The 57,671-nt window shown below is 70.2% G+C and carries 50 protein-coding genes (1 of these 50 running past the window's edge); 39 read left to right on the top strand and 11 right to left on the bottom strand.

Annotated features, from left to right (window positions below; translation table 11 throughout):
- Positions 1-531, bottom strand: the 5' portion of a protein-coding gene (fdhD, locus tag ADL03_RS23170) for a formate dehydrogenase accessory sulfurtransferase FdhD (RefSeq protein WP_053735634.1). The gene continues 297 nt to the left of window position 1, outside the view; 531 of the gene's 828 nt are visible here — the first part of the coding sequence; the start codon lies at positions 529-531; the stop codon falls past the left edge of the window.
- A gap of 64 nt (positions 532-595) precedes the next feature.
- Here fdhD and ADL03_RS23165 point away from each other — a divergent pair, with 64 nt between their 5' ends.
- The 4 genes from ADL03_RS23165 to ADL03_RS47315 all read left to right on the top strand — a co-directional run bounded on the left by ADL03_RS23165 (position 596) and on the right by ADL03_RS47315 (position 3,463).
- On the top strand, positions 596-2,110 hold the full coding sequence (locus tag ADL03_RS23165) for an NAD(P)/FAD-dependent oxidoreductase (RefSeq protein WP_053735633.1): 1,515 nt from the start codon (positions 596-598) through the stop codon (positions 2,108-2,110).
- A gap of 46 nt (positions 2,111-2,156) precedes the next feature.
- Complete coding sequence (locus tag ADL03_RS23160; RefSeq protein WP_053735632.1) at positions 2,157-2,648, top strand: hypothetical protein; 492 nt, start codon at positions 2,157-2,159, stop codon at positions 2,646-2,648.
- Between the two features lie 70 nt (positions 2,649-2,718).
- The gene (locus ADL03_RS23155; RefSeq protein ID WP_053735631.1) at positions 2,719-3,276 is read left to right on the top strand and encodes a helix-turn-helix domain-containing protein; all 558 of its coding nucleotides are present in this window, start codon (positions 2,719-2,721) and stop codon (positions 3,274-3,276) included.
- 25 nt (positions 3,277-3,301) lie between these two features.
- Positions 3,302-3,463, top strand: a complete 162-nt coding sequence (locus ADL03_RS47315; RefSeq protein WP_157529114.1) for a hypothetical protein — start codon at positions 3,302-3,304, stop codon at positions 3,461-3,463.
- Here the strand turns inward: ADL03_RS47315 and ADL03_RS23150 are convergent, their stop codons facing one another.
- The gene (locus tag ADL03_RS23150) at positions 3,464-5,752 is read right to left on the bottom strand and encodes an FdhF/YdeP family oxidoreductase (protein ID WP_053735630.1); all 2,289 of its coding nucleotides are present in this window, start codon (positions 5,750-5,752) and stop codon (positions 3,464-3,466) included. It lies immediately after the preceding gene.
- Positions 5,753-5,900: 148 nt separating this feature from the next.
- The gene (locus tag ADL03_RS23145; RefSeq protein ID WP_053735629.1) at positions 5,901-6,782 is read right to left on the bottom strand and encodes a hypothetical protein; all 882 of its coding nucleotides are present in this window, start codon (positions 6,780-6,782) and stop codon (positions 5,901-5,903) included.
- Between the two features lie 136 nt (positions 6,783-6,918).
- Here ADL03_RS23145 and ADL03_RS23140 point away from each other — a divergent pair, with 136 nt between their 5' ends.
- The 13 genes from ADL03_RS23140 (at position 6,919) to ADL03_RS23080 (ending at position 27,052) form a co-directional block, all read left to right on the top strand.
- Positions 6,919-9,546 carry a valine--tRNA ligase gene (locus tag ADL03_RS23140; protein WP_053735628.1) on the top strand — a complete coding sequence of 876 codons (2,628 nt, stop codon included), beginning with the start codon at positions 6,919-6,921 and terminating at the stop codon, positions 9,544-9,546.
- Between the two features lie 4 nt (positions 9,547-9,550).
- Complete coding sequence (locus ADL03_RS23135) at positions 9,551-10,888, top strand: folylpolyglutamate synthase/dihydrofolate synthase family protein (RefSeq protein WP_053735627.1); 1,338 nt, start codon at positions 9,551-9,553, stop codon at positions 10,886-10,888.
- Positions 10,885-11,283 (top strand): DUF4233 domain-containing protein, encoded by a 399-nt coding sequence (locus ADL03_RS23130; RefSeq protein ID WP_053735626.1) that lies wholly within the window; start codon positions 10,885-10,887, stop codon positions 11,281-11,283. The genes ADL03_RS23135 and ADL03_RS23130 overlap by 4 nt, the downstream gene beginning before the upstream one ends.
- A gap of 141 nt (positions 11,284-11,424) precedes the next feature.
- Positions 11,425-11,724, top strand: a complete 300-nt coding sequence (locus tag ADL03_RS23125) for a PE domain-containing protein (protein WP_053735625.1) — start codon at positions 11,425-11,427, stop codon at positions 11,722-11,724.
- A complete protein-coding gene (locus tag ADL03_RS23120; protein ID WP_053735624.1) occupies positions 11,721-12,359 on the top strand; it encodes a DUF3558 domain-containing protein in 639 nt (212 codons plus the stop codon). The genes ADL03_RS23125 and ADL03_RS23120 overlap by 4 nt, the downstream gene beginning before the upstream one ends.
- Positions 12,360-12,409: 50 nt before the next feature.
- Positions 12,410-13,639: a PPE domain-containing protein gene (locus tag ADL03_RS23115; RefSeq protein ID WP_053735623.1), complete on the top strand. Its 1,230-nt coding sequence runs from the start codon at positions 12,410-12,412 to the stop codon at positions 13,637-13,639.
- Positions 13,636-14,340, top strand: coding sequence for an ESX secretion-associated protein EspG (locus tag ADL03_RS23110; protein ID WP_053735622.1), 705 nt, complete (start codon positions 13,636-13,638; stop codon positions 14,338-14,340). Before ADL03_RS23115 ends, ADL03_RS23110 begins: the two co-directional genes overlap by 4 nt.
- Before the next feature lie 62 nt (positions 14,341-14,402).
- Positions 14,403-15,911 (top strand): alkaline phosphatase, encoded by a 1,509-nt coding sequence (locus tag ADL03_RS23105; protein WP_053735621.1) that lies wholly within the window; start codon positions 14,403-14,405, stop codon positions 15,909-15,911.
- Between the two features lie 21 nt (positions 15,912-15,932).
- Positions 15,933-17,924: a hypothetical protein gene (locus ADL03_RS47310; RefSeq protein WP_063798682.1), complete on the top strand. Its 1,992-nt coding sequence runs from the start codon at positions 15,933-15,935 to the stop codon at positions 17,922-17,924.
- Positions 17,925-18,018: 94 nt separating this feature from the next.
- The gene (gene pulA / locus ADL03_RS23095) at positions 18,019-23,433 is read left to right on the top strand and encodes a pullulanase-type alpha-1,6-glucosidase (RefSeq protein WP_082373401.1); all 5,415 of its coding nucleotides are present in this window, start codon (positions 18,019-18,021) and stop codon (positions 23,431-23,433) included.
- A gap of 49 nt (positions 23,434-23,482) precedes the next feature.
- On the top strand, positions 23,483-23,965 hold the full coding sequence (locus tag ADL03_RS23090) for a MarR family winged helix-turn-helix transcriptional regulator (protein ID WP_053735619.1): 483 nt from the start codon (positions 23,483-23,485) through the stop codon (positions 23,963-23,965).
- Positions 23,966-24,005: 40 nt separating this feature from the next.
- A complete protein-coding gene (locus ADL03_RS23085) occupies positions 24,006-25,451 on the top strand; it encodes a DHA2 family efflux MFS transporter permease subunit (protein WP_082373400.1) in 1,446 nt (481 codons plus the stop codon).
- Between the two features lie 113 nt (positions 25,452-25,564).
- On the top strand, positions 25,565-27,052 hold the full coding sequence (locus tag ADL03_RS23080; protein ID WP_053735618.1) for a S8 family serine peptidase: 1,488 nt from the start codon (positions 25,565-25,567) through the stop codon (positions 27,050-27,052).
- Here ADL03_RS23080 and ADL03_RS23075 read toward each other — a convergent pair.
- The gene (locus ADL03_RS23075) at positions 27,049-27,666 is read right to left on the bottom strand and encodes a hypothetical protein (RefSeq protein ID WP_197288571.1); all 618 of its coding nucleotides are present in this window, start codon (positions 27,664-27,666) and stop codon (positions 27,049-27,051) included. The two genes, ADL03_RS23080 and ADL03_RS23075, sit on opposite strands and share 4 nt — an antisense overlap.
- A gap of 108 nt (positions 27,667-27,774) precedes the next feature.
- Between ADL03_RS23075 and ndk the strand changes: the two genes are divergently transcribed.
- A complete protein-coding gene (gene ndk, locus ADL03_RS23070; RefSeq protein ID WP_053735616.1) occupies positions 27,775-28,185 on the top strand; it encodes a nucleoside-diphosphate kinase in 411 nt (136 codons plus the stop codon).
- A 586-nt stretch (positions 28,186-28,771) separates the two neighbouring features.
- On the opposite strand, the gene ADL03_RS23065 is transcribed toward ndk, so the two are convergent.
- Complete coding sequence (locus ADL03_RS23065) at positions 28,772-29,359, bottom strand: GNAT family N-acetyltransferase (protein ID WP_053735615.1); 588 nt, start codon at positions 29,357-29,359, stop codon at positions 28,772-28,774.
- An 80-nt stretch (positions 29,360-29,439) separates the two neighbouring features.
- Here ADL03_RS23065 and ADL03_RS23060 point away from each other — a divergent pair, with 80 nt between their 5' ends.
- Genes ADL03_RS23060 through ADL03_RS23045 form a run of 4 tightly spaced genes read left to right on the top strand, consistent with a single transcriptional unit; the run spans position 29,440 to position 33,986 of the window.
- Positions 29,440-30,354 carry an ABC transporter ATP-binding protein gene (locus ADL03_RS23060; protein WP_231642156.1) on the top strand — a complete coding sequence of 305 codons (915 nt, stop codon included), beginning with the start codon at positions 29,440-29,442 and terminating at the stop codon, positions 30,352-30,354.
- Positions 30,354-31,127: an ABC transporter permease gene (locus ADL03_RS23055; RefSeq protein ID WP_053735613.1), complete on the top strand. Its 774-nt coding sequence runs from the start codon at positions 30,354-30,356 to the stop codon at positions 31,125-31,127. The genes ADL03_RS23060 and ADL03_RS23055 overlap by 1 nt, the downstream gene beginning before the upstream one ends.
- Position 31,128: 1 nt before the next feature.
- Entirely contained in the window at positions 31,129-31,971 is an 843-nt protein-coding gene (locus ADL03_RS23050) for an ABC transporter permease (RefSeq protein ID WP_053735612.1), read from the top strand.
- Positions 31,972-32,024: 53 nt separating this feature from the next.
- Positions 32,025-33,986, top strand: a complete 1,962-nt coding sequence (locus tag ADL03_RS23045) for a TIGR03960 family B12-binding radical SAM protein (RefSeq protein ID WP_053735611.1) — start codon at positions 32,025-32,027, stop codon at positions 33,984-33,986.
- 105 nt (positions 33,987-34,091) lie between these two features.
- Here the strand turns inward: ADL03_RS23045 and ADL03_RS23040 are convergent, their stop codons facing one another.
- Positions 34,092-35,507 carry a S8 family serine peptidase gene (locus tag ADL03_RS23040; RefSeq protein WP_053735610.1) on the bottom strand — a complete coding sequence of 472 codons (1,416 nt, stop codon included), beginning with the start codon at positions 35,505-35,507 and terminating at the stop codon, positions 34,092-34,094.
- 205 nt (positions 35,508-35,712) lie between these two features.
- Between ADL03_RS23040 and ADL03_RS23035 the strand changes: the two genes are divergently transcribed.
- The 7 genes from ADL03_RS23035 (at position 35,713) to ADL03_RS23005 (ending at position 43,605) form a co-directional block, all read left to right on the top strand.
- A complete protein-coding gene (locus ADL03_RS23035; protein WP_053735609.1) occupies positions 35,713-36,438 on the top strand; it encodes a TIGR03936 family radical SAM-associated protein in 726 nt (241 codons plus the stop codon).
- 211 nt (positions 36,439-36,649) lie between these two features.
- Positions 36,650-39,649, top strand: coding sequence for a translation initiation factor IF-2 N-terminal domain-containing protein (locus tag ADL03_RS23030; protein ID WP_053735608.1), 3,000 nt, complete (start codon positions 36,650-36,652; stop codon positions 39,647-39,649).
- 270 nt (positions 39,650-39,919) lie between these two features.
- Complete coding sequence (gene rplU / locus ADL03_RS23025) at positions 39,920-40,231, top strand: 50S ribosomal protein L21 (RefSeq protein ID WP_030468121.1); 312 nt, start codon at positions 39,920-39,922, stop codon at positions 40,229-40,231.
- A 14-nt stretch (positions 40,232-40,245) separates the two neighbouring features.
- A complete protein-coding gene (gene rpmA, locus ADL03_RS23020) occupies positions 40,246-40,503 on the top strand; it encodes a 50S ribosomal protein L27 (RefSeq protein ID WP_053735607.1) in 258 nt (85 codons plus the stop codon).
- A gap of 109 nt (positions 40,504-40,612) precedes the next feature.
- Entirely contained in the window at positions 40,613-42,064 is a 1,452-nt protein-coding gene (gene obgE, locus ADL03_RS23015; RefSeq protein WP_053735606.1) for a GTPase ObgE, read from the top strand.
- 4 nt (positions 42,065-42,068) lie between these two features.
- Entirely contained in the window at positions 42,069-43,196 is a 1,128-nt protein-coding gene (gene proB / locus ADL03_RS23010) for a glutamate 5-kinase (protein WP_082373399.1), read from the top strand.
- 10 nt (positions 43,197-43,206) lie between these two features.
- Complete coding sequence (locus ADL03_RS23005; RefSeq protein WP_053735604.1) at positions 43,207-43,605, top strand: VOC family protein; 399 nt, start codon at positions 43,207-43,209, stop codon at positions 43,603-43,605.
- Here the strand turns inward: ADL03_RS23005 and ADL03_RS23000 are convergent.
- A complete protein-coding gene (locus ADL03_RS23000; RefSeq protein WP_053735603.1) occupies positions 43,568-44,833 on the bottom strand; it encodes an MFS transporter in 1,266 nt (421 codons plus the stop codon). The two genes, ADL03_RS23005 and ADL03_RS23000, sit on opposite strands and share 38 nt — an antisense overlap.
- A gap of 97 nt (positions 44,834-44,930) precedes the next feature.
- On the opposite strand from ADL03_RS23000, the gene ADL03_RS22995 reads away from it, so the two are divergent.
- Positions 44,931-45,317 carry a VOC family protein gene (locus ADL03_RS22995; RefSeq protein WP_197288583.1) on the top strand — a complete coding sequence of 129 codons (387 nt, stop codon included), beginning with the start codon at positions 44,931-44,933 and terminating at the stop codon, positions 45,315-45,317.
- Positions 45,318-45,332: 15 nt separating this feature from the next.
- Here the strand turns inward: ADL03_RS22995 and ADL03_RS22990 are convergent, their stop codons facing one another.
- Complete coding sequence (locus tag ADL03_RS22990) at positions 45,333-46,235, bottom strand: AraC family transcriptional regulator (RefSeq protein WP_053735601.1); 903 nt, start codon at positions 46,233-46,235, stop codon at positions 45,333-45,335.
- An 82-nt stretch (positions 46,236-46,317) separates the two neighbouring features.
- Between ADL03_RS22990 and ADL03_RS22985 the strand changes: the two genes are divergently transcribed.
- Positions 46,318-46,728: a DUF1772 domain-containing protein gene (locus tag ADL03_RS22985; protein ID WP_053735681.1), complete on the top strand. Its 411-nt coding sequence runs from the start codon at positions 46,318-46,320 to the stop codon at positions 46,726-46,728.
- Here the strand turns inward: ADL03_RS22985 and ADL03_RS22980 are convergent.
- The 3 genes from ADL03_RS22980 to ADL03_RS22970 all read right to left on the bottom strand — a co-directional run bounded on the left by ADL03_RS22980 (position 46,706) and on the right by ADL03_RS22970 (position 51,270).
- On the bottom strand, positions 46,706-47,896 hold the full coding sequence (locus ADL03_RS22980) for a cytochrome P450 (RefSeq protein ID WP_053735600.1): 1,191 nt from the start codon (positions 47,894-47,896) through the stop codon (positions 46,706-46,708). The genes ADL03_RS22985 and ADL03_RS22980 overlap by 23 nt on opposite strands.
- A gap of 102 nt (positions 47,897-47,998) precedes the next feature.
- Positions 47,999-48,952 carry a PrsW family intramembrane metalloprotease gene (locus tag ADL03_RS22975; RefSeq protein ID WP_063798681.1) on the bottom strand — a complete coding sequence of 318 codons (954 nt, stop codon included), beginning with the start codon at positions 48,950-48,952 and terminating at the stop codon, positions 47,999-48,001.
- A 233-nt stretch (positions 48,953-49,185) separates the two neighbouring features.
- Complete coding sequence (locus ADL03_RS22970; RefSeq protein WP_053735599.1) at positions 49,186-51,270, bottom strand: RecQ family ATP-dependent DNA helicase; 2,085 nt, start codon at positions 51,268-51,270, stop codon at positions 49,186-49,188.
- 54 nt (positions 51,271-51,324) lie between these two features.
- On the opposite strand from ADL03_RS22970, the gene ADL03_RS22965 reads away from it, so the two are divergent.
- The 8 genes from ADL03_RS22965 to ADL03_RS22930 all read left to right on the top strand — a co-directional run bounded on the left by ADL03_RS22965 (position 51,325) and on the right by ADL03_RS22930 (position 57,599).
- Complete coding sequence (locus ADL03_RS22965) at positions 51,325-52,599, top strand: glutamate-5-semialdehyde dehydrogenase (protein ID WP_197288581.1); 1,275 nt, start codon at positions 51,325-51,327, stop codon at positions 52,597-52,599.
- Between the two features lie 16 nt (positions 52,600-52,615).
- Positions 52,616-53,785 (top strand): cytochrome P450, encoded by a 1,170-nt coding sequence (locus ADL03_RS22960; RefSeq protein ID WP_053735597.1) that lies wholly within the window; start codon positions 52,616-52,618, stop codon positions 53,783-53,785.
- A gap of 179 nt (positions 53,786-53,964) precedes the next feature.
- Positions 53,965-54,546 carry a nicotinate-nucleotide adenylyltransferase gene (gene nadD / locus ADL03_RS22955; protein WP_053735680.1) on the top strand — a complete coding sequence of 194 codons (582 nt, stop codon included), beginning with the start codon at positions 53,965-53,967 and terminating at the stop codon, positions 54,544-54,546.
- A gap of 85 nt (positions 54,547-54,631) precedes the next feature.
- Positions 54,632-54,835: a cold-shock protein gene (locus tag ADL03_RS22950; RefSeq protein WP_053735596.1), complete on the top strand. Its 204-nt coding sequence runs from the start codon at positions 54,632-54,634 to the stop codon at positions 54,833-54,835.
- 141 nt (positions 54,836-54,976) lie between these two features.
- Complete coding sequence (gene rsfS, locus ADL03_RS22945) at positions 54,977-55,360, top strand: ribosome silencing factor (protein WP_053735595.1); 384 nt, start codon at positions 54,977-54,979, stop codon at positions 55,358-55,360.
- Between the two features lie 9 nt (positions 55,361-55,369).
- The gene (locus ADL03_RS22940) at positions 55,370-55,975 is read left to right on the top strand and encodes a histidine phosphatase family protein (RefSeq protein WP_053735594.1); all 606 of its coding nucleotides are present in this window, start codon (positions 55,370-55,372) and stop codon (positions 55,973-55,975) included.
- Complete coding sequence (gene octT / locus ADL03_RS22935) at positions 55,972-56,685, top strand: diglucosylglycerate octanoyltransferase (RefSeq protein WP_053735593.1); 714 nt, start codon at positions 55,972-55,974, stop codon at positions 56,683-56,685. The genes ADL03_RS22940 and octT overlap by 4 nt, the downstream gene beginning before the upstream one ends.
- A gap of 20 nt (positions 56,686-56,705) precedes the next feature.
- Positions 56,706-57,599, top strand: a complete 894-nt coding sequence (locus tag ADL03_RS22930; protein ID WP_053735592.1) for a DegV family protein — start codon at positions 56,706-56,708, stop codon at positions 57,597-57,599.
- The last annotated feature ends 72 nt before the right edge of the window (positions 57,600-57,671 follow it).

Here is a 57,671-nt window from a genome sequence, read left to right as displayed (position 1 = left end):
CAGCTCGCCGTCGCGGAAGAGTCCGGCCGCGTGCAGCCCGCCGGTGGCGGAGAAGACCTTCTGGCGGGTCCGCAACGCGTCCGGGAACGCCGTCAGCGCCTCCGGGGTGACCCGCACCGGGTCGGCGGCGGGGGAGAAGCGCGTCTTGAGCTTCACCGCGTCCAGCGCGGCCTTCCCGCACACCCCGCACGACGACGTGGTGTAGAAGTTGCGCTCCACGCCGGTGTCCGGCTCGGGCACACCGTCGGCCAGCGCGACGTCGAGCACGTTGTAGGTGTTCATGCCGTCCGGCCCGGTGCCCTCGCAGAACCGCGCCACCGACACGTCCCGCGCCGACCCGATCACGCCCTCGCTGAGCAGGAAGCCGTGCGCGAGCTCGACGTCCTGGCCGGGCGTGCGCATCGTGACGGCCAGCGCCCGCCCGTTGACGCGCAGCTCCAGCGGCTCCTCGGCGGCCAGCGCGTCGACCCGTCGCCGCCGCCCGTCCGGCGACACCCGCTCGACCGCCCGGCGCACCGTCACTCGGCCCATGTGCACATCTCCTTCGGACCGCTAAGTTCCCCACGACCAGGCTACGTGGGAGGGAACTCGGGGCATGGACGACGTCGTGATCGTGGGAGGCGGCCACAACGGGCTGGTCGCCGCCGCATACCTGGCGGGGGCCGGCCGGTCGGTGACGATGCTGGAGAAGCTCCCGCACGTCGGCGGCGCGGCGGTGAGCGCGTCACCGTGGGCCGGTGTCGACGCCCGGCTGTCGCGGTTCTCCTACCTGGTCAGCCTGCTGCCCGACCGGATCGTGAAGGACCTCGGGCTGAACCTGGCGCTGAAGTCGCGGGCCGCGTCCTCCTACACGCCCGACGGCGGGACCGGGCTGCTGGTCGAACGCTCGCCGGGGGAGGCGACGGTCCAGTCGTTCCGCGCCGTGTGCGGTGACCTCGACGACTGGGAGCGCTGGCAGCGCTGGTACGCCGACCTCGAGCTCATGGCCCGCGCGCTCGCGCCGACGTTGCTGGAGCCGCTGGTCTCCCGTGAGCACCTGCGCGTGCACGTCGACGCGGTGGCGCGCGGCCGGGTGTGGGAGCAGGTCTTCGAACGGCCGATCGGCGCGACGTTGCAGGAGCTGTTCGGCAACAACCTGGTGCGCGGTGTCGTCGCGACCGACGCGTTGATCGGCACGCACTCGTCGCTGCACTCGTTGCGTGCCAACAAGTGCTTCCTCTACCACGTGGTCGGCAACGGCACGGGGGAGTGGAAGGTGCCGGTCGGGGGCATGGGAGCGGTCACCGCCGAGCTCGAACGGGCCGCGCGCGAGGCCGGGGCGAAGATCCTCACCGGCGTCGAGGTCACGTCCGTCGAGTCGGACGGCACGACGGCCCGCGTCGAGCACAGCGACGGCGCGGTCGACGCCCGGTTCGTGCTGTCCAACGTGGCCCCGTCGGTGCTGGGACGGTTGCAGGGCAAGGAGGTCCACGACGAACCCGGCTGCCAGCTGAAGATCAACATGTTGCTGCGGCGGCTGCCGGAGCTGAGGTCCGGTGTGGACGCACGGCTCGCGTTCGCCGGCACGTTCCACCTCGACGAGTCCTACGACCAGCTGGAGACCGCGTACCTGGAGAGCGCAGCGGGCGAGGTGCCGTCGGTGCTGCCCGGCGAGATGTACTGCCACTCGCTGACCGACCCGTCGATCCTCGGCCCGTCGCTGGCCGGGCACGAGACGCTGACGCTGTTCGGCCTGCACCTGCCGGCGTCGTTGTTCGAGGGGCGCAACGACGAGCTGCGCGACCGGCTCGTCGCGCGGTACCTCGACCAGCTCAACGCCCACCTGGTCGAGCCGGTCCAGGACTGCCTGGCCGTCGACGCCGACGGCAAGCCGTGCATCGAGGCCCGCACGCCGCTGGACCTGGAGGAGGAGCTCGGACTGCCGGGTGGCAACATCTTCCACGGCGAGCTCGACTGGCCGTTCGCCGAGAACGACGACGAGGTCGGCCGCTGGGGCGTGGAGACCGACGTCGGCAACGTCTTCGTGTGCGGCGCGGGCTCCCGGCGTGGCGGCGGGGTCAGCGGGATCGGCGGCCACAACGCGGCGCGGGCCGTGCTGGAACGCCTGTGAGACATTTTCGATGACGTGAGGCGTCATCTCTGGTTACACTGGTGTCGTGGGGGACTTCTACGGGATCGCGGAGATCGCCGACACCATGGGACTGAGCCGGCAGCTCGTCACGGTGTGGCGCAAGCGTCGTTCGCACGGCATCCCCGAGCCGGACGCCGAGCTCGCGTCCGGCCCGATCTGGCGCCGGGAGACGATCGAGCCGTGGATCGACCGCACCCGCGGCCGGCTCGGCCTGGCCGGTGGCCCGGAGTCGGCGTCGCGCAGCCTGCGGTTGCGCACGTGCCGGCGGGTGCTGCGGCTGGCGGCGCTGATGCTCGAAGAACCCCTGCGCCCGCGCGTGCTGAACGAGGCCGCCGCCCAGCTGCGGGACCTGGCCCCGGAGATCGACTCGACGGCGGACGACGTCGTGGGCGCGTTGCTGCGCGAGCTGGTGGAGCCGGTGCGCGACCCCGACGCACCCGCCGAGCTGCTGCGGGTGCCGGTCATCGAGTCGTTGCCGCTGGTCACGGCCGTGGCACGGAACTCGCCCGACTGGTAGCCGACCTATCTCAAGACTTCTATATCAAGGAACGTTGCTAAAGGGTCCTTGATACGCGTACCGTCGGGTCATGACCGACGGAGCTCTCACCGACCCCAAAGCGCTGCGGGCGCTCTCGCACCCGTTCCGCTGGAAGGTGCTGCAACTGCTCACCGAGCAGGGGCCGCAGACCGCGACCCAGTGCTCCGCGGCGCTCGGCGAGAGCGTCGCGAGCTGCTCGTACCACCTGAACATGCTGGCCAAGTACGGCTTCGTCGAGGAGGTCGAGGGGCCGGGCAGGCAGAAGCCCTGGAAGATCATCTCGAAGCGCCAGTCCATCTCGACCGAGGGGCTGGAGGGTGAGGCGGCGCTCGCGGCCGAGGCGGCGTCGATGGCCTACCTGGATCAGGAGTTCGACCGCATCCGGTCGGGCCTGCGGCAGTTCGACCGGATGCCCGCGGACTGGCGCCCGGCGATCGGCACCGAGGGCACTGTCAAGTTCGTCACCGCCGAAGAGGCCGTCGCTCTCGTCGAGGAGCTGCGGGCCGTCTTCGAGAAGTACGGCGAGCGCAAGCTGAACCCCGAGCTGCGTCCCGAGGGCGCCCGCGCGTTCCGGCTCTTCCTCAGCCACACGATCGCACCCGAGTAACGAACCGACTCGAAGGAGAACCCGCATGATCCCGCACGACCACGCGTTTGCTTTCGCGAAGTTCCGTCAGCAGGAGTTCGAGGCCGACGCCGCCGCGCGCCGGCTCGTCAAGAAGAACGAGGACGAGGTCGCGGCCGAACCCGAACGGCGCCGGTTACGGCCGTCCGTCCGGGTCCGGCACGCCTGATCAGGCAGCGGGCTCCAGGCGCACGATCACCGACTTCGAGGTCGGCGTTCCGGAGATGTCGGCCTTGGAGTCCAGCGGCACCAACGGGTTCGCCTCGGGGAAGTACGTGGCCACGCACCCGCGCGCGGTCGAGTACGAGACGATCCGGAACGACTCGGCGCGGCGCTCGACCACGCCCGTCGGGTCGTCCTTCCACTCCGACACGATGTCGACCAGCTGCCCGTCGGAGAGCCCGAGCGCCTTGAGGTCGTCCGGGTTCACGAACACCACGCGCCGGCCGTCCTTCACGCCCCGGTAGCGGTCGTCCAAGCCGTAGATCGTGGTGTTGTACTGGTCGTGGCTGCGCAGGGTCTGCATCAGCAGCCGGCCCTCCGGCACCTCGATCACGGTCAGCTCGTTCGCCGTGAAGTTGGCCTTGCCGGTCGCCGTCGCGAACTCCTGCGAGTCGCGCGGCGGGTGCGGCAGCACGAAACCGTCGGGCTGGCGCACGCGCGTGTTGTAGTCGGTGCACCCCGGCACGACGCGGGCGATGTGCTCGCGGATGACGTCGTAGTCCTTCTCGAAGTCCTCCCACGCCACGGGGTGCGCGGGGCCGAGCACCTCGCGCGCCAGCCGGCAGATGATCGACACCTCGGACAGCAGCTGGTCGGAGGCGGGCTTGAGGCGGCCCCGTGAGCGGTGCACGACCGACATCGAGTCCTCGACCGTCACGAACTGCTCGCCGGAGTGCTGCACGTCGCTTTCGGTGCGGCCCAGCGCGGGCAGGATCAGCGCCGTGCGGCCGTGCACGACGTGCGAGCGGTTGAGCTTCGTGGAGACGTGCACGGTCAACGAGCACTGCTCCAGCGCCTTCTCGGTCACCGGGGTGTCCGGGGTGGCGCTGACGAAGTTGCCGCCCATCGCGATGAACACCTTGCCGCGGCCCTGGCGCATGGCGTTGATCGCGTCGACGGTGTCGAAACCGTGCTTGCGCGGCACCGGGATGCCGAACTCGTTCTCCAGCGCCAGCAGGAACTTCTCCGGCATCTTCTCGTAGATGCCCATCGTGCGGTCGCCCTGCACGTTCGAGTGGCCGCGCACCGGGCACAGGCCCGCACCCGGCTTGCCGATCATGCCACGCAGGAACATCACGTTGGTGATCTCGCGGATCGTCGGCACGGAGTGCTTGTGCTGCGTCAGGCCCATGGCCCAGCAGGCGATCGTGCGCTGCGAGTCGACGAACATGCCGGCCACGCGGGTGATCTGCTCGCGGGTCAGGCCGGTCGCGGCGAGCACGCGGTCCCAGTCGAGCTCGCGGACGCTCGCCGCGTACTGCTCGAACCCGTGCGTCTTGGCCTCGATGAAGGTCCTGTCGAGCTTGTCCCACCGCAGCAGCAGGTGCCCGACCGCCTGGAACAGCGCCTGGTCGCCGCCGACCTTGATCTGCACGAACTCGTCGCACAGCGCGGTGCCGCGGCCGACGACGCCCGCGACGTTCTGCGGGTTCTTGAACCGCATCAGCCCGGCTTCCGGCAGCGGGTTGATCGCGATGATCTTCGCGCCGTTCTTCTTGGCGTCCTCCAGCGCGCTGAGCATGCGCGGGTGGTTCGTGCCGGGGTTCTGGCCGATGACCACGATCAGGTCAGCGAGGTCGAAGTCCTTGATCGACACCGAGCCCTTGCCGATGCCGATGGTCTCGTTGAGCGCCGAGCCCGACGACTCGTGGCACATGTTCGAGCAGTCCGGCAGGTTGTTCGTGCCGAACGAGCGGACCAGCAGCTGGTAGAGGAACGCGGCCTCGTTGCTGGTGCGGCCGGAGGTGTAGAAGATCGCCTCGTCCGGCGACGACAGCGCGGTCAGCTCCTGCGCGATGAGCGTGAACGCGGCGTCCCAGCCGATCGGCGTGTAGTGGGTCGCGCCGGGACGCAGGACCATCGGCTCGGTGATCCGGCCCTGCTGGCCGAGCCAGTAGTCGGTCTTCGTCCGCAGGCTGGAGATGGGGTGCTCGGCGAAGAACTCCGGCCCGATGCGGCGCTTGGTGGCCTCCTCGGCCACGGCCTTCGCGCCGTTCTCGCAGAACTCCGCCATCTTGCGGTGGCCCTGCGGCTCCGGCCACGCGCAACCGGGACAGTCGAACCCTTCACGCTGGTTGAGCAGGCGCAACGTCTTGACGGTCCTGGTCACACCCATCTGCTCGACCGCGCGGTCGAGCGAGACGAGCACACCGGGCACGCCCGCGGCCCAGGTCTTGGGCGTGGAGACTTCGAGCTCGGACTCGTCGACGTCGTGCTGCGGGGGCTTGCTGCTCATACCCGCATTCTTCGCCGATGGACGTCGGCGCCGCCAGCGCCCCCGAAGAACGCGGCGGCGTCGCCATCACGGGCCCCAAGGGGTTGAACGGTCCGTGACGGTCAATTGTGATCGCCGTCACGGCCGCCCGGCACCTCTGAACGAGTGATCAGTGGCAGCCGCTCGTGGTCGGGATGGGCGCGTTCGAAGCGAACCACTCGTCCGGCCCGCGTTCGCTGCCCTCCTCGTCCTGCCGGCGCTTCTCGGTGAAGGCCGGCGCCAGGTAGCCGTCCTTGGACGCCTGACAGGCCATCATGTAGTGGTAGCCGTCGACCTTCGTGACCCAGAGCCCCTCCGGGGTGAGCGCGAAGTCCGCGTCGGCCCTGACCATGGCGAGCAGGTCGTTCTGCTCGAACAGCGTGTCCGCGCGGTCGCCGGGGTCGAACGCGTAGGCGAACCGGTAGCTGGTGTGCACGATGAGCGTGCCGTCCGCGTCACGGCCGGGCCACATCCGCCCGTCCACCTTGACCGGCACCGGCAGCAGCTTCGTGCCCTCCTTGATCCGCGTCCACAGCACGGTGTCCGTCGTCGGCTCGAAGTGCTCCCGCACCTCCGGCGCCAGCATCGCGAACAACGCCGCCCGGTCGCGCTCGACCACCATCTTCGAGTCGAGGTGCGCCGCGACGAGCGCCCTGCGCACGGCCGCGTAGAGCGGGAGGTACTCGGGGTTGTCGTCCGGCGCGACGATGCCCTTGTCGCCGTCCGCCCAGTGCTCGGCGGGAGTGCGCGCGAACGGTTGCGCGGTGTCGACGGCCTTGTGCGCGGCCGGCAGCTCGGGCAGCGAGAGCTCGCCGAACTGCCCCGCCCGGTACAGGCCGAACAGCACGCCGGCGATCACGACGAGCGCGACCGCGGACACGACCTTGCCGCCGTGCCTGCGCATGCGGGCCTGTCTGCGCTGCCTGCGGACCTCCTGCCGCGCGCGTCTGTTCGCGGCGCGGATCCAGGCCTCGTCCCTCAGGTCGGGATGGTCCTCGATGTCGTTGTGCACGTTCCCCCCAGGTGATCGGCGCACATCATCGAGCACCGGGGGAAGCGGTACCACCCGCTCGGTCCGGATCGTCGCCGGGCCGTTATCAGGTATCTCGTTTCAAGTCGATACCCCCGGCTCCGTAGACTTGTCAGCTGTGACTGAACTCGACACCGCAACCCAGCGTCCCGACCTCCCCGCCGCGTGGACTCCGGCGGAGGTAGAGGCGGAGCTGTACCAGCGGTGGGTCGACCGCGGTTACTTCACCGCCGACGTCAAGAGCGACAAGCCGCCGTTCACGATCGTGCTGCCCCCGCCGAACGTCACCGGCAGCCTGCACATGGGTCACGCCATGAACCACAGCGTGATGGACGCGCTGTCCAGGCGCCGCCGCATGCAGGGCTACGAGGTGCTGTGGCTGCCGGGCATGGACCACGCCGGCATCGCCACGCAGAACGCCGTCGAGCGCGACCTGGCCGGGCAGGGCCTGTCGCGGCACGACCTCGGGCGCGAGAAGTTCGTCGAGCGCGTGTGGGAGTGGAAGCAGGAGTACGGCGGCAAGATCCTCGACCAGATGAAGCGGCTCGGCGACGGCATCGACTGGTCGCGTGAGCGCTTCACCATGGACGAGGGGCTGTCGCGCGCCGTCCAGACGATCTTCAAGAAGATGTACGACGACGGCCTGATCTACCAGGCCGAGCGGATCATCAACTGGTGCCCGCGCTGCCAGACGGCGCTGTCGGACGTCGAGGTCGACCACAGCGACGACGAGGGCGAGCTCGTCTCGATCCGCTACGGCGACGGTGACGCGTCGATCGTCGTCGCGACCACGCGCGCCGAGACGATGCTCGGCGACACCGCGGTCGCCGTCCACCCGGACGACGAGCGCTACCGGCACCTCATCGGCACCGAGGTCGAGCTGCCGCTGACCGGCCGCCGCATCCCGATCGTCGCCGACACGCACGTCGACCCGGCGTTCGGCACCGGCGCGGTCAAGGTCACGCCCGCGCACGACCCGAACGACTTCGAGATCGGCCAGCGCCACGGCCTGCCGAACCTCACGATCATGGACGGCCGCGCCACCATCACCGCGCACGGCCCGTTCGAGGGGCTCGACCGGTTCGAGGCGCGTCCGGCGATCGTCGCCGCGTTGCGCGCGGACGGCCGGATCGTCGCGGAGAAGCGGCCGTACGTCCACGCCGTCGGGCACTGCTCGCGGTGCGACACGGTCATCGAGCCGCGCCTGTCGCTGCAGTGGTGGGTCAAGGTCGAGGGCATCGCGGCCAAGGCGTCCGCCGCCGTCCGCGACGGCCGCACCAAGATCCACCCGGCCGAGCTGAACAAGCGGTACTTCGACTGGACCGACAACCTGCACGACTGGTGCATCTCGCGGCAGCTGTGGTGGGGCCACCGGATCCCGGTCTGGTACGGCCCGAACGGCGAGGTCGTGTGCGTCGGCCCGGACGACGAGGCGCCCACCGGTGAGGGCTGGCGCCAGGACGAGGACGTCCTCGACACCTGGTTCTCCTCCGGCCTGTGGCCGTTCTCCACGCTGGGCTGGCCGGAGTCCACCGAGGACCTCAAGAAGTTCTACCCGACCTCGGTCCTGTCGACCGGCTACGACATCCTGTTCTTCTGGGTCGTCCGGATGATGATGTTCGGCCTGTACGCGATGGACGACGTGCAGCCGTTCGACCACGTCTTCCTGCACGGCCTGATCCGCGACCAGTACGGCAAGAAGATGTCGAAGACCAAGGGCAACGGCATCGACCCGCTGGACTGGATGGAGCGCTACGGCGCGGACGCCACCCGGTTCACGCTGCTGCGCGGCACCAACCCCGGCTCCGACATGGCCGTCGCCGAGGAGTGGGCGGCCGGGTCGCGCAACTTCACCACGAAGCTGTGGAACGCCACCAGGTTCGCGCTGGCCAACGGTGCGACGGTGGCCCGTCCGCTGCCGGTCCGCGACGAGCTGACGGCGGCCGACCGCTGGATCCTCGACGAGCTCGACGCGCTGGTGTCCAGTGTGGACACGAACTTCGAGGCGTTCCAGTTCTCCCGTGCCTGCGAGGCGCTGTACAGCTTCACCTGGGACGAGTTCTGCGACTGGTACCTGGAGATCGCGAAGGTCCAGATCGCCGAGGGCCGCGTCGAGGCCACGCAGTCGGTGCTGGGCCACGTCCTCGACACCCTGCTGCGCCTGCTGCACCCGGCGATCCCGTTCATCACCGAGACGCTGTGGACCACGCTGACCGGCGAGGAGTCGCTCGTCGTCGCCGCGTGGCCGCAGGCCTCCGGTGCCGAGCGCGACGCCGACGCGCTGGCGCAGGTCGAGGGCCTCAAGAAGCTGGCCACCGAGATCCGCCGGTTCCGTTCCGAGCAGGGCCTCAAGCCCGGTCAGAAGGTCGCGGGCAAGGTCCGCGGCGCGTGCTGCGTCGGCCTGACCGACCAGGTGCCGTCGGTGCGGTCGATGACCCGCCTGACCGAACCGGGCGAGGACTTCACCGTCTCCGCCACGCTGGAGGTCGGTCTGCCCAAGGGCGCGGTGAAGGTCGAGCTGGACCTGTCCGGCGCGATCGACGTCGTGGCCGAGCGCAAACGCCTCGAGAAGGACCTCGCGGCAGCGCAGAAGGAGCTCGCCCAGACCTCGGGCAAGCTCGGCAACGCGGGCTTCCTCGCCAAGGCGCCGGCCGACGTCGTCGCCAAGATCGAGGAGCGCAAGGCCACCGCCGAGGCCGACATCACCCGCATCAACGAGCGCCTGGCCGCGCTGCCGGAGAAGTAGACCGATGGACACCAGCCTCGACGAGTTCCTCGACGTCGAGAACGAGCTCAACCAGCGCTGGCCCGAGACCAAGCTCGAGCCGTCGCTGGACCGGATCAAGGCGCTGGCGCACGTGCTGGGCGACCCCCAGACGAGCTACCCGGTCGTGCAGCTCACCGGCACGAACGGCAAGACGTCGACGTCGCGCATGGTCGATGCGCTCTTCACGCGCATCGGCCTGCGCACCGGCCGCTACACCAGCCCGCACCTGCAGCTGGCCACGGAGCGGATCAGCCTCGACAACCAGCCGATCAGCCCCGAGCGCTACGTCGAGGTCTTCCGCGACATCGAGCCGTACGTCGCGATGGTCGACACGCGGTCCGAGATCCGGATGAGCAAGTTCGAGGTGCTCACCGGCATGGCCTACGCCGCCTTCGCCGACGCCCCGGTCGACGTGGCCGTCGTCGAGGTCGGCATGGGCGGCACGTGGGACGCGACCTCCATCGCCGACGCGCGCATCGCCGTGCTCACGCCGATCTCCATCGACCACACCGAGTACCTGGGCACCCGCGTCGAGGACATCGCCGCGGAGAAGGCCGGGATCATCAAGCCCGGCTCCGTGGCCGTGGTCGGCGAGCAGTCGCCGGAGGCGATGCGGGTGGTCCTGGAACGCGTGGCCGAGGTCGACGCCATGGTCGCGCGCTTCGGCAGCGAGTTCGGCGTCGTCTCCCGCTCGGTCGCCGTCGGCGGCCAGCTCGTGACGCTGCAGGGACTCGGCGGCGTGTACGAGGACATCTTCCTGCCGCTGCACGGCGAGCACCAGGCGGCCAACGCCGCGCTGGCGCTGGCCGCGGTGGAGGCGTTCTTCGGCGCCGGCGCCGACCGGCAGCTCGACGTCGAGGCGATCCGCGAGGGCTTCGCGTCGGTGATCTCGCCGGGCCGCCTGGAACGCGTCCGCTCCGCCCCGAACGTCTTCGTCGACGCCGCCCACAACCCGCACGGCGCCGCCGCGCTGGCCAAGGCGCTGGAGACCGAGTTCGGCTTCCGCAAGCTGGTGGCCGTGGTCGCCGTGATGTCCGACAAGGACGCCGAGGGCATCCTGTCGGCCCTGGAACCGGTCGTGTCCGAGCTGGTGATCACCACCAACTCGTCCCCGCGCGCCATGGACCCGGACGTGCTGGCCGGCCTCGCCGTCGGCATCTTCGGCGAGGACCGCTTCGAGGTCCGCCCCCGCCTGGTCGACGCCATCGACGAGGCCATCCACCTCACCGAGGACGAGCTGTCCGGCGGCGGCGTCATCGTCACCGGCTCCGTCGTCACCGCCGGTGAGGCCCGCGCGTTGTTCGGGAAGGAACCGGCATGAGCGAACCCGCTGCTGTTCCGGCACCGAAGAAAGACCCGATGAAGGCGTTCCGCGGCATCATGGCGGGCACGCTCATCCTCGAGGTCATCGTCGTGGCGCTGGCCCTGCCCGTCATCGCGAAACTGCACGGCGGCGTCACCTCGCTGGTCGGCTGGGTGACGTTCGGGTTCATCGTGGCCTTCATCGCGCTGTGCGCCTTCGTCGGCCGCAAGTGGGCCATCGCGGTGCTCGTCGCCCTGCACGTGCTGCTGATCGCGACGTGGGTCCTGCTGCCCGCGCTGGGCGTGATCGGCGTGATCTTCGGGCTGGTGTGGGCGTACCTGCTGTGGCTGCGCAAGGACCTGCTCAAGCGGATGGCGGAAGGCCGGCTTCCCTCACAGCAACAGCAGGCCTGAGCTCGCGGGCCGCGCGAACCGAAATGTTGACGAAGAACAACCAAACCCGCATTCACTCGATAGTGCTTTGAACCCAGGACGTGGTCCATTCCCCGGCGCTATGCTGCTCGACGCACGAATCCGCCGGGGAGGGGCTGGGGCATGAGCGGGACCAAGATCGATCTGGAGACACTGCGCGCCGCCATCAAGGACTACGAAAAGGTCGTCCAGGACCTGGTGGCCGCACACAGCTCCGGCGTCGAGCTCACCATGGTGAGGCCGCCCGGCAAGGACGTGCCTGGTCAGGTCTACAGCGGTTCGGCGACCATCGTCGGTGAGATGCACCAGCAGGCGAACACCCAGCTGCAGGAAGTGCTGAAGACGCGCATCGAGAACCTCAAGGCCACGCTCCGCCAGTACGAGAGCACCGAGCAGGACAACGAAGCGACCTTCCGGCCGTGAGGATCGAGCAGTTGCGCATCCGAGGTATCGCAGTCGGCACCATTTCAGCGATCGCGGTTCTGCTCGCGGCCGGCTGCGGCGGCGGGGGCACCGCGGGTACCCCTGCTCCCACACCGACATCACAGTCCTCCGGCAGTGGCGGTGACACCACGGCCAACGGCGCGCCGAAGGTGAAGTCACCGCTGGCGTGGGACAGGTACAGGTCCGATCCGTGCAGCGTGCTCACCACCGACCAGCTCGCGGCGCTCGGAGTGCCTGGCGTCACCGGCAAGGTGAACCCCACCTCTCCCGGTCCGTCCTGCATCTGGCAGGGCCAGGTCAGTTCCCAGAGCATCGCGCCCAGCGTCGGGTTCCCGACCGGCGACGGCGGGCTGGACTACCTCTATGAGGCGAAGGACACCTACAAGCTGTTCCAGGTGTTGCCCGCGGTGCAGGGATATCCGGCCGTGCTCGCCTCTGCGGCTGATCAAAGGGCCTCGGGGAACTGCGCCATGGCCGTCGGCATCACGGACAGCCAGATCGTTTCCCTCACCGTCCAGATCAGCAAGCAGGCACCCCGGTACGCGGATCCGTGCGGGCTGCTCACCGAAATCGCCAACCAGGTCGTCACCAACATCAAGGCAGGTGCGAAATGACACGGCCCGCGCCCAGCTGCTTCACAGAGGACAACACGCGCGCTGAAGCGATGTCCGGTTTTCAGATCTACCAGGCGATGACCACCGGAGCGGGCACCACGTCCCTGCAAGGGGCGGCGAACACCGCGAAGGCGCTGGAGCAGTCGTACAACGAGATCGAGGGCCGCCTCAGGCGCATCGGCGAGACGCTCGGCGAGGCGTGGGGTGGTGCGAGCTCCGACGCCGCGATCGCCGCCGCGAACCCCATCAACCAGGCCATGGTCCAGATGCAGGACTCGTTGCGGCAGGCCGACCGCTCGTTCTCGAACCAGGTCTACCAGTTCAACCACGACAAGGGCCGGCTCAAGAACGTTCCCCAGAACAAGCCGGACACCGGTTTCTGGGACACCGTGACCCCGTGGGACACCGACACCGAGGACGCGGTCAACGCCTTCAACAAGGACGAGGCGCACAACCGGCAGGTCTACCGCGAATACCAGGAAGCGAGCCGCACCAACCGCGGCGAGCTGCCGCAGGAGATGGCGGGCATCACCCCGGACAACCTGAACGTCCAGGTCGTCGACAACAGCGGCAGCAACAACCAGCACAACACCACGAACACCAGCGGCGTCAACCGCCCGTCCGGCACCCCGAACTTCCCCACCTCGACCGGTTCCCCGCAGGGCCCCGGCGGCAGCACGTTCACCCCGCCGCCCGGCCTGACCGGTGACCAGACCACCACCAGCTGGGTCCCCGGCGGGACCGGCGGTGGTGGCGGGGGCGGCGGCATCACCAAGCCCGGCGACCTCGGCCTCGGCGGCGGCAAGCTCCCGGTCGGCAGCGTCATCGACCGCCCGATCACCGCGGGCGTTCCGCCGATCGGCGTGTCCGGCGGACCCGGCCAGAACAGCGGACGTGGCCCCGGCGGCGCGGGCAAGCTCGGTGGCGGACCGGGTGCGGGTGGCGCCGGCAAGGCGGGCGGACCGGGCGGCAGGTTCGGCACCGGTGGCCTGGGCGGGAACGCGGGCAGTGGCAACGCCGCCGGCACCCAGGCGGGCAACAAGGCCGGCATGTTCGGCGGCATGGGCGAGAACGCGAACGCCGCGAACCGGGGTGGCGCCGCGGGTGCGGCCGGACGCGGTGGTGCGGCCGGCATGGGGGGAATGGGCGGCCACGGCGCCAAGGGCCAGGGGGACGAGGACAAGGAGCACAAGTCCGCGGACTACCTGGTCACCGAGGAGAACACGAACGAGCTCATCGGCGACATGCCGATGGTCGCCCCGCCGACGATCGGGGGATGAGCGTGCTCCGGTCGTCCGTCCAGCTGTCGGACCTCGCGTTCGACGTGCTGTGGAAGCAGGAGCGGCTGGGGCAGTTCCACCCTGCCCTGCACGTGCAGTCGCCCGGCGAGACCGAGGACGAGCGCGCGGTGATCGAACGCGACGTCATCGGTGAGCTCCGCAGGGTCGGGCTGGACCACCCGGACGTGCGCGGGACGTTGCACCTGATCGCCAAGGCCGACGCGGACTACTCGGCGTGGATCGCGGTCACGCCGAACGAGACGAGGCCGGTCGTGGTCGCGGCGAACGCGCAGCACGGCGTGCTGGCGCTGCACGAGGACGGGTTCGTGCAGCTGCACCCGATCCGGCCGGAGAACGCGCGCGAGGTGCTGGCGATGCAGCTGCCGGACGTGCCGGCCGGGCGGGGCGCGTCGATCAACGTGCACGAGAGCGAGATCAACACCCACCAGCCGGGCAAGGCGTCGCCGTCGATGGCGCTGCGGCAGCTGCTGGCCCAGGAACGCCTGGGCACGGCGAAGCTGTACGCGGCGCGGCGGGCCGGCGACGAACGCAGGCGCGCCAAGACGTTCCTGACCACGATCGACTTCGCGGACGGCCGCTGGCTCGTGGTCAAGTACACCGACCAGAACCGGCAGACGTGGGTGCACGCCACGCCCGCGTCCCGCCAGATCATCACCGACTGGCTCCAGCGCCTGACGTGAGACCCGCGGGAAGTTCACCCGCGGTTCGGCCGCCGGTCAGGAGCGCCGACTAGAAACCGCGCATGACCTTCGACCGACGCACGTTGTTCAAGGCAGGCGCGCTGGGCACGGCGGCAGCGCTGGTGCCGACCGGAGTCAGCCTCGCGAAGACCGACCGGCCGTTGCTCACGCACGGCGTGCAGTCTGGTGACGTCACCTGGGACGGCGGCATCGTCTGGACCCGCGCCGACCGCCCGTCCCGGATGCTCGTCGAGGTGTCCAATGACCCGCGGTTCCGCTTCTCCCGGCGTGTCCGCGGCCCGTTGCTGACGCCGGAGACCGGGGGCACCGGCCACGTCCGGGTGTCGAACCTGCTGCCCGGCCGCCGCGCCTACTACCGCGTGACGGCGGAGGACCTGCACGGCCGCACCCGCAGCGAGCCGGTGACCGGCAGCTTCACCACCGCCCCGCTCGGCCGCGACGAGGTGCGGTTCGTGTGGTCGGGTGACGTCGCCGGCCAGGGCTGGGGCATCAACCCCGACCTCGGTGGCATGCCGATCTTCAAGGCGATGGCCGACCGCCGCCCCGACTTCTTCCTCCACAGCGGCGACAGCGTCTACTCCGACAACCCGATGAAGGAGTCGGTGACGCTGCCGGACGGCCGGATCTGGCGCAACGTCGTCACGCCGGAGAAGCTCAAGGTCGCGGAGACGCTCGACGAGTACCGCGGCCAGTTCGCCTACAACCTGCTCGACGACAACGTCCGCCGGTTCGCCGCCGAGGTTCCCACCTTCGCGCAGTGGGACGACCACGAGGTCACGAACAACTGGTACCCCGGCGAGATCCTGGACCTCCCGCAGTACACCGAGAAGCGCGTGGACGTGTTGGCACAGCGGGCTTTCCAGGCGTTCCACGAGTGGATGCCGATCGACCGCCACCGCGCTGTGGACGGCCGGGTGTACCGGAAGTTCGCCTACGGCCGCAACGTCGAGGTCTTCGTGCTCGACATGCGCACCTACAAGGACCGCAACACCGCGCCCAGGGACCAGCCGGGCGTCATCCTCGGTGCGGCACAGGCGAAGTGGCTCGTCGACAGCCTCGCGCGCAGCACAGCGACGTGGAAGGTCATCGCCGCCGACCTGCCGATCGGCCTCACCGTCCCGGACGGCGCCGACATCGAGGGCGTCGCCAACGGCCTGCCGGGCGCGCCGAACGGCCGTGAGCACGAGATCGCGTGGGTGTTGCGGGAACTCAAGAAACGCCGTGTGCGCAACACGGTCTGGCTGACCGCGGACGTCCACTACACCGCCGCGCACCACTACTCCCCGGAACGCGCCGCCGTCGGCGACTTCGACCCGTTCTGGGAGTTCGTCTCCGGCCCGCTGCACTCCGGCGCGTTCGGCCCGAACACGCTCGACCCGACGTTCGGCCCGGAAGCGGTGTTCGTGCACGCCCCGCCCGCCGCGAACACCTCGCCGCTGGACGGCTTCCAGCACTTCGGCGAGGTCAGGGCCGACCGCGAGGAGCTCACGGTCTGGCTGCGTGACGCAACCGGCGCAGCGCTCTGGACCAAAACGCTCAGGGCGCGCTGAGGATCCCAATAGGGTCGGTGGGTGCCCATCTCGTTCGACACCACCGGCTTCCAGCAGCAGGACCCCACCACCTGGCTCCACGCGGCCGGCGACCGGCTCACCGTGCACCGCTACGACGGTGTGCCGGACCTGCCGGGACGGCTGGACGACCTGCCCGCACTCAGACACGGCCTCGCGCTGCGGCACGCCGCGGTGGGCTGTCTCGTCGAGGCGCAGGTCGTCCGGCTCGGTGGCGTGCCCGCGTTGCTGGAGATCGTGAAGATGCCGCTGGGCAACCGCCCCGGTCAGGCGTTCAGCGCGACGGTGCTCGTCCAGGGCGCGGGCTCGTACGCCGTGCTGACGTTGTTCGCCGAAGAACACGGCACGACCGGCATGCGCGAGGGCGTGCTCGCCGCGGAGATCGGCTTCCAGCGGTGGCTCCTGCCGCACCCGTACGCGCCGCAGCTGCAGGGCCGGCTGCCGTTCCACGCGGGCGACGACCCGCGGTTCGACGGCCGGTTCCCGCAGCACCCGTTGTCGCGCGTGCGCCAGTGGGTGCACCAGCTCGTGCGCACCGCACGCGTCGACCCGGCCTTCGTGGCACCGCACGCAACCCCTCCGCCACCGGCTCCGGCCCCGTCCGCACCGGTGCCACCGGCCCCTGCGCCACAACCGGACCTCCCGCCCGAGCTCGACGCGATCTTCAACTCCCAGCTGACGACGGCCGAGTGCGGCTTCCCGGTCAACGGCCACATCGCGCTGCAGATCGGTGAACGCACCACGTACTGGAAGCTCCTCGACGAGGCCGTGGCCCACCGGCTGGGCAGCGGCACCCTGGGCCGGTCCCCGAACGGCGCGAGCCGCTTCCGCGAGGTGCTCATGGTCGACGAACGCACCGGTGACGCGCTGATGATGGACCGGTTCATGACCGACGGCGCCTCGCTGGGCGTCCAGACCAGGCTGCAACCGGTCACGCGCGAACAGGCGTACGCGGCGGTCACCCCGGAGGCGCTCGAACAGGCCTACCGCGGTCTCGGCCGGCTGATCGACATGGCCCGCGGCCGCACCGAGTACCTGACGCTGGAACCGATCGCGCACCACGGCGAGTCGGTCGCTCCGTACGCGATGCTGGGTGTCCGGTACCAGGAGGGCGAGGAGGTCGTGTTCGTCTCGTGCTCCCCGGCGCCGTCGGAGAACACGCCGTTCAAGGGCGACCCCGGCATCAACGCGGTCGTCAGTCCGGCCACCCTGCGGAGCATCGGTGAGCTCGCCATGCACGCGATGCTCGAATGGGGCCCGCACCCGCTGGAGATGGCGGTCACCTTCAACCGCTACGACGGCATCGTGGAGGCGGAGGCCGCCCCGGAGAGCCTCACGGACGAGATGCGCGCGCTGTTCCCCGGACAGCTGGCCAAGGCCGTGCCGGGCCTGGCGGTCGGCGGCTACGTCGCGCTGCAGCAGGGCGGGGAGCGGACGTACTGGCGGCTGCCCGACGACGTGCTGTCCCACCGGCTCGGCTACGGCGTGCTGGCCCGTGACCACTCGCCGGGCCACCGGTTCCGCGACGTCGTGCTGCTCGACCGGCACAGCGGCGACGTGCTGGTCCCGAACCGCTACGGCGACGGCGCCACGACCGGCTCCAAGACCACCCTCACCAGGGTGAGCGCGCAGGAGGCGATGGCCGCGGCGACGCCGGAGGCGTGCCACGAGGCGTTCCAGGAGCTCGGCAGGGCGGTGTACACCGCGGCGAAACGCGGCGAGTGGATCTTCGTCGAGCTGCTGGAGAACGAGCTGAGGCAGGACCCGCACCTGGTGCTCGGCGTGCGGGGCTTCTTCGACGACAACCCCGTCGCCATCGCCTCCGCCTCGCCCGCACCGTCGACGAACACCCAGTTCAACGGCCTGCCCACGCTGGAGGCACCGGCGGAACCGGAGAACGTCGTCGGGCTCGGGCTGGTCGCGCTCCAGGCGGTCGGGGACTGGGGCCTGCACCCGTTGCACGTGGTGCCGACCTACCACCGTCCGACGCGCTGATCGCAAATATTTGCAGGACCCGACGTATTGTTTCCGCCTGTTCCTCGTGGTTTCGTGCAGCAACCCTGCAAGAAGTTGCGACAAGGAGGTCGCGATGCGTCGGGTCGTCGCCGCGCTCGCTGCACTGCTCTTACTGCCTCTCACACCCGTCCAGGCCGCCGCTCGCCCGGAGCAGCGCCTGGCCGTAGGGAAGGTGGTGGACATAGCGCCCGGTGTGCGCGCCGGGGACGCGCGGCTCGCCTTGCCGCCCAAGCGGGACGACCTGCGGGGCGAGCGCTTCTACTTCGTGATGCCGGACCGGTTCGCCAACGGCGACACCCGCAACGACCGCGGTGGCTCCCACGGCACCGACCACGGGTTCAACCCGGCCGACAAGGGCTTCTACCACGGTGGTGACCTCAAGGGCCTGCACGACAAGCTCGACTACCTCGACGGCATGGGCATCACGGCGATCTGGATGACGCCGATGTTCCTCAACCGCTGGGTGCAGGGCGACCCTGGAAAAGACCAGTCCGCGGGCTACCACGGCTACTGGACCGTCGACTTCACCAAGCTCGACCCGCACTTCGGCACCACGCGGGAGATGCGCGAGCTGATCCGCGACGCGCACCGGCGCGGCATCAAGGTGTTCTTCGACATCGTCGCGAACCACACCGCCGACGTGATCAAGTACGCCGAGGGCAAGAACACCTACGTCTCCACGGGCGCGCAGCCGTACCTGGACGCCTCGGGAAAGCCGTTCGACATCGCGGACTACGCCGGGCGCGAGGACTTCCCGAAGCTCGACGTGGCCAAGTCGTTCCCGTACACGCCGGTGAAGGACGGGCCGACGAAGTTCCCGTTGTGGCTCAACGACTCCACGCTCTACCACAACCGCGGCGACTCGACGTTCTCCGGCGAGTCGAGCGAGCAGGGCGACTTCTCCGGCCTCGACGACCTGATGACCGAGCACCCGCGCGTGGTCAACGGCATGAAGGACATCTTCACCAGCTGGATCGACACGCTCGACATCGACGGCTACCGGGTCGACACCGTCAAGCACGTCAACCTGGAGTTCTGGCAGGCGCTCGCGCCGCACGTGAAGCAGTACGCGAACCGCAAGGGCAAGAAGGACTTCTTCGTGTTCGGCGAGGTCTTCGACTCCTCGCCGGAGAACACCTCGAAGTACACCACCGACGGCCGGATGCAGGCCACGCTGGACTTCCCGTTCCAGAGCAGCGCGGTGAGCTTCCTGTCCGGCAAGGGGTCCCAGCGCCTCGGCGAGGTGCTGCTGGACGACGACCGCTACACCGACGCCGACTCCAACGCCTCGTCGCTGCCGACGTTCCTGGGCAACCACGACATGGGCCGGGTCGCGTGGATGATCCGCACCGAACGGCCCGGCATCACCGACGCCGAACTGCTGGAGCGGCTCAAGCTCGGCAACCAGCTGATGTACCTGTGGCGCGGCAACCCGGTCGTCTACTACGGCGACGAGCAGGGGTTCGCGGGCACCGGCGGCGACAAGCTGGCGCGTCAGGACATGTTCGCCTCGAAGACACCGGAGTACCTGGCGGAGAAGCTGGTCGGCTCCGACCGCACCGGCGCCGTCGACAACTACAACACCGCACACCCGCTGTACCAGCAGCTCAAGGCCCTCGCGGCACAGGTGGACCGCGATCGGGTGTGGCGCGACGGCAACCAGGTGCTGCGTTACGCCGACGGCGACGTGTTCGCGTTCAGCCGCATCCTCGGCCGTGAGCACCTCGTGGTCGCGAACGCCGGCACGGCACCCGCGACCGTCACGGTTCCGGTGTCCTCCGCCGCCTTCGAGAACGCGCGGGTTCAGAACGGCCGCGTCACCGTGACCGTGCCGGCGCTGTCGGCGTTGGTGCTCAAGGGAACCAGCGACGTGGCCAAGGCCAAGCCGACGCCCACGCTGGTCGCTCCCGCCGCCGGAACGGTGCTGGACAAGCGGGTCGAGCTCCGGGCGGACGGCATCGGCGTGCCCGACGCGGCCGCCACCTTCGCCGCCCGTGTCGAGGGCACGAATGACTGGACCGTGCTCGGCACCGACGACGCGGCGCCCTACCGGGTGTTCGCGAACCTGTCGGCACTTCCGGGCGCCGCGGCCGGCAAGCGGGTCGAGCTGCGCGTGGTGGCGAAGTCCGGCGAGATCGGCGCGGACGGCGCGTTCGTGTCGCTCGTGGCCGCGCCGCCGGTCCCGGACCCCGGCACGAAGAACCCGGACTGGCTGGTCGTGCACTACGCGCGCGACAACTACGACGGCTGGGGCCTGCACGTCTGGGGTGACGTCGAGACGCCGACCGAGTGGGGCGCGCCGCTGCCGTTCGCCGGTGAGGACACCTACGGGCGGTTCGCGTGGGTGAAGCTGAAGCCGGGCGCCAAATCCGTCGGCATCATCGCGCACAAGGGCGACGAGAAGGACACCTCGATCGACCGGGTCGTCGACCCGGGCGTGACGCCCGAGGTGTGGCTGAGGCAGGGGCAGGAGCCGGTCCACCCGTCGGAGCAGGCGGCGACGGGCAAGGCGGTCGTGCACCACGTCGGTGACGCCACCGGAGCCGTCGTGCGGGTCGCCGGACGCGCTGACGTGCCGTTCTCGGGTGGCGTCGCGGAACTGCCGCCGACCACGGACTTCTCCGTGGTGCGCGGCACGACCGTGGAGGCGTCCGGCAGGTTCACGAGCGGGCACGCGTGGGTGGCGAACGGCAAGGTGCACGCCAGTCTCGCGGCCGCCGAGAACCGGGCGGTGGTCCACTACCACCGCCCGGACGGCGACTACACCGACTGGACGATGTACCACTGGACGGGGTCCGCGGAGCCGTCACCGGGCTGGAACCAGTCGCGGGTACCCGACGGGCGGGACGCGTTCGGTGTGCACTGGTCGGTGCCGCTCGCTCCCGGTGCGGCCGGGCTGAGCTACCTCCTGCACCGCGGCGATACGAAGGACCCCGGTCCCGACCAGTTCCTCGACCTGGGGCAGAAGGGGAACGAGGTGTGGCAGTTGCAGGGCGACGAGACCTACCTGCTGCCGCCGGACGCCGGTCCGGCCGCCGATGACGACCTGACCAAGGCGAAGGCGATCTGGGTCTCGCGCGACAAGGTCGTGTGGGACGTGCCGGCCGTGCAGTCCGACGGCTACCGGCTGGAGTACGGCTCGAAGGTGCTGCGGTTGTCGCCGACCACCGAGGAGGTGCCGGCTCAGTTCCCGCACCTGCGCGGCAAACCGGTGTTCGCGGTGCGCGGATTCGTGGACGAGGCGTTGCGGGACAAGCTCTCCGCTGTGCACGTCGACGCGGGCGGCGCGATCCGGCACCGCACGAGCGTGCAGATCGCGGGCGTGCTGGACGACCGCTTCGCCGCTGCCGCGACGAAACTGGCCTACGGGCCCACGTTCGACCACGACCGCGCGTCGGTCAGGCTGTGGGCGCCGACGGCACGCAACGTGCGACTGCGGCTGTTCGACGAGCCGTCCGGGGAGCCCACGCGGACCGTGCAGCTCACCCGCGACGACGCGTCCGGCTCGTGGTCCGGTACCGGGAACTGGAAGAACCGGTACTACCAGTTCGAGGTGACCGACTGGCAGCGCACGGTCGTGGTCACCGACCCGTACTCCGTGGCGTTGTCGGTGAACTCGACGCACTCGCAGTTCGCCGACCTCCAGGACGGCCGGACCATGCCGTCCGGCTGGTCGAAGGACGTGGCGAAGGGCATGGGCGGCGCGATCACCGAGCTGCACGTGCGGGACTTCTCCATCGGTGACGAGTCCGTTCCCGCGGCCGACCGCGGCACGTACAAGGCGTTCACGCACCGCGACTCGGTGGGCATGAAGCACCTCAGGACGCTGGCGGCGGCGGGCATGGACACCGTGCACCTGCTGCCCACGTTCGACATCGCGACGATCCCCGAGAAGCGCTCCGAGCAGGCCACGCCCGCGTGCGACCTGCCGTCGCTGCCCGCGGACTCCGAGGCCCAGCAGGCCTGCGTCGGTGCGGTGGCCGCCCGTGACGGCTTCAACTGGGGCTACGACCCGTTCCACTACGACGTGCCGGAGGGCTCCTACGCCACGCCGGACGCGCAGAACGGCCAGGCGCGGTCGAAGCAGTACCGCGAGATGGTGAAGTCGTTGCACGACAACGGCAACCGCGTGGTGCTCGACGTCGTCTACAACCACACGGCGGCGTCCGGCGACGCAGCCACCTCGGTGCTCGACAAGGTCGTGCCCGGCTACTACCAGCGGCTCAACCTCGACGGCTCGGTCGCGAACTCCACGTGCTGCGCGAACACGGCGACCGAGAACGCCATGATGGGCAAGCTGGTCGTGGACTCGGTGGTGCGCTGGGCGCGCACGTACAAGGTCGACGGGTTCCGGTTCGACCTGATGGGCCACCACCCGAAGGCGAACATCCTGGCCGTGCGCGCCGCTCTGGACGCGCTGACCGTGGAGCGCGACGGCGTGGACGGGCGCAAGATCGGCGTCTACGGCGAGGGCTGGGACTTCGGCGAGGTCGCCGGCAACGCCCGGTTCGAGCAGGCGACCCAGGCGAACATGGCGGGCACGGGCGTCGGCACGTTCAGCGACCGGCTGCGTGACGCCGTGCGTGGTGGCGGGCCGTTCGACGACGACCCGCGCGTGCAGGGCCTCGGTTCGGGGCTGGCCGGGGACGTGAACTCCTCGCCGGCCAACGGTGACGTGGCCGCACGGCTGGAGAACTACAGCGACCTGGTGAAGCTGGGCATGGCCGGCAACCTGGCCGCGTACCGCTTCCAGTCCACCGCCGGACCCGTGGTCTCCGGCCGTGACGTGCGGTACAACGGCACCGCCGCCGGGTACACCGGGCAGCCGTTGGAGGCCATCACGTACGTCGACGCGCACGACAACGAGACGTTGTTCGACGCGTTGACGTACAAGCTGAAGCCCGAGACGGCCATGGCGGACCGCGTGAAGATGCAGACGGTGGCGCTGGCACCGGCGTTGCTGGGGCAGGGGCGGCCGTTCGTGCACGCGGGCACCGAGTTCCTGCGCTCGAAGTCGTTGGACCGCAACAGCTTCGACTCCGGCGACTGGTTCAACCGCTACGACCCGTCGTTGCGCGACAACGGGTTCGGCCGCGGGTTGCCGCCGAAGGCCGACAACGAGGCGAAGTGGCCGTACGCGAAGCCGTTGCTGTCGTTGCCCCGACCGGCCCCCTCGGACATGAAGGCGGCGCTGGACGCGACGCTGGAGCTGCTGCGGATCCGGCAGTCATCGCCGCTGTTCTCGCTCGGCTCGGCCGACCTGGTGCAGCAGAAGGTGTCGTTCCCGGCCGCGCGGTCCGGTGTGATCGTCATGCACGTCGACGACACCGTGGGCCCGGACGTGGACCCGGCCCGGCGCGGTGTGCTCGTGGTCATCAACCCGTACCCGACCGACCAGCCGATCGCGCTGCCGCCGGGTGACTGGAAGCCGGTGACCAGCGAGAAGCGAGCGGGTGCGGCGCGTTCGGTCGTGGTGCTCGAAAGGTAGTCCCGCCGCAAAATAGTTGAGATTTAGATTATTTGGTACCGTAGTGCCCATGGGCACGAAGGGGTGTACCGACCTGATGATGCTGCTGCATCGGACGGGTCACGCGCTGGAGACCGAGCTGACGGCGAGGCTCGCGGAGATCGGGTTGACTCCGCGGGCCCGCTGCGTGCTGTCGACCGCGCTGGACGCCGAGCGCACGCAGTCCGAGATCGCCGAGCAGATCAGCATCGACAAGACGACCATGGTCGTGACGATGGACGCCCTGGAATCGGCGGGCTACGCCGAGCGCAGGCCGTCCGCGACCGACCGCCGTGCCCGCGTCGTGGTCGTGACCGACTCCGGGCGCGCGCTCGTGGCGAAGGCCGACGACGTGTACGAGGAGGTCGTCGCCAGCGTGCTGGGCTCGTTGCCCGACGACGAGCGGACCGGCCTGGTCAACGGCCTGACGCGACTGGTCGAAGGCCGTCTCGGTGCCGTCGTCCCGTGCGAGAAGCCGCCGCGCAAGCGTGCCCTGCGCCAGGCGATCGGGTAACAAATAGTCCCGTACAAAACTATCTGCTACGGTTCCTCTTATGACATCAGGGGGACCGAAGACGGATTCGCGCTGGCTGGCGCTGATCGTGCTGTGCGCGGGGATGTTGATGATCGTGCTGGACCAGACGATCGTGAACGTCGCGCTGCCCGCGATCGACGAAGACCTCGGGTTCGGCCAGGCGGGCCTCGCCTGGGTCGTGAACGCGTACCTGATCGCCTACGGCGGTCTGCTGCTGCTCGCCGGACGCCTCGGCGACCTGATCGGGCACAAGAGGGTGTTCCTGATCGGCCTCGGCGTCTTCACCGCCGCCTCGCTGCTGTGCGGCCTGTCGATGAGCTCCGAGATGCTGGTCGTGGCCCGGTTCGTCCAGGGCGCCGGCGGCGCGCTGGCCACGTCCGTGACCCTGGGCATGATCGTCACGATGTTCCCGGAGACCGGCGAGCAGAGGCGCGCCATCGGCGTGTTCAGCTTCGTCGCGGCAGCGGGCGCGTCCATCGGCCTGCTGCTCGGCGGCGTGCTCACGGACGCCATGTCGTGGCACTGGATCTTCTTCGTGAACATCCCGATCGGCATCGTGGCCGCCATCGCCGCCGTGCGCCTGGTGCCCGAGTCGGCCGGCCTGGGCCTGCGCGAGGGCGCGGACGTCCTCGGCGCCCTGCTGATCGTCGCCGCGGTGATGCTCGGCGTCTACACGATCGTGAAGGCCGAGCACTACGGCTTCGGCTCCCCGCACACGCTGGGCCTGGGCGCCATCGCGGTCGCGCTGCTGGTGGGCTTCGTCCTGCGCCAGCGCCACGCCGCCAAGCCGCTGCTGCCGTTGCGGGTGTTCAAGTCCCGCAACGTGACCGGCGCGAACCTCGTGCAGATCTCGATGATCGCCGGCATGTTCGGCCTGTTCTTCCTCGGCACCCTGTACATGCAGCTCGTGCTGTCGTACACGCCGTTGCAGATCGGCCTGGCCTTCATGCCCGTGGCCGTGGCCATCGCGGTGTTCTCGGTGTCGCTGTCGGCCCGCCTGAACTCCCGCTTCGGCGAACGCAACATGCTGATCCTGGGCCTCGTGCTGATGCTCGCGGGCATGGTCGTCTTCACCCAGGTCCCGGTCGACGGCTCGTACGTGGCCGACATCCTGCCCGCGGTCGCCCCCATCGGCATCGGCATGGGCCTGTCGTTCCCGGCACTCATGACCCTGGCGATGTCGGGCGCGGCCCACGGCGAGGCCGGCCTCGCGTCCGGCCTGGTCAACACCACCGCACAGGTGGGCGGCGCGCTCGGCCTGGCCGTGCTGGCGACGACCTCCACGACCTACACGTCGTCGCTGCTCGCGTCGGGTGTGTCCCGGTTGGAGGCGCTGACGTCGGGCTTCCACCTGGCGTTCTGGATCAGTGCCGGCTTGGTGACCGTGGCGCTGGCACTGGCCGTGTTCATGCTGCGGCAGGTCGCGGTGTCGCGTGATGAGACGCAGCCAGTCCTCGTGCACTAGCCCCGTTGGGCCTCCTGGGCGATCTTCATCAAATCCGGTGACGCCCAGGAGGTTCACCCCTTAGGTTTGCCCGCGTCGATACGACGACGCTATGGGGGAAAACAACTGTGGGGATGTTCAGCAGACAGATCATCGGGGCCGGCGCTGTCGCGGTGACGCTGACCGCGCTCGCCGTGCCGCAGGCACAGGCGCAGGACGTCAAGATCGCCGGCGCCGACTCGAAGACCGCGGTCGCCGACAGCTACATCGTCGAGCTCAAGGACGGCTTCACGGCGACCAACGCGGTGGCCGGCAAGGTCGGCGCACAGGTGAAGTACCGCTACACCAAGGCGTTCAACGGTTTCGCGGCCAAGATGACGGCGGAGGCCGCGAAGAAGCTGGCGACCGACCCGGCGGTGAAGTCGATCGCGCAGGACCAGGTCTTCGCCAAGACCGGTGAGGCGCAGAGCCCGACCCCGAGCTGGGGCCTGGACCGGATCGACCAGCGGGTCGTGACGCCGGACAACCTCTACCGGCTCCGCGCCGACACGAGCCAGGTGCACGCCTACGTCATCGACACCGGCATCAAGGTCGACCACCCGGACTTCGGTGGCCGCGCGGTCTGGAACTACAACTCGATCGACTCGACCAACACCGACTGCGCGGGCCACGGCACGCACGTCGCCGGCACCATCGGCGGCAAGACCGTCGGTGTGGCCAAGCGGATCAACCTGCACGCGGTCAAGGTGCTGGACTGCGAGGGCAGCGGCACGGCCGCCAGCGTCATCGCCGGTGTCGACTGGGTGACCGCCAACGCGGTCAAGCCGGCCGTCGCCAACATGAGCCTCGCGGGCCCCGCGTTCGACCTGCTCGACACCGCCGTGCGCAACTCGATCGCGTCCGGCGTCTCGTACTCGGTAGCGTCGGCGAACTTCAACGCGGACGCGTGCAACTACTCGCCGGCCCGAGTGCCCGAGGCGCTCACGGTCAACGCGACGACGAGCACCGACACCCGCGCGTCCTTCTCGAACTGGGGCACCTGCACCGACATCTTCGCCCCCGGCGAGAACATCGTCTCCACCTTCATCGACGACGGCTTCATCTCGGCCAGCGGCACCTCGATGGCGGCGCCGCACGTCGCCGGTGTCTCGGCGATCTACCTGGCGGTCAACCCGACCGCGACGCCGGCGCAGGTGCAGAAGGCGATGAAGGACTCCGCCACGAACGACGTGGTGCAGGACGTGGCCGGCTCGCCCAACAAGCTGATCTACGTCCACGGCGCCTCCGACCCCAACAAGCTGCGCCGGTCCGACTGGCTCGGCACCGGTCAGCGGATCGTCAGTGCGGACGGCAAGCACTACCTGGTGATGCAGCCGGACGGCAACCTGGTGCTCTACAGCAACGGCGTGCCGAAGTTCTGGACCAACACGACCGGCACCACTGCCAACCGGGCGGTCCTGCAGAGCGACGGCAACTTCGTCCTGTACGACGCGGCCAACCGTCCCCGCTGGGCCAGCAACACCGAGCGCACGACGGGCCAGCGCATCGTCGTGGAGAACACCGGCCAGGCCGTGCTCTACGACGAGCAGGGCACGAAGCTGTGGGTCTCCCACCAGGTCTAGTGGTCAGCTAGCTCCACCCGTTTGACGACGTCCTCCGAGCGCAGGATCGCGAACTCGCGGTCCTGCGCTTTGAGCACTTTCAGGTATCCCGGGCTCGTCTCGAACACGTAGACGTCCTCGGCGTCGTTGATCCGCTCCTTCGGCACCCACGGCGTGCTGACGACCGCAGCCACCGCGAGCGCGGTCCCGGCCAGGATCCACGCGAACCAGTGCAGCAACCAGCGCGCGTTCCTGATGGCGAGCACGAACACCCCGCCGAGCGCGACCGCACCCACCGGCATCCACCAGCGGTGGTACGTCAGCGTGTGCGACACCATCAGCGCGACGAGCACGATCAACGTGAGCAGCGCCGTGGTGTTCGCCCGCTCCGGATCCTTGCGCGTGCGGAGGAAGAAGAAGAAGGTCGCCGGCGTGACGACCATCAGCAAGACGGTGCTGATGCGGTCGTCCGCCATGAACGTGCCGAGGAACAACCCAGGCGCGTCATCCAGCTCCAGTGTGTGGAGCAGTGCGAACGCCGTGTGCCAGTCATAGTGCGACACGGCGAGCAGCCGAAGCAGGACGAACAGGACGGCGGCGCCGGTCAACGCGGACCCGGTGTGCTGTGAACTCACCCGCAGAACTATGGCGTATCGCCGGTCACAGCCCTCCCGGCGTGCGCCGCACGGGCGCGGCTACCCTGTTCGCACATCCCGTACCTGTTTCCGAGGAGTCACACCGTCGTGTCCGAGCGCACCCTGGTTCTGGTCAAGCCCGATGGCGTCGAGCGTGGTCTGGTCGGCGAGGTGATCGCCCGCATCGAGCGCAAGGGCCTCAAGCTCGCCGCGCTGGAGCTCCGCACGGCTGACCGTGCTACCGCCGAGCAGCACTACGCGGAGCACGACGGCAAGCCGTTCTACAACGACCTCGTCGACTTCATCACCGGCGGCCCCCTGGTCGCGCTGGTCGTCGAGGGTGTTCGCGCGATCCCCGCGTTTCGTCAGCTCGCCGGTGGGACCGACCCCGTGGAGAAGGCGACCCCGGGCACGATCCGCGGCGACTTCGGCACCGAGGTGCAGTACAACCTCGTGCACGGGTCGGACTCGGCGGAGTCGGCGGAGCGGGAGATCAAGATCTGGTTCCCGAACCTGTGAAGGTTTGAGGCTTGGGCTTTGAGTTGGACGCCTGAGGTGGTGAGCCCCCTGGGTTGTCAGACCTGCTGAGTACAGTCGGGTTGATCAGGGGGTCCGACTTTTGGGGGGACGCCTGCGTTAGCGTGCTTGGCCTTTGGGCCGACGCGTGGGCTGCGTGGGGCGTCCCCCTGTTGCGTTGGCGGGTGCCTGTCGGGAGTCCATGGGGTGGTGCTGCTGCGGGTTTCCTGTTCGGCTGTTCCTGGGGCTCCGCCCCAGACCCCGACACTCCCAAAGAAGCCTCCAGCGCCATTGGCAGGTTGATGGCACGCCTGGTGCTTAGGGCGGCTGCCGGTTGCTTTGTGGGTTGCGTTGTCTGCCCCGTCTAGCTCTCACGGAGCGAGCCAGACCTGAGGAGGGGTGTCAACCGGGCGAAAAGCGTGCCCGGTTGACACCCCTCCTCAGGCCCGGCAAACGATCGGAGCGCTAGACGGGGAAGCCACCCACCGCGGAACCGCCCGAGGAAAGGCTTTGACGCCTCGCCTTCGGCTCGATCACGAGCGAAAGCCTCGCCTTCGGCTCGATCGGGAGTGGCGTCGGTCCGCTGTGGTCACCTCGTGCGGCGAGGGCTGGAACCCAGCCCACCCGCCGTCGAGCCGTTCAACCGCGTCCCCTCGGGATGGCCGAGCGGCAGGTACATCCACACGTCGTCCCACCGGTCCTCCCCGACGGCGATCGCGTTCGGCATCCGACCGCACTCCCGGAAACCGAGGCTCTCGTACAGCTCGATCGCCCCGTGGTTGTTCCCGCGCACCCCGAGCATGACGATCTCGAACCCCGCCGTCCGCGCGCTGTCGACCAGGCCCGCGACCACCAGCCGCCCCAGCCCGAGGCCGCGCGCCGACGGGTGGGCCATGATCTGCTGGACCTCGCAGCGGTGCTGGAACACGGCGGTGCCGCCGCGCCGCCACAGGCCGATCCCGCGCACGACCCCGTCGACCACCGCGGTCGCGAACGCGGCGTCGCCGTCGCGGGTCTGCTTCAGGACGCCGTCGAGCCAGGTCGAGATGCGGGTCAGGTCGGGAGGGGTGTGGTAGCCGACGGCGCCGCCCGCTGCCACCACGTCGTGCACGACTGTGTGGACCTCGGTTCGCAGGCGGTCGTCGGGCTCGGTCGGCCAGCGCAGTTCGATGTCCATGCGGGACATTGTGGGCAACGGGGCTGGGCGCGCGAGAAATGCGTCGAGAATTGTCGGACCCCTTGGCTAACGTCGGGGTGGTGGAGAACCTCGTCGAGGCCAAGGCGCTGACCAAGCACTTCGGGGCGTTCGAGGCCGTGCGCGGCATCGACGTCGAGGTGCGCAGGGGTGAGGCGTTCGGGTTCCTCGGGCCCAACGGGGCCGGCAAGTCGTCGACGATGCGGATGATCTCGTGCGTGTCCGGGCGGACGGGTGGGGAGCTCAAGGTGCTCGGGCTCGATCCCGAGCACGACGGGCCGCGGATCCGTGCGCGGCTCGGGGTGGTGCCGCAGCTGGACAACCTCGACTCGGAGCTCACGGTTCGGCAGAACCTGCAGATCTACGGGCGGTACTTCGGCATGTCGCGACAGCGGTGCCGGGAGAAGGCGGACGAGCTGCTGGAGTTCGCCCAGCTCACGGAGAGGGCGGACCACGAGGTGGAGCCGCTCTCCGGTGGGATGAAGCGCAGGCTCACGATCGCGCGGTCGCTGGTCAACGACCCGGAGCTGCTGCTGCTCGACGAGCCGACCACGGGGCTGGACCCGCAGGCGCGGCACCTGTTGTGGGACAGGCTGTTCCGGCTCAAGCAGGACGGGGTCACGCTCATCATCACGACCCACTACATGGACGAGGCCGAGCAGCTCTGCGACCGGCTCGTGGTGATGGACGGCGGGCGGATCGCGGCGGAGGGGTCCCCGGCCGAGCTCATCAGCACGTACTCCACCAGGGAGGTGCTGGAGCTGCGGTTCCGGCCGGGCGCGGACAAGCCGGACCTGGAGCGGTTCGCGGAACGGGTCGAGGTGCTGCCGGACCGGTTGCTGCTGTACACGCGGGACGGTGAGCGGACGTTGCAGGCGGTGCACGACAACGGGGTGCAGCCGGTGTCCAGTTTGGTGCGGCGCAGTTCGCTGGAGGACGTGTTCCTCCGGCTCACCGGGCGGACGTTGGTGGACTGATGCAGACGCTGAAGGCCTCCTGGTACGGCTTCGAGAAGCACTGGACGTGGTACCGGCGCAACTGGCGGGCGACGGTGGTGACGAGCTTCCTCACGCCGGTGCTGTTCCTGCTGGCGCTCGGGTTCGGGTTCGGCTCGCAGGTGCGGTCGACCGAGCTGCTCGGCGGCATGTCGTACCCGCAGTACCTGGCGCCCGCGCTGGTGGTCGTCACGGCGTTGCAGGGGGCGACGTTCGAGTCGACGTACGCGATCATGTCGGCGTTCCTGTGGCAGAAGACGTACGTCGGCATGGTGGCCACGCCGATCACGCCCGCGCAGGTGCTGTACGGGCAGGTGCTGTGGATCGGCAGCCAGCTCGTGGCGCGGTCCGCGGTGTTCGTCGTCATCGCGGCGGTGCTGGGCGCGGCGGCCGGGCCGGGCATCCTGTGGAGCGTCCTCGCCGGGGCGCTGGCGGGGCTGGCGTTCAGCACGCCGCTCATCGCCTACAGCGCGCGGCTGGAGAAACCGGACAGCTTCACGACGGTCTTCCGGTTCGTGCTGATGCCCATGACGTTGTTCACCGGCGCGTTCTTCCCGGTCAGCCAGCTGCCGGAGTGGCTGTTGCCGGTGGTGTGGCTGACCCCTGCGTGGCACGGCATCGAGCTGGCCCGGGGAGCGGCGTTCGGCACGCTCGGCGCGCTGCCGGCGCTCGGGCACGTCGCCTACCTCCTCGTGCTGGGCGCCGCCGGTCTCGCCCTCGGCGTGAAGTACTTCCGACGCAGGCTGGCGGTGTGAGATGACCCGGACGGTCGATCGTGGCCAGGCAGTGCCCGCGAGCGTGGGGCTGCTGTGGCGGGTGATCCCGCCGGGCCTCTACGGCGGCAAGGCGAGCGTGCTCGTCGAACGAGCGGCCATCGTCAACCGGCGCGCGTGGTTCGTGCTGGTCGGCGGCGCCTTCGAACCGGTGCTGTTCCTGTGGTCGCTGGGCCTGGGCTTCGGCCAGATGGTGACGGCGGTGACCGGGCCGGACGGGCGGCCGGTCGGCTACGCGGCGTTCGTGGCGCCCGCGCTGCTGGCGGCGAGCGCGATGAACGGGGCGGTGTACGACGCGACGTTCAACGTGTTCTTCAAGTTCAAGTACCTGAAGCTGTACGACGCGATGCTGGCCACGCCGATGGGGCCGATGGACATCGCGATCGGCGAGATCACCTGGGCGTTGCTGCGCGGCGGCCTGTACTCGGCGGGCTTCCTGGCCGTGATGCTCGGCATGGGGCTGATCGCCTCGCCGTGGGCGTTGCTCGCGCTCCCGGTGGCGCTGCTGGTGGCGTTCGCGTTCGCGGCGGTGGGCATGGCGGCGACGACGTTCATGCGCTCGTGGCAGGACTTCGACCTGGTGCAGCTGGCCGTGCTGCCGCTGTTCCTGTTCTCGACCACGTTCTACCCGCTGTCGGTCTACCCCGGCTGGCTGCAGGCGGTGGTCACGTGGACGCCGCTCTACCACGCGATCGAGCTGATGCGCGGCTTGACGCTGGGCGTCGTGGGCTGGGGGATGCTCGGTCACGTGGCGTACTTCGCCGTGATGGCGGCGGTGGGCACGGTGGTGGCGGCGCGGCGGCTGGGCAGGTTGCTGCTGGACTGAGCGCTGCGGCACGCGATTCGGCTCGTCAACGTGGGGGCGGTTACTCTGGTCGCGTGAGTGCCGAGTCTGTTTTCCCCAGGTTGGAGCCCCTGCTGCCCAGGATCTCCAAGCCGGTGCAGTACGTCGGCGGGGAGCTGAACGCGACCGTCAAGGACTGGGACGAGGCGTCCGTGCGGTGGGCGTTGATGTACCCGGACGCGTACGAGGTCGGGCTGCCGAACCAGGGCGTCATGATCCTCTACGAGATCCTCAACGAGCTCCCGGACGTGCTCGCCGAGCGCACGTACGCCGTGTGGCCGGACCTCGAAGCCCTGATGCGCGAGCACGGGGTGCCGCAGTTCACGGTGGACGGGCACCGGCCGGTGAAGGCGTTCGACCTGATGGGCATCAGCTTCGCGACGGAGCTGGGCTACACGAACATGCTCACGGCGCTCGACCTCGCGGGCATCCCGCTGCACGCCGCCGACCGCACCGTGGACGACCCGATCGTGGTCGCCGGTGGGCACGCGGCGTTCAACCCGGAGCCGATCGCGGACTTCGTGGACGCGGCGGTGCTGGGTGACGGAGAGGAGGCCGTCCTCGAGATCACCGAGATCGTCAAGAACTGGAAGGCCGAGGGGCGTCCCGGCGGCCGCGACGAGGTGCTGACCCGCCTGGCCGAGACCGGCGGCGTCTACATCCCGCGGTTCTACGACGTGGAGTACCTGCCCGACGGCCGCATCCAGCGCGTGGTGCCCAACCGCGACCGGGTGCCGTTCCGCGTGTTCAAGCGGACCACGATGGACCTCGACGCGTGGCCGTACCCGAAGCAGCCGCTGGTGCCGCTCGCCGAGAGCGTCCACGAGCGGATGAGCGTCGAGATCTTCCGCGGCTGCACCCGCGGCTGCCGGTTCTGCCAGGCGGGCATGATCACCCGCCCGGTGCGCGAGCGGTCCATCGAGGGCATCGGCGCCATGGTCCAGAAGGGGCTGGAGGCGACCGGTTTCGAGGAGGTCGGCCTGCTGTCGCTGTCGAGCGCCGACCACAGCGAGATCGCCGAGATCACCAAGGGCCTCGCCGACCGCTACGAGGGCACCAACACGGGCCTGAGCCTGCCGAGCACCCGCGTCGACGCGTTCAACATCGACCTCGCGAACGAGCTGTCCCGCAACGGAAGGCGCTCGGGTCTCACCTTCGCGCCGGAGGGCGGCAGCGAGCGGATGCGGCGCGTCATCAACAAGATGGTGTCCGAAGAGGACCTCATCCGCACGGTGTCGGCGGCCTTCTCCAACGGCTGGCGGCAGGTGAAGCTGTACTTCATGTGCGGCCTGCCCACCGAGGAGGACGAGGACGTCCTGCAGATCGCCGAGATGGCCAAGAACGTCATCCGCGCCGGCCGCCAGGCCAGTGGCCGCAACGACGTGCGCTGCACCATCTCGATCGGCGGGTTCGTGCCCAAGCCGCACACGCCGTTCCAGTGGGCCCCGCAGTGCGACCCGGACACCGTGGACGACCGGCTGCGCAAGCTCCGCGAGGCCGTCAACTCCGACCGCAGCCTCGGCCGCAACATCGGCATGCGCTACCACGACGGCAAGCCCAGCCTCATCGAAGGCCTGCTCAGCCGGGGTGACCGGCGCATCGGCAAGGTCATCGAGGCGGTGTGGCGCGACGGCGGCCGGTTCGACGGCTGGAGCGAGCACTTCTCCTACGAGCGCTGGACCGTCAAGGCCGCCGAGCAGCTCGAACCGCTCGGCGTCGACCTCGCCTGGTTCACCACCCGCGAGCGCGAGGAGCTGGAGGTCCTGCCCTGGGACCACCTCGACTCGGGCCTCGACAAGGAATGGCTCTGGGCCGACTGGCAGGACGCGCTCGACGAGCGCGAGCAGGACGACTGCCGCTGGACCCCGTGCTTCGACTGCGGTGTGTGCCCGGCGATGGGCACCGACATCGAGGTCGGGCCGACCGGTCGCAAGCTGCTGCCGATCTCCCCGGTGGGGGTCGGTTCGCCGGTGAAGAACCCCGCGCTCACCCCGTGAGCGACGCAGGCCACCAGGCACGACGCCGGTTCTGACGGACCGAACGCCGCTCCCGCCGAACCAGGCGGGGGCGGCGTTCGCCGTTGCGCTCCGGGCCCCGCGCCGTCACCTCGTGACGGCGGCCAGCGCGTCGACCAGGCCGTGGCCGTAGAACGAGTTGTACTCCGAGTACCCGGTGCAGAACGCGTCCTGCACCCCGGTGCCGTACAGGTCGTAGTCCGCCGGGCACGCCAGCGTCGTGGCCTGCGCGTTCAACATCCGCCCGAGCTGCGCGGCATCGGCCTCCGGGTGCGTCGAGGCGATCAACGCCGCCACCCCGGCCGCGTGCGGAGCCGCCATCGACGTGCCGCACGAGTAGTCGTAACCGGACGGCACCGTCGACAGCACGCACCCGCCGGGCGCCCGCGAGTCGCCGCCCGGCGCCGTCACGTCGATCGCACCCAGGCCGTAGGAGCTGTACGAGGCCTTGGTCTTGGTCGCGTCGACCGACGACACGCCGACGACGTTCTTGAGCTGCACCGGCAGCACCACGCACGACGGATCCACCGGACGGGTCTGCGCGTCACCGTTCGTCGGTGACAGCGAGTCACGGCCCGGCCGGGACAGGTCGGCCGCGTTGTTGCCCGCGGCGGCGACGTTGAGGACGTTGCGCGAGGTCGCGTAGTCCACGGCGCGGCGCACGGCCTCGTAGATGACCCGCTGTCCCGGCGCGTTCTGGCACGTGAACAGGTACGGGTCGATGAAGTAGCTGTTGTTCGTGACGGTCATGCCCTGCGTGGCGGCCCACATGAACCCGCACACCGCGTACTCCGGGTAGATGAACCCGTCGTCGTCCACGACCTTCACCGACGCGATGCGCACGCCGGGCGCCACGCCGGTGATGCCGCGGCCGTCGTCGGCCGCCGCGATCGTGCCCGCGACGTGCGTGCCGTGCGCGGACGTCGTCGGCGCCCAGGCGGCGGGGGAGGGGTCGGGCTTGCCGGTCAGGCAGCCCGCCGACAGCTCCGGTGCCAGCGCGGACGCCAGCTCCGGGTGCCGGGCGACGCCGGAGTCCAGCACGCCGACCACCACGGACTTCGAGCCGGTGGTGATCGCATGGGCGGCCGGGGCGTTGATGAGATCCATGTCCCACTGCTCGCCGGACCGCACGCCGGCGGCCTGCAGCAGCTCGGTGTCGTCCTTCTTGCGCTTCACCGCGCGCTTCGACGCGCCCTCGGCCTGGGCGCTGTACGCGCGCTGCGGGCCGATCAGCCCGAGGAACGACGGGTCCGGCGACGTGGCCACCGCGACCGCGATCTCCGGGTAGTACACGGTTGTCGCGCCACACGCCCCGCTGATCTCGGCTTCAGCTGTCTCGGCCGTCGTGAACTGCGGGAACACCACGAGGTAGCGCAGCGTCGGCCCCTGCTGGGTACAGCTGTCGAGCACCGGGTCGGCGCCCGCGGGGGTGGACGCCACCAGGCCTGCGGCGAGCAGCGCGGTGGTCACCGCAACCGCCCGTGCGCGGTGGAGCAGAGGCACCAGGGACCTCCAGGTCGGCGGGGCGTCCGGTCAGGCGGACCGTAACCACGCGCAACGATCTAGACAAGCTGAACGTCCTGAATCAACTTCACGGTACCGTCCTACTGGACGAACAGCCTGCGCCGATGGGACCGCTCACCCGTCAGGCCCACCCAGGGGAGCACCACTGAGCCGCCAGCAGCCCAACAACCCGTCGGCCACGGCCGTGCAGAAACTGCGCCTCCGCTACACCAAGCGGGGGAGGTTGCGCTTCACCTCGCACCGCGACATCGCTCGTACGTTCGAGCGCGCGTTGCGCAGGGCCGGCGTACCCATGGCCTACTCCCAGGGCTTCAGCCCTCACCCGAAGGTGTCGTGGGTGGGTGCCGCACCGACCGGTGTCGCCAGCGAGGCGGAGTACGTCGAGGTGTCCGTGGTCGAGCGGGTCGACCCGGAGGCGTTGAAGCTCGCGCTGGACGAGGCGCTGCCGCCGGGGATCGACGTGGTCGACATCGTGCAGGCGCACGGTGGCAACCTCACCGAGCGCATCGACGCCAGCGAGTGGCGGATCGAGCTCGACGGGGTGGAACCCGCCGAGCTCGCGAAGGCGGTCGAGCTCCTGCTCGCCGCCGAACGGGTGGAGGTCGAGCGCCTCACCAAGAACGGCATGAAGACGGTCGACGTGCGACCCGCCGTCGTGTCGGCACAGGTCGGACCACGTTCGAGCGACGCCGGACACGATGAGGCCGCATTGTCACAACCGTGTGGGATACTCATGACGGTCGTTCGGCAGGTAACGCCTACCGTCCGACCCGACGACGTGCTGAACGCGCTTCGTGTCGTCGCCGATCTCGTGCCGCCGGTACCTGCGAGAGCAACCCGGATGGCGCAGGGACGGCTCGACGGCGAAGGCAGGCTGGTGGACCCGCTCCAGCAGGACAGAGAGTCCTGACGAGCGCTGGAACGCTGGTCGGCGACGCAAACAGGAGGAGCGGCGCTGGAGGCGGCGTCGTCGTGGGACCTGCGCAAGCGTGCGCCGTTCAGAGGCGCCACGCACTGCGCGCAAGGCAAGGATTCCCGCCGCGAGCAGCGGTGGAGAGAGACAAGAGAGGCCCCTGCGCGGCCGCGTCCTCACGGGACGCGCCCGGGGGTGGAGGAGCTGCATGTCGAACACGGAAAAGCCCGCCGGTGCGACCGGCGGGCAGGGCGTGGTATCCGCACGCCCTGAGCTGGCGGACCTGCCGGACAAGCTGCGGGTGCACGCCCTGGCGAAGCTGCTGGACGTCAGCAGCAGGGACGTGATGACGGCACTGGCCGACCTCGGTGAGGTCGCGCGCAGTGCGCAGTCGAGCGTCAGCCGCGACGTCGCGCTGAAGGTCGCCGAGACCCTGCTGGACTGGGACGACGTCGTCACCGGTGAGATCACCGAGGACTACGAGGCCCCCGCGGTCCCGGCGTTCGAGGCACCGGCGCTGGCCCCGGTCTTCGCCGCGCCGAGCGCGGTCTTCCTGCCGCCGACGCCGATCGAACGGCCCAAGGCGCCGCCGTCGCCGTTCGTCGTCGAGGAGGAGCCGGAGCAGGACGAGAAGTCGGTCGGCGAGATCGCCGCCGACGAGCTCGACGCCGCCGAGGCAGCCGACGTCGACGCCGACGGTGACGACGAGGGCGAAGGCCGTCGTCGCCGGCGCCGCGGCCGTCGTGGCCGCGGCCGCGGCAAGGGCGCGGACGCCGAGAACGGCGAGGACACCGACGAGGCCCAGGGCGAGGACGCCGAGGCGCCCGCGGAGGGTGCCGCGGAGGCCGACGACGCCGCCGATGACGAGGGTGACGAGGGCTCGACCCGCCGTCGCCGCCGTCGCCGTCGGCGCAAGACCGGCACCGAGGACGAGGTGCTGGCCGAGGACGACCCGCCGAACACGGTCGTGCACGTGCGGGAGTCGCGCGAGGAGAAGGCCGACACCGAGGCCGCCCAGAGCGAGGCCGCGCGCAGCGAGGTCCGCAGCATCCGCGGCTCCACCCGCCTGGAGGCCAAGCGCCAGCGCCGCCGCGACGGCCGCGAGGCCGGCCGCCGCCGTGCCCCGGTGCTGACCGAGGCCGAGTTCCTGGCCCGCCGCGAGGCCGTGGCCCGCACGATGGTCGTCCGCGAGCGCGGCGACCGCACCCAGATCGGCGTGCTGGAAGACGGCGTGCTGGTCGAGCACTTCGTCACCTCGTCGGGCAGCGGCTCGATCGTGGGCAACGTCTACCTCGGCCGCGTGCAGAACGTGCTGCCCAGCATGGAGGCCGCGTTCATCGACATCGGCCGCGGCCGCAACGCCGTGCTGTACGCCGGTGAGGTCGACTGGGACGCCGCCGGTCTCGAGGGCAAGTCCCGCAAGATCGAGCAGGCGCTCTCCAGCGGCGACTCGGTGCTCGTCCAGGTCACCAAGGACCCGGTCGGCCACAAGGGCGCCCGCCTGACCACGCAGATCAGCCTGCCCGGCCGCTTCCTGGTGTACGTGCCGGGCGGCGGTGCCACGGGCATTAGCCGCAAGCTGCCCGACAACGAGCGCAAGCGCCTCAAGGACATCCTCAAGCGGGTCGTCCCCGAGGACGCCGGCGTGATCATCCGCACCGCCTCGGAGGGCATCGCCGAGGAGGAGCTGGGCCGCGACGTCACGCGTCTGCAGGCCCAGTGGAAGGTCATCAAGGAGAAGGCCGCCAGCACCTCCACGAAGGCCCCCGCGCTGCTCTACGAAGAGCCGGACCTGCTGGTGAAGGTCGTCCGCGACCTGTTCACCGAGGACTTCGCCCAGCTCGTCGTCCAGGGCGACGAGGCGTGGGAGGTCATCGACTCCTACGTCCGCCACGTGGCGCCGGACCTGCAGGACCGCCTGAAGAAGCACGTCGGCAACAACGACGCGTTCGTCGAGTACCGCATCGACGAGCAGCTGCTGAAGGCGCTCGACCGCAAGGTGTGGCTGCCCTCGGGTGGTTACCTGATCATCGACCGCACCGAGGCGATGACGGTCATCGACGTCAACACCGGCAAGTTCACCGGATCGGGCGGCAACCTCGAGGAGACCGTCACCAGGAACAACCTGGAGTCGGCCGAGGAGATCGTCCGCCAGCTCCGGCTGCGCGACATCGGCGGCATCATCGTCATCGACTTCATCGACATGGTCCTGGAGTCGAACCGCGACCTGGTGCTGCGCCGCCTGACCGAGTGCCTGGGCCGGGACCGCACGCGCCACCAGGTCGCCGAGGTCACCTCGCTGGGCCTGGTGCAGATGACCCGCAAGCGGGTCGGCACCGGCCTGCTGGAGGCGTTCAGCCAGACGTGTGAACACTGCCGTGGCCGCGGCGTCGTCGTGTCGACCGAGCCGGTGCACTCGCACGGTGGCGGCAACGGCGGCGGTGGCCAGCAGCAGCCGCAGGGCGGTGGCCGCAAGTCGCGCCGCAACAAGGGCAACGGCGACGCGGCCGCGGAGGCCGTGGCCGAGGTCGTCGAGGCGGCCGTCGAGGCACCCGTCGAGCCCGAGGTGGTCGGTGCCGGGGACGTGGAGCCCGCCGAGCCGGAGGACACCTCCGAGTCGGCCGTCGCCGCCGACCAGGAGCACGAGGGCCACGGTGGCCGTCGCCGGCGTCGTCGGCGCCGCGACAAGGAGCCGCAGACGGTCGTCGACGCGGTGGTGGTCGAGGAGCAGGAGCTCAACGGTCACGAGCCGCACGAGGACGTCGCCGAGGAGCCGCTGCCGATCGAGGCCGAGGACGTCGTCGAGACCCCGGCGCCCGAACCCGCCGCGGTGATCGAGGAGACGGCCGACGAGCTGGTCGAGCCGGTCGAGCCGGGTGTGGTCGAGGCCGTCGTCGAGGACACGGCAGCCGAGGTCGAGGAGTCGGCGGAGACCGCCGTGGAGGCCGCTGAGGCAGCCGTCCACGCCGCGGAGGAGCCCGCTGCCGCCGTGACCCCGGAGCCGGTCACCGAGACCCCTGCGGCCCGTCCGCGCCGTCGTGCCGCCAAGCGCGCCGCCGGTGCGCCGGTCGCGGCCGAGGTGCCCGCGCCGGTGGTGGTCGAGGTGCCGAAGCAGCCGGAGGTCCAGCTGCCCGCGCCGGTGGTCACCACCACGCGCCGCCGTCGCACCGTGTCGCGCCCGGCCGGTCCGCCGGTCCAGGAGGACTGACGCTTTCTCTTCTGACACACGCGGGGACCTTTCGCACTCTCACGAGGTGCGGAAGGTCCCCGCGTGCGTTCGCGCCGGTGCTGTGAGAGACGTCGCAGCCTGCATGTTCGTGTTCGAGGGGCCCCGGTTTGCTCCGGCCGTACCCGGTCCCGTAACCTTGTTGACGGCCCGCCATCCGACGGGTCCTGTCGTGTGCCCCCTCTGCTGGTTTTTCGCAGATGGGTTGGCGCATGGCCCGTCACCATCGAGTAGCAGGAGACTTCCGTCCTGATGTACGCGATCGTCAAGACCGGCGGCAAGCAGTACAAGGTCGCTGTCGGCGACATCGTCGAGGTCGAGAAGCTCGAGGGCGAGCCGGGCACCGAAATCTCCCTCCAGACGCTGCTCGTGGTCGACGGCACTGACGTCACCGCTGACGCGGCGGCTCTGGAGAAGTTCTCGGTGACCGGCAAGGTCGTCGAGCACACCAAGGGCCCGAAGATCCGCATCCACAAGTTCAAGAACAAGACCGGATACCACAAGCGACAGGGTCACCGTCAGAAGTTGACCCGTGTCGAGGTCACCGGCATCACCGGTAAGTGAGGACCTGACTTCTCATGGCACACAAAAAGGGTGCATCCAGTTCCCGCAACGGCCGTGACTCCAACCCCCAGTACCTGGGTGTGAAGCGGTTCGGCGGTCAGGTCGTCAAGGCCGGCGAGATCCTGATCCGCCAGCGCGGCACCAAGTTCCACCCCGGCGTCGGCGTCGGCATCGGCAAGGACGACACGCTGTTCGCCCTGCTGCCGGGTGCGGTGGAGTTCGGTACGAAGCGCGGTCGCAAGACCGTCAACATCGTTCCGGTCGCGGTCTGAGAAAGGCCGCTCCGCAGAACGACTGTCAGACACCTCAGCGAGGGGCGGGACCGGTCATCCGGCACCGCCCCTCGCTGTTTGTTCAAGTCTTTTGAGAGGAAGTAGTTCCGTGGCCCGCTTCGTAGACCGGGTGGTGATCCACGCTGCCGCCGGCAACGGGGGCAACGGTTGCGCTTCAGTGCACCGCGAGAAGTTCAAGCCCCTCGGTGGCCCCGACGGCGGCAACGGCGGCAGTGGCGGCAACGTCATCCTCGTCGTCGACTCGCAGGTGCACACCCTGCTCGACTTCCACTTCCGCCCGCACGCCGCCGCCACCAACGGCAAGGCCGGTGCCGGTGCGAACCGCGACGGCGCGAACGGCGAGGACCTGATCCTCCGCGTCCCGGACGGCACCGTGGTGCTGACCGAGGACGGCGAGGTCGTCGCCGACCTCGTCGGCGAGGGCACCCAGCTGATCGCCGCCGCCGGTGGCCGCGGTGGTCTCGGCAACGCGGCGCTGGCGTCCAAGGCCCGCAAGGCCCCCGGTTTCGCGCTGCTCGGCGAGCCGGGCGAGACCCGCGACCTGGTGCTGGAGCTCAAGTCCGTCGCGGACGTCGGCCTGCTCGGGTTCCCGTCGGCCGGCAAGTCGTCGCTGATCTCGGTGCTGTCCGCGGCCAAGCCGAAGATCGCCGACTACCCGTTCACCACGCTCGTCCCGAACCTCGGCGTGATCACCGCGGGCGACACCGTCTTCACGATGGCGGACGTCCCCGGCCTGATCCCCGGCGCGTCGCAGGGCAAGGGCCTCGGCCTGGACTTCCTGCGCCACATCGAGCGCACCGCCGTTCTCGCGCACGTGGTCGACTGCGCGACCTACGAGCCCGGCCGTGACCCGATCGCGGACATCGACGCGCTGGAGAAGGAACTCTCCGAGTACACGCCGTCGCTGGGCGGCAACTTCGCCGACCGGCCGCGGGTCGTGATCCTCAACAAGGTCGACATCCCGGACGCCCAGGACCTCGCCGACATCGTCCGCCCCGAGATCGAGGCCCGCGGCCTGCCGGTCTTCGAGGTGTCGACCGTGTCCCGCCACGGCCTGCGCGAGCTCACGTTCGCGCTGGCCGAGGTCGTGCGCGAGTACCGCGAGGCACAGCCGAAGAAGGAATCGACCCGGATCGTCCTGCGGCCGACCGCCGTGGACGACGAGGGCTTCACCGTGACCGAGGACCCCTCGGTCGAGGGTGGTTTCATCGTGCGGGGCGACCGTCCCGAGCGCTGGATCCGCCAGACCGACTTCTCCAACGACGAAGCCGTCGGTTACCTCGCGGACCGCCTGAACAGGCTGGGCGTCGAGGACAAGCTCGTGAAGATGGGCGCCGTTCCCGGCTGCCAGGTCACCATCGGCGACCTGGTGTTCGACTGGGAACCGACCACTCCGGCCGGTATCGCGATGACGATGACCGGACGTGGCACGGACTCCCGTCTCGAGCGCAACGACCGCATCGGCGCCCACGAGCGCAAGGCCCTGAAGAAGGCCCGCCGCGCGCCCGGCGAGTACGGCGACGACTTCGACGAGGAGTAAACCCGTGACGGCCCCTGTGGTCTCACAAGCTCGGCAGACGGTCGCCTCGGCGAACCGCATCGTGGTGAAGGTCGGTTCCTCCTCGCTGACCACGGCGGCAGGCGGGCTGGACCCGGCCCGCCTGGACGCCCTGGTCGACGCGGTGGCCGCGCGGTGTGCCGCGGGCAGCCAGGTCGTGCTGGTCTCGTCCGGTGCGATCGCCGCGGGCCTGGCGCCGTTGAAGCTGTCCCGCCGCCCACGCGACCTCGCCAGCCAGCAGGCCGCCGCCAGCGTCGGGCAGCTGACCCTCGCGCACGCCTACGCGAACTCGTTCGGCCGCTACTCGCTGACCGTCGGCCAGGTCCTGCTGACCGCGGACGACGTGGTGCGCCGCGCCCACTACCGCAACGCGCAGCGCACGTTTTCGCGGCTGCTGGCGCTGGGTGCGGTGCCGGTCGTGAACGAGAACGACACCGTTGCCACCGAAGAGATCCGCTTCGGCGACAACGACCGCCTCGCCGCGCTGGTCGCCCACCTCGTCGGCGCGGACGCGTTGTTCCTGCTGTCCGATGTGGACGCTCTCTACTCCGGTGACCCGCGTCAGCCCGGTGCCGTGCGCATCTCCGAGGTCGCGTCGGCCGCCGACGTGGACGGCGTGCGGGCCGGCACCGCGGGCGCGTCGGGTCTCGGCACCGGCGGCATGGCCTCCAAGCTGGCCGCGGCACGGCTGGCGTCCGCCGCGGGCATCCCGGTGCTGCTGACGGGCGCCGCCCAGGCACATCGCGCGCTGACCACGGCCGACGTCGGAACCGCTTTCGCCGCAACGGGTTCGCGGCTCACCGCCCGTCGCTTCTGGCTCGGGTACGCCACCGACGCCAACGGCCGCCTGCACCTCGACGACGGCGCGGTCGCCGCGGTCGTGGGCCGGCGCCGTTCGTTGCTGGCCGCCGGGATCACCGGTGTGGACGGTGACTTCGAGGCGGGTGACGTCGTCGAGCTGGTCAGCCACGCGGGTGAGGTGGTGGCGCGGGGCGTCGTGGGCTACGACGCGGCCGAGCTGCCGTCGTTGATCGGCCGCAAGTCCCACGACCTGCCCGCCGAGCAGCGCCGCGAGGTCGTGCACGCCGACGACCTGGTGCCGCTGCACCGCTAGCCTCGATCGCATGGCCCGGATGCACGACGTCGTCATCGACTGCGCCCACCCCGCCTCGCTCGCCCGGTTCTGGGCGGCCGCGCTGGACGACCACGAGCTCGCGCCGTACGGCGACGAGGAGCTCGAATGCCTGCGCGACAAGGGGATCGACGATCCCGAGGACGACCCGTCCGTGTTGCTGGACGGGTCGCCGCGGTTCTTCTTCAACCGCGTTCCGGAACCCAAGGCCGGGAAGAACCGCGTGCACGTCGACCTGTGGTGCGACGACGTGGAGGCCGAGGTGGCGCGGCTCGTGGCGCTCGGCGCGGCGGTGATCAGCCGGGACGGGGTGTGGTTCGTGCTCGCCGACCCGGAGGGCAACGAGTTCTGCCTCAGCTCAACGGAACACCCCTTGTCTCCGGAAGCGTGAGGATCACCAGGAACGTGATCACGGCGGCGACCGCCACGTACCAGAAGAACGTGGTGCCGGGCAGCGCCTGGATGACCAGCGGTGCCGTGCCGCCGAAGAGCGCGACCGTGAGGTTGTACCAGGCGCCGATCCCGAGCCCGCGCAGCTCGGTGGGGAAGAGCTCGCTCATCAACGCGGGCGCGATCGCCGTGATCGCCGTGTACAGCCCGAGTCCCACGCAGAACACCACCAGCAGGTTCCCCAGCCCCGGCTGCACCAGCGTCGACAGCGGCACGACCAGCACCGCCGTCGCCGCCGACCACACCAGGATCTGCGGTTTGCGCCCGTAGCGGTCCGCCAGCCAGCCCATCGGGTACTGCAGCGCGATGAACAGCCCGGTCGCGACCGACAGCGCCAGGAACACGTCGACGTCGTTCGCGCCCCTGGTCTTCACCGCGAACGGCGTCAACGCCGAGAAGAACGTGTAGAAGCACAACGTCGACAGCAGCGTGAACCCCACCACCTGCCCGACCGCCCGCGGGTGTTCCCGCAACGTCGTCAGCAACGGGTTCTTGAGGCTCTCCGCCTTCTCCCGGTTCTCCTCGAACTGCTCGGTCTCCGGCAACGCCCGCCGCAGCCACAGCCCGACCAGGCCGAGCACGCCGCCGATCAGGAACGGCACCCGCCACCCGTACGAGGCCATCGCCGCCGCGTCGAGGCCGCGGCTCAGGAAGAACCCGAGCAGCGACGCCACCAGCACCGCCGCGCCGGTGGAGATGTAGAAGAACGACGAGTACCGCCCCCGGTGGCTCGGCTCGGCGATCTCCCCGAGGTAGGCCGACGCGTTGGACACCTCGCCGCCCAGCGCCATGCCCTGCGCCACCCGTGCCAGCACCAGCAGCGTCGGCGACAACCAGCCGACCTGGTCGAACGTCGGCAGCAACCCGATCACCACCGACCCGCCGGACATCAGCGCGATCGTCAGCAGCATCGCCGTGCGCCGCCCCCGGACGTCCGCGAACCTGCCGAGCAGGTAACCGCCCAGCGGCCGGAAGAAGAAGGCGAGCGCGAACGTCGCGAACGTGCTCAGCAACGCCGCTGTCTCGTTGCCCTTGGGGAAGATCTGCGTCGCGAAGTAGATGCTGAACGCCGTGTAGATGCCCCAGTCGTACCACTCGACCGCGTTGCCGGCCGAGGCCGCGACCAGCTTCCGGACGGGCAGTCGATGCGTCTGCGAGGTAACCGCCATGGAGTCACCCTGTCACACACGGCGACGAATCGGAGGCGCGTCTCAACCGGTTCCGTGCACCCGATCACCACGAGCGATACTCATCGGTGTGCGATCCATGGGTTTGGTGACGTTGGTGGTCCGCGACTACGACGAGGCGATCCGCTTCTACGTGGACGGTCTGGGTTTCACGCTGGTCGAGGACGTGCCGCAGGGCGACAAGCGCTGGGTCGTGGTCTCACCCGCCGACGGCAGCCCGGCGGCCGGTGCGGCGTTGCTGCTGGCCGAAGCGTCCACACCGGAGCAGGAGGCGCGCATCGGCGACCAGACCGGTGGCCGCGTCGGCTTCTTCCTCAGCACCGACGACTTCGACCGCGACCACGCCCGCATGACCGCGTTCGGCGTGCGGTTCCTGGAAACGCCGCGCGAGGAGGTCTACGGCAAGGTGGCCGTCTTCGAGGACCTCTACGGCAACCGCTGGGACCTGCTCCAGCCCGCCGCCTGACTCAGCCCGCTTGACTCAGCCTGTTCGGGCCTGGCCGGGGGAGACCCCGACGACCCGTTTGAACGCCCGGCTGAACGCGGCCTCCGACTCGTAGCCGAGGCCGCGGGCGATCTCGCTGACCGTGCGGTCGCGGTCCCGCAACCGGTTCAGCGCCACGTGCATGCGCCATCGCGTCACGTACCGCATGGCCGGTTCGCCGACGAGATCGGTGAACCGTGCCGCGAACGCCGAGCGTGACATCGCGGTCCGGTGGGCGAGGCGTTCGACGGTCCACGGCTGCGCGGGGTCGCGGTGGATCAACGCCAGCGCCTGCCCGATCTGCCTGTCCTGCAAGGCACCCAGCCAGCCGGTGCGTGCGGCGGGGTCGTTGGCGAGCCAGGAGCGGATCGTCTGGATCACGAGCACGTCGGCGAGGCGGGTGATGACCGCTTCGCCGCCGGGGCGCAGCGTCCTGGCCTCGGCGGCCATCAGGTCGATGGTCGCGCGCATGTCGTCGGCCTGCTCGACGTGCAGCACGCGGGGCAGCACCTCGACCAGGTGCTTCGCGGCCGGGTGGTCGAACCGCACCGCACCGCACACGAGGTGCGTCACGGCTCCACCGTCGCCGTGCCGCAGGATCGCGTAGTTCTCGGTCTCGAACGTGTGCGGCAGCGTCGTCACCAACGGCGTTTCCGCGTCCGGGGCGCTGAACAGCCGATGTCCCTGACCACCGGGCACGAGCAGGACGTCGCCGGGTGCCAGTGCCGTGACCGAGCCGGACACCTCGATCTCGCAGCGGCCGTTCGTCAGCACGTGGAACCACAGGCAGTCGGCCATGCCGGGCATCGTCAGGCCCCACGGCTCGGTCAGCTCGGTCCGGCAGTAGAAGGTGCCGGACATCCGCATCAGGTGCAGCGCCTCGCCCAGAGCGTCCGTCATGCCCCTCAGTCTGGACGAACGAGCAAGCGAGCGCGATGAACTGTCATTGAGAGTCCGAGATCGGCGGGACAGAGTGAACGCCATGGGAACCAGCACGCTGATCGCAGCCGTCGCGTCCGGCCTGATGGCGGGCCTGTTCTTCGCCTTCTCCACGGCCGTGATGCCCGCACTCGGCGATCTACCTGCCGAGCAGGCCCGCGCGGCCATGCGACGGATCAACGTCCGCATCCGGAACCCGTTGTTCCTGCTGGTCTTCGCCGGGAACGCGGTGCTGTGCGGCATCGAGGTCTTCCAGGGCCGGTACGTCGGTGGCCTGCTCTACGTCGTCGGCTCGTTCGTGCTGACGATGGCCGTCAACGTGCCGATGAACAACCGCCTCGAACGCACCGACGACGCCTACTGGCCGATGTACCTGCGCCGGTGGACGCTCTGGAACCACATCCGTGCCGCGGCCTGCCTCGCCGCCGCGGTCACCCTGTCACTCGGACTTTGATGCCTCTCTTCGGCCGCATCGCCGCCACGCTCACCGGCGTGATCCGCTGCGGCAGCAGCACGGGTTTCGGCCGCGCCAGCAACGCCTTCAGCATCACGGTCAGCTCCGTCACCGCGAGCCCCGCGCCGATGCACCGGTGCGGCCCGCCACCGAACGGCAGGAACTCGTGCGGCGCCGGCTTGCGCTCCCACCGGTCGGGGTCGAACCGCAGCGGGTTCGGCCACACCTCCGGCAGCCGGTGCGTGACATAGGGGCTGTACAGCAGAAAGGTCCCCTGCCTGATCCGCTTCCCGGCGAACTCGAAGTCCCGCAAGGCCGTCCGCGCCGACACCACGGCGGGCGGGTACAGCCGCAACGTCTCGTTGACGACGTTGCCGAGGAACTCCTCGTCCGCCGCACGTTCCCAGGTGTCGTTGTGCCGCAACAGGTTGAACACCGACCACGCCATCGCGGCACTCGTCGTCTCGTACCCGGCGGCGATCAGCGTCACGACCTGGTCGCGCACCTCCAGATCGCTCAGCCCGTCCTCCTCGCGCACCAGCGACGCCAGCACGTGGTCGTCATCGGCCGCCGAGCCGGTCCTGGCCTCCTCGATCGCCCGGTAGACCCGCGCGTCCACGGTCCGGCGCGCCCTCATCGCCGTGCGCCACGCCGGAGCCTTCGTCCGCCTGAGCCACGTGACCACCGCGGGGTTGCGGTCGATCAGGTTGATCAGCAGCTGCAGGTGCGCACCGAAGAAGTCCGCCTCCTGCGCCAGCCGCGACCCGAACAACGCGTGGATCGTGCTGCGCCGGATCGCCCGCCGGAACTCCTGGTACACGTCGACCACCGCACCGGGCCGCCACTCGTCCAGCACCGCCTCGGCGTTGGACCGCATCACGGGCACGTAGTTGGCGATCTGCCGATGCACCAACGCCGGCTGCACGAGCCGACGCCGCCGCTTGTGGTCCTCACCGTCGCTGACGATCAACGACGTCGGCCCGTCGACCGGCACCAGCGACTGGAAGGCCTGCTCCACCCCGAACAGCTCGGAGTTCGCGAACACGAACCGGTTCGCCTCCGGCCCGAGCAGGTAGGTGTACGGCCCCATCCGCACCACCGGCCCGAACCGCCGGTGCAGCGCGAGGAGGAGGTCGGCCTGCCGGAACCGCACCACGCCCGGAGTCATGACCCCGACCCTGCCACACCCCGCCTCGGCGCGGACGACCCGCTGCGGACGACCCGCTGCTGACAGCCTGCCGCGGCGGACACCCTGCTACGGCGGGGTGACTTACCGCGGCGGCCGTCCCGCCGGCCACCACCGCGCGTCCGTGCGCAGCGGATAACCGCGCACCGGCGCGAACTCCCGCCGTGACGCGCGCACCAGGCGCCACAGCCACAGCAGGCCGATCACCGAGATCAAGGCGAGCCCGGCCCACGTGAACACCGTGAACAACCGCACCTGAGCCGGGGTCGGCTGCGGCAGGTATCCCGAAGCCAGCGCCTGCTGCTGCCACGGCTGGTCGGTGAGCACCAGCGTGAACACCACCGCGATGCTGTTCATCGAGTCCCACAGCGCGTGCAGCGCCGACACCCCGAGGTACGCGGCGAACAGCCGGCCGGTGAGCATGAAGTGCTCGCGAGCACTCCGCGCGAACAGCACCCCGCCGAGGATCGCCGTCCACAACCCGTGGCCGAACGGAGCGAGGAACCCGCGCAGCAGCTCCGTGGACACCAGGTCGATCAGCGACACCCCGTTCTCGGTCATCGTCGCCGTGAGCGCGTAGCCCGCCGACTCGAACGCCGCGAACCCGAACCCGACACTCGCACCCAGCACCAGACCGTCACGACACGACTTGTGCACCAGGTGCCGCGTCAGCAACGCCAACGCCCCGAGCTTCACCGCCTCCTCGATCAGCCCGACGCCCACGAACAGCACCGGCGACGGGTGCAGCAGGTACGACTCCAGCAGCGACGCACCCAGCACCCCGAGCACGCCGCCCACCGCGAACGTCCGGAACACCATCTCCCCGGTCACCTCGCCGGAGTGGGTGTGCTGGAACGCCCACGCCACGAACGTGCCCGGCACCAGGAAGCTGCCCAGCAGCACGATGGTCGGGATCAGGTTGGCGTTGCGGGTGATGTACGTGATCACCACCGTCGCGACCCACAGCGCCAGGCCGACGAAGAACATCCGCAACCACGGCCGGCGCGCACGCCGCGTGGTCGGTACCGGCACAACCATTGCCCTCTCGGCTCCTTCCCGCCGTGACCGGGGCGACCCGCTCACGCGAACACGGGCAGAAGCTTCCCGCTCACAGCCGGTGCAAACAACTCAAGGGCTCGTGGCGGAACCGGGGGATGGTGCCACCAGGCACCCGGCACGCGCCGAGGTTGCGTGGCACGCCACCGGCCACCGCGATCGTGGACGAGAGCACCGGCTTCCGTGCCCCGGCCGTCAGCCGAGACCAGCGGGCGTCAGTTCGTCACCGCCAGCGCGAACGGCAACACCGCGGGCACCCCCTCCTTCCTGAGCAGCCGGGCGGCCACGGTCATGGTCCAGCCGGTGTCGATGTGGTCGTCCACCAGCAGCACCGGACCGTCCACAGCGGACACGTCCGGCACCTCGGCCGACCGCACCAACCCGGCCAGCCGCTGGGCGCTGTTGGCCCGGTGCGTGGACTCGCCGAGCCAGACCGTGCCGAGCAGCGGTAGGCGGCCGATCTCCGAGATGCGCTGCCCGAAGCTGCCGACCAGCGACGGGCGGCGGCGGGAGCCGACCGTCACCACGCCGACCGGGCGTTCGTCCCAGCCCCACGCCGACAGCACCTTCACGCAGGCGGCGAACACGTCGTCGGGCAGGTCTTGGTCCACGCCGTCGGCGAGCAGGTCGCGCAGCCGGTTGCCCCAGCCGATGTCGGTGAGCCGCCCGAGCGCGCGCCCCGTGGCCGCCACCTCGGCCGCGGGGATCTTGCCGGACAGTTCCACGCCGATCGCCTTCATGCCGGTCGGCCACATCTTGCGCGGCGCCACGTCGACGCCCGGCCGCAGCAGGCGTTCGCGGGCAGCGCCGGCCGCGGTCTCCGACACCTCCACCGACAGCCGTTCGCCGGTGCAGTTGTCGCAGCGGCCGCAGTCGTGTGCGGTCGGGTCGTCGAGCTGGTCCTGCAGGAACCTCATCCGGCACTGCGTGGTGCGCTGGTACTCGATCATCACCTGCTGCTCGGCGCGGCGGGCCTCGGCGATGCGCGCGTACCGCTCGCCGTCGTACTCCCACGGCCGCCCGGTCGCCTCCCAGCCACCGCGCACCCGGCGGACGGCGCCGTCCACGTCCAGCACCTTGAGCACGACCTCCAGCCGCCCGCGCGACAGCTCGACCATCGGCTCCAGCGCGGCCGTCGACAGCGGTTTGCCCGCCGCGGACAGAGCGGACAGCACCTGCCGCACGACCACCTCGGCGGGGAACGCGAGGGACGCGAAGTACGCCCAGATGTCGCGGTCCTCGTGGCCGGGCAGCAGGATCACCTCGGCCCGTTCGACACCGCGGCCCGCCCGGCCGATCTGCTGGTAGTAGGCGATGGGGGAGGAGGGCGCGCCGACGTGGACGACGAACCCCAGGTCCGGCTTGTCGAACCCCATGCCCAGCGCGGACGTGGCGACGAGGGCCTTGACCCTGTTGCCGAGCAGGTCCTCCTCGGCCCGCTGGCGTTCGGCCGTCTCGGTCTTGCCCGAGTACGCGGCCACCGCGAAGCCGCGGTCGGACAGGAACGCCGCGATGTCGTCCGCCGCCGCGACCGTGAGGGTGTAGATGATCCCCGAGCCGGGCAGCCGGTCGAGCTGCTCCGCGAGCCAGCCCAGCCGTGACTCGGCGGTCGGCAACCGCGCCACGTGCAACCGCAGGCTGTCGCGGTCCAGCGGTCCGCGCAGCACCAGCGTGTCGTCGTCGGCACCGAGCCCCAGCTGCTCGGTGACGTCGTGGACCACCCGGTCGTTGGCCGTCGCCGTCGTCGCCAGCACCGGCACGCCCGGTGGCAGCTCGGTCAGCAACGTCCGCAGCCTGCGGTAGTCCGGCCGGAAGTCGTGGCCCCAGTCGGAGATGCAGTGCGCCTCGTCGACCACGAGCAGACCGGCCGAGGCCGTCAGCGAGGGCAGCACCGTGTCCCGGAAGTCCGGGTTGTTCAGCCGTTCCGGGCTCACCAGGAGCACGTCGACCTCGCCCGCGGTGACCTGCCCCTGCACCGCGTCCCACTCGTCGGTGTTCGCGGAGTTGATCGTCACCGCGTGCACCCCGGCCCGTGCCGCCGCGTCGACCTGGTTGCGCATCAGCGCGAGCAGCGGCGAGACGATCACCGTCGGGCCCTCGCCGAGCTCGCGCAGCAGTGCCGTGGCGATGAAGTACACCGCCGACTTGCCCCACCCGGTGCGCTGGACGACCAGAGCCCTGCGCCGCTGCGCCACCAGCGTGTGGATCGCGGTCCACTGGTCCTCGCGCAGCACCGCCTCGGGGCCCGCCAGTGCCCGGAGCCGTTCCTCCGCCAGTTCCCGCAGTGCGATGTCGTCCATGGGGAGCAAGCTTGCCAGGCGGGTCTGACAATTGTGATTGCCGCAGGTCGTAAGCTGTGCGGCGTGACTGAAGACCTGCGCGACCAGGTGCACGCCGCAGCCCGCCGCGCCCGCGTCGCCGCCGACGAGCTCGTCCTCGCCACCCGTGAGCGCAAGGACGCCGCGCTGCACGAGATGGCCGCCGCGCTGCGCGCCCGCACGCCGGAGATCCTCGAGGCCAACGGGAAGGACCTCGAAGCGGGCAGGGCGGCCGGTCTGCCGGAGAACATCCTCGACCGGCTGACGCTGACCGAGGCCCGCGTCGACGCCGTGGCCAGGGGCCTGGAGACCGTGGCTGGCCTCGCCGACCCGGTCGGTGAGGTCGTGCGCGGCTCGAACCTGCCGAACGGGCTGGAGCTCAAGCAGGTCCGCGTCCCGATGGGCGTCGTCGGCATGGTCTACGAGGGCCGTCCGAACGTCACGGTCGACGCCGCCGGTCTCGCGCTGAAGTCGGGCAACGCCGCGCTGCTGCGCGGTTCCTCGACCGCGGAGCACTCGAACACGACGCTCGTCGCCGTCCTGCGCGATGCACTCGAAAGTGTGAACCTGCCGGCCGACTGCGTGCAGCTGCTGCCGTGCCACGACCGCGCGTCCGTCACGCACCTCATCACCGCGCGCGGCCTGGTGGACCTGGTGATCCCGCGCGGCGGCTCCGGCCTGATCAACGCCGTCGTCGAGCAGGCGACCGTGCCCACGATCGAGACCGGCGTGGGCAACTGCCACGTCTACGTGGACGCGCACGCCGACCTGGACATGGCCGAGGACATCGTCCTGAACGCCAAGACCCGGCGCACCAGCGTGTGCAACGCCGCGGAGTCGCTGCTGGTGCACCAGGACGTGGCAGCGCAGTTCGTCCCGCGCATCACCAAGGCGTTGCAGCAGGAGGACGTCACCGTCCACGGCGACGAGCAGTTCGCGCAGCAGCCCGACGTGGTGACCGCGACCGACGACGACTGGGGCACCGAGTACCTGAGCCTCGACATCGCCGCGAAGGTGGTCGACTCCCTCGACGACGCGGTGCGGCACATCGCGCGGTACGGCTCCGGGCACAGCGAGGCCATCGTGACGAACGACGTCGCGGCGGCGCGCAGGTTCACCGCCCGCGTGGACGCGGCGGCGGTGTTCGTCAACGCCTCCACGGCCTTCACCGACGGCGCGGAGTTCGGCATGGGCGCGGAGATCGGCATCTCGACGCAGAAGCTGCACGCGCGCGGACCGATGGGTCTCACCGAGCTGACGTCCACGAAGTGGGTCGCGTGGGGCGAAGGGCACACGCGCCCGAAGGCGTAGCCCTACCTTCGGAGGTATGGCCCCCACGTACCCGTTCTCCGAACCTGACGGCCTGGCCCTCGATCCGACCTACGAACGGTTACGGCGCGACGAACCGGTCACGCGCGTGACGTTCCCGTACGGCGGCGAGGGCTGGCTCGTCACGTCGTACGAAGAGACGAAGTTCGTCCTGGGCGACCCGCGGTTCAGCCGGGCGCGGACCGTCGGCCGGGACGTGCCGAGGATGCAGCCCCTCATCGCGCCGGGCGGGTCGATCCTCACCTCCGACGGCGAGGACCACGCGCGGTTGCGGCGCCTGGTGTCGAAGGCGTTCACGGTGCGGCGGATCGAGCAGCTGCGGCCGCGTGCCGAGCAGATCACCGAGGACCTGCTCGACCGCCTGGACAACCCGGCCGACCTGGTCGAGGGCTTCACGATGCCGTTCCCGGTCACGATCATCTGCGAGCTGCTCGGCGTGCCGTTCGAGGACCGCGACGAGTTCCGCGGGTGGTCCGACCAGGTGATGGGCACGGTCGGCAACCACACGCCGCAAGAAGCGATGGACGGCCTCACGAAGCTCCACGCCTACTTCACCGCTCTGGTCGCAAAACGCCGTGCGCAGCCCACGGATGACCTGTACAGCGCGCTCGTCGCCGCCCGCGACCACGACGACCGCCTCAGCGAGGAGGAGCTCGTCCGGTTCGGCATCACGCTGCTCGTCGCAGGCCACGAGACCACCGCGAACATGCTCGGCAACAGCATCATCACCCTGCTGGAACGGCCGGACGCCTGGCAGCGCCTGCTCGCCGCCCCGGCGGCGATCCCCGGCGCGGTCGAGGAGCTGCTGCGGTTCGTCCCGCTGGGCAGCGGCGCCGGCTTCCCCCGCATCGCGACCGAGGACGTCCAGGTCGGGAACGTGCAGGTCGAGGAAGGTGACGCACTGCTCGTCGTCGTGTCCTCGGCCAACCGCGACGAGTCCGTCCACCCCGGCAGCGGCGAGCTGGACCTGGACCGCGAGGTCGGTCAGCACCTGCAGTTCGGGCACGGCATCCACTTCTGCCTCGGCGCGCAGCTCGCGCGGATGGAGCTGCACGTCGCGCTGGCCGCCGTGCTGCGCCGCATGCCCGGCCTGCAGCTCGCCGAATCTGTCGGGTTCCGCAAGGGATCGCTGGTCAGGGGCCCGTTGCGGCTCGTGGCGAGCTGGTGAAGAAAATCTTGGCCGAGTTCGCGTAATGGGGGAGCGGCCGGTGCGTTCCCCCGTTGCGCGGCTCTGTTCGGGGTGGGCCGCGACCCGAACGGCCCGTCCTCCCCCTGGGCCGTGCGGTGTGATCAGCACGACGGGCGCCGAACCTCGGGAGCGGTCCGGTGCCCGTCTACGCTGGCTCGATGCGCATCGGCGTCATGGGTGGCACGTTCGACCCCGTCCACCACGGTCACCTCGTGGCCGCCAGCGAGGTGCAGGCCAGGTTCGACCTGGACCGCGTGATCTTCGTGCCGACCGGGCAGCCGTGGCAGAAGTCGTCGCGCGAGGTCTCACCGGCCGAGGACCGCTACCTCATGACGGTCATCGCCACCGCGTCCAACCCCCGGTTCTCGGTCAGCCGCGTGGACATCGACCGCGACGGCCCGACCTACACCGTGGACACACTCACGGACCTGAAGAAGCAGTACCCGGACGCCGAGCTGTTCTTCATCACCGGCGCCGACGCCCTCGAACAGATCCTGTCCTGGAAACGCGCCGAGGACGCCTTCGCGTTGGCCCACTTCATCGGAGTCACCCGTCCGGGCTACACGCTGGACGACCACCACCTGCCGCCCGGCGCGGTGTCGCTCGTCGAGGTCCCCGCGATGGCGATCTCCTCGACCGGCTGCCGCGCGAGGACCGCGTCCGGCCAGCCGGTCTGGTACCTGGTTCCGGACGGGGTGGTCCAGTACATCGCCAAGACGGGTCTGTACTCCGACTCGTAACCACGTTCGTGTGGATTTTGCGTGCATTCGTGGGCCTGGGGAGCAACAATCAGCGGGTTGTTGCTGGTTCGTGGAAGGCAAGACTTTGGCTACAGGCACCGTGAAGTGGTTCAACGCCGAAAAGGGCTTCGGCTTCATCGCCCCCGACGACGGCTCGGCTGACGTCTTCGTGCACTACTCGGAGATCCAGTCCAAGGGTTTCCGCTCGCTCGAGGAGAACCAGAAGGTCGAGTTCGAGGTCGGACAGGGCCAGAAGGGCCCGCAGGCCCAGCAGGTCCGCCCGATCTAGGCTTCGCCGCAGGTGAAGGCCACCTCAGGGCGCTGAGGTGGCCTTCGTCATGAGTGCGTGCGAACGAACAGTTGGCAGGCGCCGGTACTCTCAGTAACTCGTGTGGGCGTATCGACGCCCGCCGGAAGTCAGAGGAGTGACGTGGCAGCCACCGACGAGGCACGACGGCTGGCGCTGGTCGCGGCGAACGCAGCGGCCGACAAGAAGGCGCACGACGTTACGGTGCTCGACGTCTCCGACCAGCTCGTGATCACCGACGTGTTCGTGATCGCGTCCGCTCCCAACGAGCGGCAGGTCGGCGCGATCGTCGACAACATCGAGGAGAAGCTGCGGGAGGCCGGCACGAAGCCGGTGCGCCGCGAGGGAGCCCGCGAGGGCCGGTGGGTGCTGCTGGACTTCGTCGACGTCGTGGTGCACGTGCAGCACGTCGAGGAGCGCAGCTTCTACGGCCTGGAGCGGTTGTGGAAGGACTGCCCGCGCATCGAGTTCGAAGCGGACGTCCCCGCCGAGTCCACGGCCGAATAGAGGTAGCTGATGGCCCTGAGCCGGCTCGTGCTGTGGCGGCACGGTGAGACCGACTACAACGCGACCGGCCGTCTGCAGGGTCACCTGGACTCGGCGCTCACCGAGACCGGCGTGAACCAGGCCCGCTTCGCCGTGCCGGTGCTCGCCGGGTTCGAACCGGAGATCGTGGTCGCCTCCGATCTGCAGCGTGCGCGCGACACGGCTCGGGTGTTCACCACGTCCGCGGACGTGCCGTTGCGCATCGACGAACGCCTGCGCGAGACGCACCTGGGCAAGTGGCAGGGGCTGACCACGGCCGAGGTGGAGCGGGAGTGGCCGGGTGCGATCACCGTGTGGCGCACCGACCCGACCTACACGCCGCCGGACGGCGAGTCGCGGGTCGAGGTGGCCGAGCGGGCGATCAGGGTGGTCCAGGAGGTCGACGCCGAGTTCTCCTCGACCGTCCTGCTGTGCGCGCACGGCGGCCTGATCAGCGCTCTCACCGGGCGGCTGCTCGAACTGCCGGTGGCGAACTGGTCGCAGCTCGGCGGGATCTCGAACTGCCACTGGACCGTGTTCACGCGGCGCAACGACCGGTGGCGGCTCTCGTCGTACAACGCGGGCACCACGCGTTGAGACTGCTCGTCCTGGGCGACTCGCTGTCGTTCTTCGGGCCGTCCGGACCGCTGCCCGCCGATCACCCGCGGCTGTGGCACAACATCTGTGCCGCGGCTCTGGGCGGGTCGGCGGAGCTGGCGGCGGGGTTCGGGTGGACGGCGCGGGACGCCTGGTGGGCGTTGACCGGTGACCCGCGGATCTGGTCGTTGCTGCCGTCCGCGGACGTCCTGGTGTTCGCGGTGGGCAGCATGGACACGTTGCCCTCGCCGTTGCCGACCTATCTGCGTGAGGGGCTGCGTTACGTGCGGCCCGACTGGTTGCGGCGGTGGGTGCGTGCGCGTTATGTCGCTGCGCAACCGTTGTTGGCGCCGTATGCGCGCGTTGCCCTGCCTCCGGCGCTGACGGCTCGCTATCTGCGCGACTCGTTGCAGGCGGTCCGCAACCTCCAGTACACGATGCCCGCGGTCGGGATCGTGCCGTCGGTGCACCGGGCCGAGTCGTACGGGTTCGTGCACTCCGGGCACGCGGCCGCGGTGGCGGCCGTGCGTGGGTGGGCCGCAGGTGCGGATGTGCCGTTGCTGGACCTACCCGCGGTCATCGGAGCGCACGTCCGGTCCGGCGCGGGCAACCCCGATGGGATGCACTGGGGCTGGGAAGGGCACGAGCTGGTGGGCAAGGCGATGGCCGAACTCATCTCGTCCGTGGCGGTCAATCACACGGACGAGTGAGGGCCGTAGGCTCGTCGCTCGTGCGCATCTCCATCGTCACCGACTCCACGGCGTATCTGCCCGAGGGGTTCGCGCAGCGCCATTCGATCACCGTGGTGCCGTTGCACGTGGCGGTGGACGGTGCCGGACGCCTCGACGGCGTCGACTTCGGTCCGGCCGAGCTGGCGGGTGCGCTGGCCGAGCACCGCCGGGTGACCACATCGCGTCCCACGCCCGGCGAGATGGCTGACGTGTACCGGGACGTGTTGTCGTCGTCCGACGCGATCGTGTCCGTTCACCTCTCGCGGGAGCTCTCCGGCACGTGGGAGGCGGCTCGGCTCGCGGCGGAGGAGATCGGTCCGGAACGGATCCGGGTGGTCGACTCGCGGTCGGCGGGCATGGGGCTCGGGTTCGCGGTCTTGCGCGCGTGCGCCGCTGTCGGTGCCGGACGGCCGGCCGCCGAGGTCGAGGACGCGGCGTCCACCGCGGCGGCCCAGACCCGGATGTTCTTCTGCGTGGAGACCCTCGACCACCTGCGGCGGGGCGGGCGGATCGGTGCGGCCGCCGCGCTGGTGGGGACCGCGCTGGCCGTGAAGCCGCTGCTGCACGTGGACGACGGCCGGATCGTGCCGCTGGAGAAGGTGCGCACGATGAGCCGTGCCGTGGGACGCCTGGTGGACCTCGCCGCCGCGGCGGCCGGTGACGGTCCCGTCGGCCTGGCGGTGCACCACCTCGCGGCTCCGGAACGTGCGGCGGAGCTGGCCACCCGCCTGGACGAGCGGCTCGCCGGCTCCAGCGGGTGCGTGATCTCGGAGGTCGGCGCGGTGATCGGCGCGCACACGGGTCCCGGCGTCCTCGGCGTGGTCGTGCTGCCGGGAGGGCCGGACATCCTCCCACAGACCCCCGACAACTCCGGCTCCCCGAGCGGTGAGTGATCGCGACCTGTCCACAACCCGCGAGTAGTCCACAGCCCGGCACTTCCCCCGCTCTCCCCACCCCTCCCACTC

The sequence above is a fragment of the Nocardia sp. NRRL S-836 genome (assembly GCF_001279525.1).
Taxonomy (GTDB): domain Bacteria; phylum Actinomycetota; class Actinomycetes; order Mycobacteriales; family Pseudonocardiaceae; genus Lentzea.
The sequence above is the reverse complement of the archived record's forward strand: the minus strand, read 5'-3'. Positions and strand labels throughout refer to the sequence as shown.

Bases quoted from the DNA above. Each gene is read 5' to 3' on its own strand.
- ADL03_RS23115 (WP_053735623.1), top strand. From the start codon at position 12,410: ATGTCCGGTTTTCAGATCTACCAGGCGATGACCACCGGAGCGGGCACC.
- ADL03_RS23135 (WP_053735627.1), top strand. From the start codon at position 9,551: ATGGACACCAGCCTCGACGAGTTCCTCGACGTCGAGAACGAGCTCAAC.
- ADL03_RS23125 (WP_053735625.1), top strand. From the start codon at position 11,425: ATGAGCGGGACCAAGATCGATCTGGAGACACTGCGCGCCGCCATCAAG.
- ADL03_RS22975 (WP_063798681.1), bottom strand. From the start codon at position 48,952: ATGGTTGTGCCGGTACCGACCACGCGGCGTGCGCGCCGGCCGTGGTTG.
- ADL03_RS22980 (WP_053735600.1), bottom strand. From the start codon at position 47,896: ATGACTCCGGGCGTGGTGCGGTTCCGGCAGGCCGACCTCCTCCTCGCG.
- ADL03_RS23165 (WP_053735633.1), top strand. From the start codon at position 596: ATGGACGACGTCGTGATCGTGGGAGGCGGCCACAACGGGCTGGTCGCC.
- ADL03_RS23110 (WP_053735622.1), top strand. From the start codon at position 13,636: ATGAGCGTGCTCCGGTCGTCCGTCCAGCTGTCGGACCTCGCGTTCGAC.
- ADL03_RS23130 (WP_053735626.1), top strand. From the start codon at position 10,885: ATGAGCGAACCCGCTGCTGTTCCGGCACCGAAGAAAGACCCGATGAAG.
- ADL03_RS23050 (WP_053735612.1), top strand. From the start codon at position 31,129: ATGACCCGGACGGTCGATCGTGGCCAGGCAGTGCCCGCGAGCGTGGGG.
- ADL03_RS22940 (WP_053735594.1), top strand. From the start codon at position 55,370: ATGGCCCTGAGCCGGCTCGTGCTGTGGCGGCACGGTGAGACCGACTAC.
- ADL03_RS23080 (WP_053735618.1), top strand. From the start codon at position 25,565: ATGTTCAGCAGACAGATCATCGGGGCCGGCGCTGTCGCGGTGACGCTG.
- ADL03_RS23030 (WP_053735608.1), top strand. From the start codon at position 36,650: ATGTCGAACACGGAAAAGCCCGCCGGTGCGACCGGCGGGCAGGGCGTG.
- ADL03_RS22995 (WP_197288583.1), top strand. From the start codon at position 44,931: ATGGGTTTGGTGACGTTGGTGGTCCGCGACTACGACGAGGCGATCCGC.
- ADL03_RS23000 (WP_053735603.1), bottom strand. From the start codon at position 44,833: ATGGCGGTTACCTCGCAGACGCATCGACTGCCCGTCCGGAAGCTGGTC.
- ADL03_RS22990 (WP_053735601.1), bottom strand. From the start codon at position 46,235: ATGACGGACGCTCTGGGCGAGGCGCTGCACCTGATGCGGATGTCCGGC.
- ADL03_RS23105 (WP_053735621.1), top strand. From the start codon at position 14,403: ATGACCTTCGACCGACGCACGTTGTTCAAGGCAGGCGCGCTGGGCACG.
- ADL03_RS22970 (WP_053735599.1), bottom strand. From the start codon at position 51,270: ATGGACGACATCGCACTGCGGGAACTGGCGGAGGAACGGCTCCGGGCA.
- rplU (WP_030468121.1), top strand. From the start codon at position 39,920: ATGTACGCGATCGTCAAGACCGGCGGCAAGCAGTACAAGGTCGCTGTC.
- ADL03_RS47315 (WP_157529114.1), top strand. From the start codon at position 3,302: ATGATCCCGCACGACCACGCGTTTGCTTTCGCGAAGTTCCGTCAGCAG.
- nadD (WP_053735680.1), top strand. From the start codon at position 53,965: ATGCGCATCGGCGTCATGGGTGGCACGTTCGACCCCGTCCACCACGGT.
- ADL03_RS23005 (WP_053735604.1), top strand. From the start codon at position 43,207: ATGGCCCGGATGCACGACGTCGTCATCGACTGCGCCCACCCCGCCTCG.
- ADL03_RS23055 (WP_053735613.1), top strand. From the start codon at position 30,354: ATGCAGACGCTGAAGGCCTCCTGGTACGGCTTCGAGAAGCACTGGACG.
- ADL03_RS23150 (WP_053735630.1), bottom strand. From the start codon at position 5,752: ATGAGCAGCAAGCCCCCGCAGCACGACGTCGACGAGTCCGAGCTCGAA.
- ADL03_RS23065 (WP_053735615.1), bottom strand. From the start codon at position 29,359: ATGGACATCGAACTGCGCTGGCCGACCGAGCCCGACGACCGCCTGCGA.
- ADL03_RS23090 (WP_053735619.1), top strand. From the start codon at position 23,483: ATGGGCACGAAGGGGTGTACCGACCTGATGATGCTGCTGCATCGGACG.
- ADL03_RS23085 (WP_082373400.1), top strand. From the start codon at position 24,006: ATGACATCAGGGGGACCGAAGACGGATTCGCGCTGGCTGGCGCTGATC.
- rpmA (WP_053735607.1), top strand. From the start codon at position 40,246: ATGGCACACAAAAAGGGTGCATCCAGTTCCCGCAACGGCCGTGACTCC.
- ADL03_RS22985 (WP_053735681.1), top strand. From the start codon at position 46,318: ATGGGAACCAGCACGCTGATCGCAGCCGTCGCGTCCGGCCTGATGGCG.
- pulA (WP_082373401.1), top strand. From the start codon at position 18,019: ATGCGTCGGGTCGTCGCCGCGCTCGCTGCACTGCTCTTACTGCCTCTC.
- ADL03_RS22960 (WP_053735597.1), top strand. From the start codon at position 52,616: ATGGCCCCCACGTACCCGTTCTCCGAACCTGACGGCCTGGCCCTCGAT.
- ADL03_RS23155 (WP_053735631.1), top strand. From the start codon at position 2,719: ATGACCGACGGAGCTCTCACCGACCCCAAAGCGCTGCGGGCGCTCTCG.